The sequence below is a fragment of the Micromonospora sp. ATCC 39149 genome (assembly GCF_000158815.1).
Lineage (GTDB): Bacteria > Actinomycetota > Actinomycetes > Mycobacteriales > Micromonosporaceae > Micromonospora.
Window position 1 is genome coordinate 5,006,324 of sequence record NZ_GG657738.1, and the last position, 43,789, is coordinate 5,050,112.

Genomic DNA, 43,789 nt, shown 5'->3' on the forward strand with positions numbered 1-43,789 from the left:
GTGACCGACCCGCGCGAGCTGGAACTGCCAGGACGTCGGCCTGATCACCATGGTAGACCCGGAAACCGGTCGGCGGCGGGAGGTCTTCACCGGCGACCGCCGGCTGCGCGCCCGGTACGCCGAGGCGGCCCTCGCCCAGCGCGACCAGGTCCGCCAGGTGCTGCGCCGGTGCGAGGGCGGCCCACCTGCCGCTGCGCACCGACCGGGACTGGTGCGCCGACATCGTCCGGCACGTGCACGCCCAGCGCCGGCTCGCCCTGGCCCCGGCGGCCGGCCGGGCCGGCCCGACGCCCCGGCCCGGCGCGCCGCGGGGAGGTGCCGCGTGACCTGGCAGTCGCCCCTGCGGCTCTGGCTGCTGCTCGGCGTCGCCGCGCTCGCCGTCGGCTACCTGCTGGCCCAGCGCCGCCACAGCCGGTACGCGGTCCGCTTCACCAATCTGCGGCTGCTCGACCGGGTGGCCCCGGACCGCCCGGCGTGGCGGCGGCACGTGCCGGCGGGCCTGTTCCTGGCCATGCTGGCGCTGCTGGTGGTGGGCTTTGCCCGGCCCAGCGCCGAGGTCCGGGTGCCCCGGGAACGCGCCACCGTCATGGTGGCGGTCGACGTGTCCACCTCGATGCTCGCCTCCGACGTGAAGCCGGACCGGCTCAGCGCCGCCAAGGACGCGGCCCGGCGCTTCGTCGACGGCCTGCCCGACGAGTTCAACGTCGGGTTGGTCGCGTTCGCCGGCAGCGCCGCCGTGCTGGTGCCGCCCGGCACCGACCGGGAGGCCCTGCACGACGGCATCGAACGCCTCGCCGAGGGCAGCACCGGTGTGCAGGGCACCGCCATCGGGGAGGCGATCAACACCTCCCTCGGCGCGGTGAGAGGGTTGGACAGCCAGGCCGCGAAGGACCTGCCACCGGCCCGGATCATCCTGCTCTCCGACGGCGCGAACACCTCCGGCATGGACCCGATGGAGGCCGCCGCCGAGGCGGTCGACGCGAAGGTGTTTTGTGCACACTTTTTTCGTTCGGCACCCCGTTTTTGTTTCGTCGACCGGGGCGGTCGTCCCATCCAGGTGCCGGTGGACGGGCAGACCCTGAAGGCGGTCTTCGATTCCACCGGCGGCGGGTTTCACTAGGCGACCAGCCGCGAGGAGCTGCGGGCGGTGTACGAGGACATCGGCACCTCCGTCGGCTACCGCACCCAGCGGCAGGACGTCTCCGCCCGGTTCATCGGGCTCGGGCTGGTGCTGGCCATGGGGGCGGCGGCGGGATCGATGCGGTGGTTCTCCCGGCTGCCCTGAACGGCCGCCTTGTGCGCGGCTGGCCGGAACGGCCGGACATCCGGAAGAGACGCGGACGTGAGGAGCAGCGGATGGCAGTACAGACCGGACTGGGCGAGCCGCGCGGGCCGTGGTTCGTCTCGCCCGACCTCGATGCCGACCGGCGCGGCCGGCGGGAGGTACCGGGTCGGGGCGGCGACGACCGGCGGTGGAGCTGGCAGGGCCGATTGCTGGCCGCCGCCGGGGTGGTGGCGCTGTCCACCCTGTCCGGGGCGGCGGCCGGCGCCTGGGTCGCCGACTCCGCCGCCGCGCCGGGCCCGACGGCGGCGTCCGCCGCGCCGGTTCCGGCGGAGCTGGTGACCGCTGCCGAGCGGACCGTGCCGGGGGTGGTGTCTGTGCTGGTCGGCGGGGGCACCGGGGGCTCGGCGACCGGCTCCGGGTTCGCCATCGACGATCAGCAACACCTGATCACCAACGACCACATCCTGGCCAAGGGCGGCGGTGCGGCGGTGACGGTGGAGCTGCCGGACGGCCGGCGGTTCGCCGCCGAGGTGGTCGGCCGGGAGCCGGGCAGCGACCTGGCCGTGCTCCGGGTGCCCCCGGGCGCCGGCCTGGCCCCGTTGCCGCTGGCCAAGCCGGGCGCGACCCGGGTCGGCGAGCCGGTGCTGGCGGTCGGCTCCCCGCTCGGGCTGGCCGGCACGGTTACCGCGGGTATCGTCAGCGCGCTCGACCGTCAGGTGCGCCTCGGCGCGAACCGGCACCGCGCCGTGCAGACCGACGCGTCCATCAATCCGGGCAACTCCGGCGGCCCGCTGGTCAACGCCCGAGGTGAGGTGGTCGGGGTGAACACCGCCATCGCCACCATCGACGGCAGCGGGTCCATCGGCATCGGCTTCGCCATCCCGATCGAGCAGGTGCGGCAGAGCGCCGACGCGATCATCGGCAAGGGCGGCTGACCTGGGCGGGGTTCGCCGTCCCGCCCGGGACGGAAGGGAAAGTGTCAGATACCGGGCGCCGCCGCCGGCATGGGCGACGGCCGGGCCAGCACCGCGTCCCTCGGCGACCCCCGTAGCCACCCACGGTGCCCGCGCGGGGCGCTAGCCTTTTGGCGTGGACGACGGACTGCGGGTGACCGACCGGCTGATCGTGCCGGGTGCCGAGCTGCGGGAGCGGTTCTCCCGCTCGTCGGGCCCGGGTGGGCAGGGCGTCAACACCACCGACTCGCGCGTAGAGCTGAGCTTCGACGTGGCCGGCTCGCCGAGCCTGACCGAGTCGCTGCGCGCCCGGGCCCTGGACCGCCTGGCCGGCCGGCTCGTCGACGGGGTGCTCACCGTCGCCGCCAGCGAACACCGGGCCCAGCTCGCCAACCGGGAGGCCGCCCGGGAGCGGATGGCGGCGCTGCTGGGCGAGGCGGTCGCCCCGCCGCCCCCGCCGCGCCGCCCGACCCGCCCGTCGCGGGGCGCGAAGGAACGCCGCCTCGCCGACAAGAAGCGCCAAGCGCAGCGCAAGCGCGACCGCCGCGTCGACGGCGACTGATCGTGGCGCCGCCGGTCGCCGGGGCGAAATGGCGGGCGGTGGGCGGGCGTCGCCCGTAGTCTGCCCGGGCATGAACACCGATCCGACGCCCGACTTCTCCGTCAAGCCGACCCTCGCCGGGCAGCGGGTGCTCCTGCGCCCGTTCGTCGCCGACGACGTGTCGACCTTCCGCGCCGCCCTGACCGACCCCGAGGTGTGCCGGCTGACCGGCAGCCCGCCCGAGGAGCACGACGAGCAGCGGCTGCGCGAGTGGTACGGCAGCCGCAACGCGCAGGCCGATCGGCTCGACCTGGCCGTCGTCGACCGCGCCACCGGCGAATGCGTCGGCGAGGTCGTCCTCAACCAGTGGGACGAGGGGAACCGTAGCTGCAACTTCCGCACCCTGTTCGCCGCGAACGGCCGCGACCGGGGCCTGGGCACGGAGGCGGTCCGGCTGGTCGTCGGGTACGGCTTCGAACGGCTCGGCCTGCACCGGATCTCGCTGGAGGTGTTCGCCTTCAACCCCCGGGCCCGCCGGGTCTACGAGAAGGTCGGCTTCGTCGCCGAGGGGGTGCTGCGCCAGGTACTGCGTGACGGCGACGACTGGGTCGACGCCACCGTCATGTCGATCCTCGCCCCCGAGTGGGCGACGCACCGCGGCCATCCGGAACGTCCCGCGGAAGGAACGCTGCGGGGCGGCGTACGGGAGGCGGTTGAGCCGGACGCGGCGGTCTGGCCGAATGGCTCCGGAGGCAACAGGGCCGTCACCGATCGCGCACCGTCGGGTGACACAGCCAGTGGTTGAAGTCCCAGCTGAAGACCGAGGTGCAGGTCATCCGTTGCACGCCGGGCTTGAAGCCCCACAGGTCTAGCCGGCCGAGGCCGTGCGCGGTCAGTTCCGCCGCCGCCGGATCGGTCGTCGGCAGGTCCGTGTCGTCGAGCAGCACCAGGCCGGCCGGGTCGAGGTACTTCGGGGCGACCCGGGCGCAGACGGTGCGGGACGCGCCGTCGATCACCACCACGTCCCAGGGAGCCCCGTCGGCGATCGCCGCCACGTACGGGGAGTCCGCCGAGCCGTCCCACCAGCCGTCGTCGCACGGCGCGTGCCGGATCTCCCCGTTGGTCGGCTGGGGAAGCTGGGCGAACCAGGAGGCGTCGTGTTCGACGGAGACGATCTCGCCCACCCGTCCCGGGCGGGCGAACCAGGAGGTCGACGACCCCGAGCCGTACTCGAACACCCGCACCCGGGGGTGCAGCACCTCGTCCAGCCACCGCACGGCGGCGTAACTGAACCAGGGCAGCGGCTGGCCGTCGCCGTCGACGGGGGCGGCACCCACCGACCGGTGCCAGCCCTGCCGACGCAGGGTGGCGAGGGCCTCCAGCGACGTCCGCGCCTCCCGGCGGGAGCGGGGAATGCCGGGGGCGGTCCGTTGGATCAGGCCCCGCGCCCGCACGGCGAGTGATCGTCTGGCCATGGTGCTCCGTTCCTCGGGTTCCCGCGTACAGGGAGCCAACGAACGACGAGCACGAAAGGTGATGAAAGGTGCCAAACCGGGTGGTCAGGCTCCCAGCGCGGCGAGCAGGCGGGCGCGCAGCCCGGCGGCCCGCTCGGCGAAGCCCCGCTGGGCGGCGGCGTACTCGGCCCGCCCCTCCGCCGTCTCCACCCGCACCGGCGGGTACCCGAGCGCGGCGAGGTCGTAGGGGCTGGCCCGCATGTCCAAAGCGCGGATCTCGCGGGCCAGCGCGAACGCGTCCGCCACCAGCTCGCTCGGCACCAGCGGGGAGAGCTTGTACGCCCACTTGTACAGGTCCATGTTGGCGTGCAGACAGCCCGGCTGCTCCAGCTCGTGCTGGCGCTCCCGGCTCGGGGTGAGCACGTTCAGCGGCCGGGCCGGCGCGGTGAAGAACCGGTACGCGTCGAAGTGGCTGCACCGCACGCCCCGCTCCTCGACGACCTCGGCGGTCCGCTCCGGGCTGAGCCGCAGGGGCCACGCGTTGTGGCGGACCTCGTCCTGGGTCTGCCGGTAGACCATCGCCCACTCGTGCATACCGAAGCAGCCCAGGTGCGCCGGCCGGCCCGCGGTCGCCGCGAGCAGGGCGCGGATCCAGCCGACCGACTCCGCCCGCCGGGCGCGTACCCCCTCGGTGTCGAGGGTGAGCCCGGCGGCGGCGGCGCGGTAGTCCCGGCCGAACTCGGCCGGGTCCGCGCCGCGCAGCACCACCCCCGCGCCCGGGTGCCAGCGGCGCAACTGGGCGGGACGGTGCGAGTAGTAGGTGAAGAGGAAGTCCTCCACCGGGTGCTTCCGCCCGGTGCGGCGGCGGGCCAGGTGCGGGGCCAGCCACGCGTCTACCCGCTCCTCGTGGGCGCGGCGCCGGGCCTGCCACTCGGCCAGGTCGAGCGGCACAGCGGAGGCGAGGGCGGCGGTCACCGGACCAGCGTACGACCGTCACCGGGCCTTTCCCGCCGGTGGCCGCGCCTCAGGGCACGTCGACCCGCACCCCGGCGGAGAACACCCCGCTGCGCAGCTCCAATCGCTTCGGCCGGTCCGCGCCGTCGACCGTGAACACCAGCGGCAGCACCAGCCGACTGCCCGCGGCGAGGGGCTGGGCGAAGACGTCCCGCCCCTGGTTGGCCAGCCGGGTGGCAGGCTCGTCGGTGCTGACGAAGGTGCCGCCCGGCAGGTACGCCCGCTGCATCTGGCCGTGCCAGGTCTGCTGCTCGGGGGTGAGGTTGCGCACCCCGACCGTGGCCTGGCACTGCCGCGCGGCGGCGGACGGCGTCGACGAGCAGGCGATCCGGTAGACGGTGAACTCCAGCGCCTGCTCCCGCAGCGGCACGCCGAGCACCCCGGTCGTGCCCGTACCCACCCAGGCCCCGGCGGTCGGCTGCTTGGTCGTGTCGATCGCGGCGACCCGCCGGGTGGCCGTCACCGTCGCGGCCCCCACCACGCCGGCCAGGACCGCGACGGCACCCCCCACCACCAGCCACACCGGGGGCTTGCGGCGGCGGGCCACGGCCACGGGCGTGACCGGACGGGGATACCCGCCATCCGGGCCGGTCGCCGCCGGCCCGCGCCGGCCGGTGAACCCGGCACCGGCACCGGTACCGGCGAAGACGGTCCCCGTGCCGGCGCGTCCGGTCGCCGAGTGCGCGGCGGGGCTGCCCGCGCCGGTGGCGCCGGTGGCTGCCCGCGCGCGGCGGTGCCGCTGCCACCACCAGAGCCCGCCGACCGTGAGCAGGAGCACCCCGGCCAGCGCGGCGAGCAGCGCCGGGGGCCGCCGCCACGCCGGCGCGGGGGTGGCCTGGGCCGCCGGCGCCGCGGCGCGGTCCCAGGTCGCGGTCGCGCAGTCGTACGGTCGGTTGCCGTTGGCGGCGAAGGCACAGGCCGGCGCGGACAGGGCGCGCCCCGGGGCGGCGGTGGTGAGCGCCGTGTGCAGGGTCGTGGTGCTGCGCGCCGGGAGCCGGAGCTGCCACGTCACCTCGGTGGTGGCGGCCGAGCGGGTGGTCCGCCCGCCTGGCGTGACCCAGGTCGGCGACGTCCCGGGCGGCAGTTCCTGGCGCACGGTGGTGGCCACGGGCAGGCTGCCGGTGTTGCGCACCTGGACCTGGTAGCCCGGGGCCGGCGTGCCGGCCGGCGTGACCACCACCGTCACTGGTGACGGTGCGCCCTGCGTCGGCACCACCACGGACGGGGAGACCAGCGGTGGCGCTGCGGCGTCCGGCTGCGTCGGTGTCGGTGTCACGGTGGCCGCCGCCGCGCGGAACGCCCCCGGCGGTGCCGCCGCCTTGGGTGCCGCCGCGTTGGGTGCCGCCGGGGGCAGCGCCGGCACGGCGGCGAGAATGCCGAGGCAGTGTACGAACACTGCGAGGGCCCTGTGGTGTCGTCTCGATGCAGGCATACGAACGAACCTCCGGTAGCCGAGGTTAGGGGCCGCGACCCGTCGTGTGGGTACGAAGCGGCGAACCCGGCCCCCGGCGGCGGCCTGCGGCGTACGCTGGCCCGTCGCGGACCTCGGACGGCCGGTGCTGACGCCGGGCCGCGCGGGCGGGGCTAGATTGGCCAGGTGCGTATCGCTCGTTTCGCTCATGCCAAGGGAATGTCGTTCGGGGTCGTCGAGGGCGAACCGGGGGCGGGCCCGGAGGGCCTGACCATCGCCGAGATCGAGGGCCACCCATTCGGCCAGATCCAGTTCAGCGGCGCCCGGTGGGCGCTCTCCGATGTCCGGCTGCTCTCCCCGATCCTGCCCAGCAAGGTGGTCTGCGTCGGTCGCAACTACGCCGAGCACGCCGCCGAGCTCGGCAACGAGGTGCCCAAGGAGCCACTGCTCTTCCTCAAGCCGTCCACCTCCGTGATCGGGCCACGGGACGCCATCCGGCTGCCGATCTTCTCCAAGCAGGTCGAGCACGAGGCCGAGCTGGCCGTGGTGATCGGCGCGCCGGGCGCCCGCCGGGCCGACCGGGCCGCCGCCGAGCGGGCGATCTTCGGCTACACCTGCGCCAACGACGTCACCGCGCGGGACCTCCAGCGCTCCGACGGGCAGTGGACCCGGGCCAAGGGCTTCGACTCGTTCTGCCCCATCGGCCCGTGGATCACCACCGGACTCGACGTCACCGACCTGGAGGTCCGGTGCGAGGTGGGCCGCAACCCGGAGGAGATGGAGGTGCGGCAGCTCGGCCGTACCCGGGACATGGTCTTCGACGTGCCGGCCCTGGTGTCGTACGTGTCGCACGTGATGACGCTGCTCCCCGGGGACGTGGTCCTCACGGGCACTCCGGCAGGGGTTAGCCCGCTCACGGAGGGGGATACGGTCACGGTGCGTATCGAGGGGATCGGGGAGCTGAGCAACCCGGTGGTCCCGGTGACCTGAGCCGTCGGGAAGCCCGAAGCCGCAGGCCAGATGCGGTTTCGGGCCCCCGATTTGGCCTGCCGGAGGTGGGAGGGTAAAGTTTCTCTCCGGTGCCGCAAGGCACGAACGGCACCGCGAGGTGCCAATGGGGTATGGGGTAATTGGCAGCCCGACTGATTCTGGTTCAGTTAGTCTAGGTTCGAGTCCTGGTACCCCAGCAACCGGTGTTCGTGAGAGCGTCGGTCGCTGGATCAAGCTGGGGAGCGGCCCTGGCCCGCCGAGCGGGCCAGGATGATCTCTGGTAGAGTTCAGCGGCACCGTCCGGCAGGGCGGTGAAGCAAAAGGTTCTGGCCCCGTCGTCTAGCGGCCCAGGACGCCGCCCTCTCAAGGCGGTAGCGCCGGTTCGAATCCGGTCGGGGCTACAGTTCTGTCCAGCCCGTCTCACTACGGTGAGGCGGGCTGTTTCACATCCGGGCTGTTTCACATCCGGGACACGGTTCGCCTCACCGGCCTGGCGGGCCGCGATGTCGTGGGTGACCGCCCACCCCCCGCGCGCCGGCCCGGGGTCCGTCGCTAGACTACAGCGGCACCGTCCGGCAGGGCGGTGAAGCAGGAAAGTTCTGGCCCCGTCGTCTAGCGGCCCAGGACGCCGCCCTCTCAAGGCGGTAGCGCCGGTTCGAATCCGGTCGGGGCTACACCCACGGAAGGCCCGTCTCACCCCCGGTGAGCCGGGCCTTCCCCCGTCTCCACCCCACCCCTCTGCTCGCGGTGATCAGGGGCCTTGCGTGCGATTCGGCGCGACACGTGACGCAAACCTCTTGATCACTGGGGCGGAGGGGATGGGGTCGGGTTAGAGACCGCTCAGGCGTTGGCCGGCTCTGACCACGGCCATGGCGTGGCGTTCGCCGGGGCGGCGGCCGAGGCGCTCGATCGGGCCGGAGATGCTGACTGCGGCGATCACCCGCCCCGTGCGGTCGCGGATCGGGGCCGAGACGCTCGCCACGCCCGCCTCCCGCTCGGCGACGCTCTGCGCCCAGCCGCGCCGGCGCACCTCGGCGAGGGTGCGCCCGGTGAACTTGGAGCGGGGCAGCAGCGGCATCACCGCCTCCGGCGGCTCCCAGGCCAGCAGGATCTGCGCCGCCGAGCCGGCGGTCATCGGCAGCACCGAGCCCACCGGGACGGTGTCCCGCAGCCCACTGGCCCGCTCGGCGGCGGCCACGCAGATCCGCTCGTCCGCGCGGCGCAGGTAGAGCTGGGCGCTCTCCCCGGTGGCATCGCGCAGCGCGGCCAGCAGCGGCTCCGCCGCCGTGAGCAGCACGTCCGGCGCGGCGTTGGCGAGCTCACCGAGCCGGGGGCCCGGTCGCCAACGGCCCTGGGTGTCCCGGACCAGCATCCGGTGGATCTCCAGCGCCTGCGCCAGCCGGTGCGCGGTGGCCCGGGGCAGCTTGGTGCGTTCAACGAGTTCGGCCAGGCTGGCGCCGTCGACGCAGGCGGCCAGGATGACCACCGCCTTGTCGAGAACGCCGACACCGCTCATACTGTGTCCCACAAGCCGAAATTTACCTCCCAGAATTTAGGATGTCCAGATGGTGGGAGACACTCGACCGAGGACCCTGGCCGAGAAGGTCTGGGACGCGCACGTCGTCCGGTCCGCCGACGGTGAACCGGACCTGCTCTACATCGACCTGCACCTGCTGCACGAGGTCACCAGCCCGCAGGCGTTCGACGGCCTGCGGCTCGCCGGCCGCCGCGTGCGCCGCACCGACCTCACGCTCGCTACCGAGGACCACAACACCCCCACGGGGTACGCGGACCCGGCCTTCTCGCAACGGCGCGGCGACCTGCTCACGATCGCGGACCCCACCTCCCGCACCCAGATCGAGACGCTGCGCCGCAACTGCGCCGAGTTCGGCGTGCGACTGCACCCGCTCGGCGACGCCAACCAGGGCATCGTGCACGTGATCGGCCCGCAGTTGGGCGTCACCCAGCCCGGCATGACGATCGTCTGTGGCGATTCCCACACCGCCACCCACGGTGCCTTCGGCGCGCTCGCGTTCGGCATCGGCACCAGCGAGGTCGAGCACGTGCTGGCCACCCAGACGCTACCGCAGAGCCGCCCCAAGACGATGGCCGTGAACGTCACCGGTCAGCTCGGCCCCGGCGTCACCGCCAAGGACCTGGTGCTCGCCCTGATCGCCCAGGTTGGCACCGGCGGTGGCCGGGGGCACATCGTGGAGTACCGGGGCGAGGCGATCCGCGCGCTGTCCATGGAAGGGCGGATGACCGTCGCCAACATGTCGATCGAGTGGGGCGCCAAGGCCGGCATGATCGCGCCGGACGAGACCACCTTCGCGTACCTCAAGGGGCGGCCGAACGCGCCCGCGGGCGCGGACTGGGACGCGGCGGTGCGGTACTGGCGGAGCCTGCCCACCGACGAGGGCGCGACGTTCGACGCCGAGGTGACCCTCGACGCCAGCCGGATCACGCCGTTCGTCACCTGGGGCACGAACCCGGGCCAGGGCGCGCCGCTGGGCGCGGCCGTGCCGGACCCGGAGGAGTTCGCCGGCGAGTCCGAGCGGGCCGCCGCCCGCCGGGCCCTGGAGTACATGGCCCTCACCCCTGGCACCCCGCTGCGCGACCTCTCCGTCGACGTGGTCTTCGTCGGCTCCTGCACCAACGGCCGGCTGGAGGACCTCCGCGCCGCCGCCGACGTGCTGCGTGGGCACAGGGTCGCCGACGGCGTACGGATGCTCGTGGTGCCCGGCTCGGCCGCCGTCCGGGAGGCCGCCGAGGCCGAGGGGCTGGACAAGGTCTTCACCGACGCCGGGGCCGAGTGGCGCTTCGCCGGCTGCTCGATGTGCCTGGGCATGAACCCGGACACGCTCTCCCCGGGCGAGCGTTCCGCCTCGACCTCCAACCGAAACTTCGAGGGCCGCCAGGGCCGGGGCGGACGCACCCACCTGGTGTCGCCGCCGGTCGCCGCCGCCACCGCCGTGGTCGGCCGGCTCGCCGCCCCCGCCGACCTTTAGAAGGGCAGCTGCGCCAGATGGACAAGTTCACCGTGCACACCGGCACCGCCGTGCCGCTGCGCCGCTCCAACGTGGACACCGACCAGATCATCCCTGCCGTGTACCTCAAGCGGGTGACGCGGACCGGATTCGCCGACGGGCTCTTCAACGCGTGGCGGGAGGACCCTTCATTCGTGTTGAACGATTCAGCGTATTCGGGTGCGTCGATTCTTGTGGCGGGCCCGGAGTTCGGCACCGGGTCGTCCCGGGAGCACGCCGTGTGGGCGCTGCGCGACTGGGGGTTCAAGGCCGTGGTGTCGCCCCGGTTCGGCGACATCTTCCGTGGCAATGCCCTCAAGGAGGGTCTGCTGCCGGTCGAGTTGGAATTGCGGGCCGTGGAGGAGTTGTGGGCTCTCGTCGAGTCCGACCCGGCCACCCCGGTCACCGTCGACCTGACCTCCCGCGAGGTCCGGGCCGGGGACGCCACCTGGCCCTTCCCCCTCGACGACTTCAGCCGTTGGCGGCTGATGGAGGGGTTGGATGACATTGGACTCACCCTTCGGCACGAGGCCGACATCACCTCCTACGAGCGCGACCGGCGGCCTTTCCTGCCCTCCGTGGCGTAGCCGTACGCCCGATCCAGCATCGGTTTCCGCCCCCACCGGCCGCGCCGGTGGGGGCGAATCCGTTACGACACAAGGGCTTTTTTCCGCCGAATGTTTGTGTCCAGGCAGCACAGGGCATACCGTGCGCGCAGAATGGCTCGCGTCGAGTCAGTTGCACAATCGGGAGGAAGTCGTGAACAAGGCCGAGCTCATCGAGGCGCTCGCCGTTCGCCTGGGGGACCGGAGGACGGCGACGGCCGCGCTCGACGCGGTCCTCGCTGAGGTCCAGGCGGCGGTCACCAAGGGCGAGAAGGTGGCGATCACCGGATTCGGAGCGTTCGAGAAGCGCGTCCGGGGTGCCCGAACAGCGCGCAATCCGCGGACCGGCGAGGCGGTGAAGGTCAAGAAGACATCCGTCCCGACCTTCCGGGCCGGTGCCGGGTTCAAGGAGATGGTGGCCAGCGGGAAGGTGCCGAAGGCCACGGCGGCGGCGAAGAAGACCGCCACGGCCGCCACCAAGACGACGGCGGCCAAGGCCACCACGGCCAAGGCGGCCGGGGCCAAGGCCACCACGGCCAAGGCGGCCGGGGCCAAGGCCACTACCGCCAAGGCGGCCGGGGCCAAGGCGACCACCGCCAAGGCGGCCGGCACGAAGGCGACCGCCGCGGCGAAGAAGGCCGCCCCGGCGAAGGCGACCAAGACCACGGCAGCGAAGACCGCCACCAAGAAGGCCGCCCCGGCGAAGAAGTCGGCGGCGGCGACCACGTCGGCCGCAGCGAAGAGGACCACCGGGGCGGCCAAGAGCACGGTGGCCAAGAAGGCACCGGCGAAGAAGTCCCCGGCCAAGAAGGCGACCACCACGCGCTGAGCGGTCGGCACCGTCGGGACGCCCAGCCGAACGGTGGGCGTCCCGTGGTGTGCCGGACCCGGCTGGCGGTTGCGGTTGCGGTCGGGTGGTGAGAAGGGAACCCCTCTTTACCGTATGCGTTAGGAAGGGGCCCCTCCTTACAAGCGGTCGGCGGCGAGGAGGCGGTCGGCGGCGAAGGCGAGCAACCAGCCGCCGCCCTTCGGGGTGGTGAAGTCATCCGCACGGCCGGCGAGGCGCTCCAGCGCGCCGGGGATCACCTTGCCCTGGCTGCACACCCCGACCGTGCCCCCGGCGGCGGCCAGCTCGGCCAGGCAGGCGGCGGCGGCCAGCGCCCGCTCGTGCGGGTCCTGGCCGGGCAGCGGCTCGTCCAGGTCGCCGGTCACCTCGATCGGCAGGTCGAGCAGGGCGGCGGCCGGGTCGAGGGTCTGCACGCAGCGGCGGGCGGAGGCGGACAACAGCCGGGCCGGGCGGACCAGGGCCACGAGGGGCGCGAGGGCGTGCGCCTGGGCCCAGCCGGTGGCGTCGAGTGGCCGGCCGGCGTCCGGGCCGGACCAGGCGCTGCGCCGGCCGGCCTGCGCGTGCCGGACCAGGGCCACCGTCGCGGTGACCGGCGGGAGGGTGGCGAACGCGGTCAGCACCTCGGCGTCGTGCGGGTAGCTGACCAGGCGGGCGGCCTCCCCGACGGGCAGCCAGCGGATGCCGTCGACCTCGGTGTCGGGCTGGAAGCCACCCTCGCCGACGGCCAGCATCGACCAGTAGTCGACGACCTTCGGCCAGCCCTCGCTGCGGTACCGCACGGTGGGCAGCCGAACCTGCGGCACCGCCCGCACGTCGGCCTCCTCGGCGACCTCCCGTACGGCGGCCAGCAGCGGGTGCTCGCCCGGCTCCAGCTTTCCCTTCGGCAGCGACCAGTCGCCGTACCTGGGGCGGTGCACGAGGCAGACCAGCACGCCTTCGTCGGCCGGACGCCAGGCCACCCCGCCCGCCGCCCGGATCACGCGTTCCCGCTCCGGCATCCGCTCAGCCTAGGCTCATCCGGCCGTGCCGCCGATCCGACGCAGCAGCAGGTCCTGCAGATGGGTCGGCGGGGTCTGCGCCGTGCCGGTCCGCCGGGTCCAGGAGCCGTCGCCGTGCAGCTCGAACGCCTCCACGTCGGGGCTGAACGCGGCGGTGAGCACGTGGTCCAGCTCGGCCCGGGCGATCGGGTCGCTCACCTGCACCAGCGCCTCCACCCGGCGGTCCAGGTTGCGGTGCATCAGGTCGGCCGAGCCCATCCAGAACTCCGCGGCCCCGTTGTTGCCGAACCGGAAGATCCGGGAGTGCTCCAGGAACCGGCCGAGGATCGAGCGGACCCGGATGTTCTCCGACAGCCCCGGCACCCCGGGGCGCAGCGTGCACATGCCCCGGATCAGCAGGTCCACGTGCACCCCGGCCCGGGACGCCCGGTACAGCGCGTCGGTGACCTCCTCGTCGACCAGCGAGTTGACCTTGAATTGGACCAGCCCGGGCATGCCGAGCCGGACGTGGGCGATCTCCCGATCGATCCGCTCGACCAGCCCCCGCCGGATGCCCTGGGGGGCCACCAACAGCCGCCGGTACGCGGTCTGCCGGCTGTAGCCGGTCAGCACGTTGAACAGGTCCGTGAGGTCGGCGCCGATCTCCGGGTCGGCGGTGAGCATGCCGAAGTCCTCGTACAGCCGGGCGGTCTTCGGGTGGTAGTTGCCGGTGCCGATGTGGCAGTACCGGCGGATCTGATTGCCCTCCTGGCGTACCACCAGGGCGGTCTTGCAGTGGGTTTTGAGGCCCACCAGGCCGTACACGACGTGGCAGCCGGCGCGTTCCAAGGTCCGCGCCCAGCCGATGTTGGCGACCTCGTCGAAGCGGGCCTTCAGCTCCACGAGCACCACCACCTGCTTGCCGGCGGCGGCGGCGTCGACCAGCGCGTCGACGATCGGGGAGTCCCCGCTGGTGCGGTAGAGGGTCTGCTTGATGGCCAGCACGTCCGGGTCGGCGGCGGCCTGCTCGACGAAGCGCTGCACGCTGGTCGCGAACGAATGGTACGGGTGGTGCACCAGCACGTCGCCGTCGCGCAGGGTGGCGAACACGCTGCGCGGCACCTCGCCCTCGGTGAGCCGGGGGTGGGTGGCCGGCACGAACGGCGGGTCCTTCAGGTCGGGGCGGTCGGCGTCGCCGTAGAGCTGCCACAGCGCGGACAAATCGAGCAGCCCGCGTACCCGCAGCACGTCGTGGCTGTCCATGTCCAGCTCCCGGACGAGCAGCTCCAGCATGTGGTCGGAGATCGAGGCGGCGACCTCCAGCCGCACCGGCGGGCCGAACCGGCGGCGGGCCAACTCCCGCTCCAGGGCCTGGAGCAGGTCCTCGTCGCGGTCCTCGTCGACCTCCACCTCGGCGTTGCGGGTGACCCGGAACAGGTGGCACTCGACGACCTGCATGCCGGAGAAGAGCTGCCCCAGGTGCACCGAGATCAGCTCCTCGACCGGGAGCACCCGCAGGCCGGGGGAGTCCCGGTCGACCCGGACGAAGCGCGGCACGTTGTTCGGCACCTTGACCCGGGCGAACAGCTCCGAGCCGCCGTCGGGGTCGCGGACCGCCACGGCCAGGTTCAGCGACCGCCCGGAGATGTACGGGAACGGGTGCGCCGGGTCGACCGCCAGTGGCGTGAGCACGGGGAAGATGTGCTCGCGGAAGTAGGTGCGCAGCCGTTCCCGCTCGGGGGCGTCCAGGTCCGTCCAGCGCAGGATGCGGATGTCCTCGGCGGCGAGCTTCGGCAGCACGTCGTCGACGAAGCAGGTCGCGTGCCGGCCGACCAGCTCGGCGGTCCGCTCGCCAATCCGCTCCAGTTGCGTACGCAGCGGCAGCCGGTCCCCGCCGCGTACCGGCAGCCCGGCGGACTGGCGGCGCTTCAGGCCCGCCACCCGCACCATGTAGAACTCGTCGAGGTTGCTGGCGAAGATCGCCAGGAACTTGGCTCGCTCCAGCAGCGGCGTGCGCGGGTCCTCGGCCAGCGTCAGCACCCGGGCGTTGAAATCGAGCCAGGACAGCTCCCGGTTGAGGAACCGATCCTCGGGCAGCGGCGCCGGCGGCGCGGGTTCGTCGTCGGGGAGTGGCCCGTCGTCCGGGGCGGGCGCGAACTCACGGCTGGCGTCGGGCGACCCCACCACGAGCGTCAGCGGCTGCGTGGGCGGCGTCAAACACCTCCTCCAGCCCGGCGGACGCCCCCGCCCGGCCCAGCGGGGCCGCCGGCGGGTCGTCGGCCACCGGGACGGGCCCGGCTGCTGCCGGCTCGTCCAGGGCCGCGCCGGGCGTGTCGCGCGGGCGGAACCGGCCGTCGGCGCCGCGCCGTCGAGAGCCGTTGCGGCGGGTCGCCGCGTCGCCGGGCGCGGGGCGGTCGTCGGTGGGCTGGCGGTCGCCGATCGGGCCCGTGGCCTGGTCGGTGGGGTGCTCGCGAGGGGTGCTCACCCGCCCATGATGTCCCGAAACGGGTTAACGCAAAATGAACTTGGGCAGGGAGCTCAAGGCATCGTCGGCAATGTCACCCGGACGACCTCCCCGGCGGCATCGGTTTCGACCCGGAGCCGCTGGCCCAGCCGGAGCAGCCGCAGGCCGGAGGCGTCGAAGGCCCGCGCCGGGAACGCCAGCTCGCTGCCGTCGTCGAGGAGCAGCACGCCGCTGCGCGTCGCCGCGTCGTAGGTGGCCACGGTGCCCTGCATGCCAGCACCGTACACCGGGGCGGCGGGTCGCTCAGCCCGCGCGGCCCGTGGTCGAACCCGTTGCGCCGGTCGAACCCGTCGCGCGTGGGCCGGGCCGAGGTCCGGGTGGCGGAGCCGGCGCGGCCCGCCGGCTTGCCCGGGCGGCCAGGCCGGCGGTGCGCGGCCCGAGCCCGAGCCGGGCGGCGGCGGCCAGGTCGGCGGCGGTGTCCACGTCCTGGCGCAGGGTGGGCCAGTCGCCGGCCAGCGGCAACGCCCCGCTGGCCTCGTGCGCCTCGGCCGAGCCGACCCCGAACCGGGGGTCCAGCGGCACGCCGGGCGGCGCGGCGAGCAGCACGGTGCCGGTACCCGGGGCGTCGGCCACGAACCGGCGTACCCCTGCCGGCCCGGCGGCGATCGCGCGCAGCGCGGCGGCCAGCTCGCCCGGGCGCAGCGCCGGCAGGTCCGCCGTGAGCCCGGCCACCCACCCCCCGCCGTCGGCCGCGACCGCCGCGCCGAGCCGGAAGGCCGCGTTCAGGCCGGCGTCCGGCGCGTCGGGCACGACCCGCACGCCGGCCGCGCCGACCGCCGCCGCCACCCGGGGATCACTGGTGACCATCACCACCCCGGCGACCGCCGGGCACGCCCGCACCGCGGCGACCGTGTCGGCCGCCAGGGCAAGCGCCAGCTCCTCGTGGGGTACGGCCGGCAGCGTCCCGCGCAGCCGGCTCTTCGCCACGCCGAGGCGCTTCATCGGCACCACCACAGTCCAGGTCCGTTGCCGCACGGCACAATCCTGCCAGTCGGGCGGCGGTACCCTCACTGGCCGTATTGGGGGCGAGCAGGCATGATTTCGCTGCGGGCGGCACGGGGCGGGTGCGACGTGGGGCCGGGGCAACGAGGAGGCAGGGTGACGCGGCGCAGGCTGGGGTTCTGGCGACGGTTCGCCGTGGTGGTGGTCAAGACCGTGCTGACGGTTTGGACTCGGCGCACCTGGCGGGGCATGGAGCACCTGCGCCACGACGGCGGAATCATCATCGCCCCGAATCACATCTCGCATGCCGATCCGCTGGTCTCCGCGCACTTCATCTACGACGCCGGGCGCTGGCCGAGGTTCCTCGGCAAGGCCAGCCTCTTCCGGGTGCCCGTGGTGGGCTGGCTCCTGCACCGGTGCCTCCAGATCCCGGTGGAGCGCGGCACGGTCGACGCGGTCAAGTCCCTGGACGCCCTCGTCGCCGCCCTGCGTGAGGGCGGCGCGGTGGTGATCTACCCGGAGGGCACCACCACCCGGGAGCCCGACCTGTGGCCGATGAAGGGCAAGACCGGGGCCGCCCGGCTGGCGCTGGCCACCGGCGTGCCGGTGATCCCGGTCGCCATGTGGGGGCCCGAGCGCCTCTTCGACCCCCGGAACAACCGGCTGGGCCTGCGGCCCCGCATCCCGGTGACCGTGGTCGCCGGGCCGCCCGTCGACCTGAGCCGGTGGGTCGGCTCCACACCCACCAAGGCAACCCTGGAAGAGATGACCGACGCCATCATGCTGCGCCTGCGCGACCAACTCGCCGAGATCCGGGGCGGGACGCCGCCACCGCTGTGGGAACGACCACCCCGGCGGGCTGCCACCCGCCCGTGGCGGGGTCAGGAGGGCGCGGCGTGACCGGCCACGTGGCGGTGCTGGGGGCCGGGTCGTGGGGGACCGCCTTCGCCAAGATCCTCGCCGACGCCGGCCGGGACGTGACGATCTGGGCCCGGCGGCAGCCGGTGGCCGAGTCGATCCGGCTGCGCCGGCACAACCCGGATTACCTGCCGGACCTGCGGCTGCCCGCGCGGGTCACCGCCACCGGGAGCGCCGCCGGGGCGATCCGGGGCGCGGAGATCGTGGTGCTCGCGGTGCCGTCCCAGACGCTGCGCGGCAACCTCGCCGAATGGGTCGGCGACCTGCACCCGGACGCGACCCTGGTGTCCCTGATGAAGGGCATCGAGCTGGGCACCACCAAGCGGATGAGCGAGGTGATCGTGGAGACCGCCCGGGTCACCCCGGACCGGGTGGTCGTCGTCTCCGGCCCCAACCTGGCCCCCGAGATCGCCGCCGAGCAGCCCGCCGCCACCGTGGTCGCCGGCACCGACGACCGCCGGGCCCAGCTCGTCCAGTCGTCGATCCGCACGCCGTACTTCCGGCCGTACACCAACGACGACGTGATCGGCTGCGAGCTGGGCGGGGCGGTGAAGAACGTGATCGCCCTCGCGTACGGGATCGCCACCGCGATGGGCTTCGGCGACAACACCCGGGCGATGCTGATGACCCGGGGGCTCGCCGAGACCGCCCGACTCGGGGTGGCGCTCGGCGCGGACCCGATCACCTTCGCCGGCCTGGCCGGGATGGGCGACCTCGTGGCGTCCTGCTCGTCGCCGCTGGCCCGCAACCGCACCTTCGGCGAGCACCTGGGCCGGGGGGAGACCCTGGAGCAGGCCCAGGCGGCCACCCGGCAGACCGCCGAGGGCGTGAAGAGCTGCCTGGCGATCCGGGACCTGGCCCGCGCGCACGGGGTGGAGATGCCGATCACCGAGCAGATCGAGCGGATCTGCCACGAGGGCATGGACCCGCGGCTCGCCGTCGACGCGCTGATGAGCCGCACCGCCAAGCCCGAGTCGTACGAGTGAGTCCCGCGACCGGCTCCGAAACCGACGGCGACGGCACCAGGTGCGTGCGGGCCGGGCTGCCCGCGCCCGTGCCGGGGCAGCCGTTCCTGCCCGGCCCGGTCTTCGCCGCGCCGTACCACCTCGACCCGTGGCAGGGGCCGGCGACGGCCCCGAACGGGTACGGCCGGCCGGACAACCCGACCCGGCGGCTGCTGGAGGCGGCGATCGGCGAGCTGGAGGGCGGTGACGTCCGCGTCTTCGCCAGCGGGCAGGCGGCGATCACCGGCCTGCTGCTGGCCCTGCTGCGCCCGGGGGACACGGTGGTGCTCCCCGCCGACGGGTACTTCCCGGTGCGGGCATTCGCCACCGACACCCTCGCCGGGATCGGCGTGCGGGTGCGGTTCGCGCCGACGGCCGGGCCGTACCCGTCGTTCGCGGGGGTGCGGCTGGTGCTGCTGGAGACCCCGGCGAACCCCGGCCTCGACGTCGCCGACGTGCCGGCCCTGGTCGCCGCCGCCCACGCCGCCGGTGCGCTGGTGGCGGTGGACAACACCACCGCGACCCCGCTCGGGCAGCGCCCGCTGGACCTCGGCGCCGACGTGGTCGTCGCCTCCGGCACCAAGGCCCTGACCGGCCACTCCGACCTGCTGCTGGGGTACGTGGCGACCCGCTCCGCCGGGCTGCTCGACCCGATCACCGCCTGGCGCACCATGACCGGGGCGGTGCCCGGGGCGTTCGACGCGTGGCTGGCGCACCGCTCGCTGGCGACCCTGGACCTGCGGCTGGCCCGGCAGGGCGCCAACGCGGAGGCGCTCGCCCGGCTGCTCGCCGGCCGGGCCGACGTCACCGGCGTGCGCTGGCCCGGGCTGCCGGGCGACCCGGCGTACGCGGTGGCCTCGGCCCAACTGCGCCGGATGCCCGGCGTGCTCTCGTTCGACCTCGGCGACGCCGACCGGGTGGCCCGGTTCCTCACCGCGTCCCGGCTGGTGGCCGCCGCCACCTCGTTCGGCGGCCTGCACACCACCGCCGACCGACGGGCCCAGTGGGGCGACGACACGCCGCCCGGATTCGTCCGGCTCTCCTGCGGCGTGGAGGACACCGCCGACCTGGTCGCCGACGTAACCGCCGCCCTGACCGCGTGAGAGGAAGGGCCCCCTGTTAACGCATTCGGTAGAGAGGGGCTCCCCTCTCACGTCCGGCCGCCGGCCGGTGGACCGGGGCGCGCCGCAGTGACCGCCCGCCGGCCCGGCTGACGGCGGCGGCCCGGCTGTCGAGGTGGCTGCACGGCAGTGACCCCGGAGAGCTTCTTGTCGGCCCGGCCGTCGAGGTGGCCCGGCCTTACGGCCGTGGCCCCGCGGCGTATTGGCGAACTACCCTCACCTCAGGCGTGACCGGTGGGAGGCGATGTGGCGTGGGCGACGTCGGTATGCCGGTGGTGGTCGGGCTGGACAACGGTGGCACCAGCAACAACGCCACGGTGCTGACCCTCGACGGCCGGTTCCTGGTGGACGGCCTGGTGGAGATCCCCAGTGAGGTCCGGGCCGGCCCGGAGGCGGCTGTCGAGGCGCTGGCCCGCGCCTTCGACGGGGTGCTCGCCCGGGCCGGGGTGCGCCGCGACCTGGTCCGCGCGGTCGGGCTGGACACGCCCGGGCCGGCGAGCGCGACGGGGGTGATCTCCTCCCGGGGGTCGACCAACTTCGCCGAGCCGGCCTGGTGGGGGTACGACGTGCGCGGGGCGCTGGAGCGTCGCCTCGGCCTGCCGGTGACGTACCACAACGACGGCAACGCGGCGGCACTCTACGCCCACCACGTCCACTTCGGCGCCGACGCGATGAGCCGCTCCTCGGTCTGCGCAGTGGTGGGCACCGGCCTGGGCGGCGGGGTGGTGGAGAGCGGACGGGTGGTCGCCGGCGCGGCGGGCATGGCGGGGGAGCTCGGCCACGTGCACGTGCCGCTCGACGGCCTGCTCGCCCCCGGCCAGCCGGTGCCGACCTGCGCCTGTGGCTTCGCCGGGGACGCCGAGAGCGTCGCCTCGCTGACCGCGATCGCGCGCAACCTGCTGCCCTACTGGCTCAGTCGGTACCCGGGGCACCCGCTGGCCGCCGAACCGCCCGAGCGGGCCGCGAAGCTGGTCCGGGGGCTGGGGGAGCGGGGCGACCCGCTGGCACGGGAGATCTTCACCCAGCAGGCGACGGCGCTGGGCCGGCTGTTCACCGTGGCGGCCAACTTCACCGACCCGCACGCGTACTTCGTCGGCGGCGGGGTGGTGGAGGCGGCGCCGGAGTTCCGGGACTGGTTTCTGGCGACCGTCCGCGCGCACACCGTGCTCCGCGCCGAGCAGGCTGCGGTGGCCGCGTTCGCCCTGGTCCCGGACCGGGACACGGCCGGTGCGCGGGGGGTGGCGATCGCGGCGCTGGAGGCGGTGCGAGCCGGCGTCACCGGCTGAGCCGGGATGGTGGTCCACCCGCCGGCCGGCGGTGCGGACCGGACGGCGGGTGGACCACGAACAGGGGCCGGACGTGCCGGCCGGATGGCGGTGGAGCACGAACAGGGGCCGGACGTGCCGGCCCGGATGGCGGTGAAGCACGAACAGGGGCCGGACGTGCCGGGCCGCAAGGGGCAGCGCGGTCCGGCCGGGACGGGACCCCCCGGCCGGACCGCGCGGCGGTCAGGGGCGGGGCGGGGCGGTGGCGAACGCGGCCCAGGCGGCCGGCGGGAAGAGCAGCGCCGGGCCGTCCGGGTCCTTCGAGTCGCGGACCGCCACCGCACCGGGTACGACCGCCATCTCCACGCAGGCGCCCTCGTCACCGCTGCGGCTGCTCTTGCGCCATCGCGCCGCGGCCAGGGCCGCTCTCGTCGTCGGGGTCATGGTCCTACCGTCCCTTCAGGAGTCGGAGGAGCTGGTCCCGGGTGGCCGCGGGGCTGAGTGCGACCGTCCGTAGGTGCTCCATGATCTTGGTGCAGGTACGCAGGTCGCCGGGCCGGTCGAGGACCATCTGCCCGGCGACCGTCTCTACCGAAGCGATGATCGGGTCCTCCGGGTCGGCGAACTCCAGGATGTGCAGCGACCCCCGGGTGCCCCGGTGGTAGCCGGCCGCCAGGGGGATCACCTGGACCGTGATATTGGGCAGCTCGGCCATCTTGAGCAGCTGGTGCAGCTGCGCCTCCATCACGGCCTGACCGCCCACGGGGCGCAACAGCGCGCCCTCGTCGATGATCGCGTCGAGGATCGGCGGCGCGTCGCCGGTGAGCCGCTGCTGCCGGTCGAGTCGCAGGTGGACCCGCTGCTCGACCTGCTCGTCGCTGAGGGTGTGCGGGCCGCCCCGCATCACCCCCCGGATGTAGTCCGCGGTCTGCAGCAGGCCGGGCACCACCGACGGCTCGAAGTTGGCGATGCCGGTCGCCTCGGCCTCGAGCGCGATGAAGTCGATGGTCCGCCGGTCCAGCAGGTACGAGTAGGACACCCACCAGCCGGGCTTGCGGGCGTCCTTGGCGAGCTGGACGGCGGCGGCGATCTCGTCGACGCTCACCCCGTACAGGGTGAGCAGGGCGCGCACCGTGGCCGGGCTGATCAGCGTCTGGGCGTTCTCGTACCGGGACAGGGTGCTCCGGGTGCTGTTGATCTCGTCAGCGGCGGCCTCGAGGGTGAGGCCGGCCGCCTCCCGGTGCGTACGCAGCGCGATGCCGAGCCGTCGGGCCCGGGCCGTCTTCGGTGCCATGCGTCGATGGTGGCATACATCTCCGGGAAGGTGTACATGAGAGAACGGCGATGAGAGTTGCATTCACGCCCGTCCACATGCCAACCTGTGACCAGTTCCTCACCGCCAGTTGTCGTGGCGACGGTGGTGGTGAGCGACCGGAGGGGATGGGGCGCGTGGCGATCGGGTTTTCTCCCCCGTACCCGATCGCCGCGTGCCGCCACCCGCGACGCACCGGAAGGGACTCGCATGACGGCGACTGCCTGCTGGCCCCGGGTGTCGCGGTGTCGCTGGTGCGCACACCCCGTGCTACGCGACAACGACGACGCGTGGATCCACGCCCACCTGGCGTACGTCTGCCGGGACCGCTTCGGCGGGCTGACAGCGACCACGGCGGAGCCGGAGGGTTCGCCCGGCCGGCCGGCGCGAGGCGCGGCGGGAGGGCGGCGGTGACCCGGTTCCTGGTGGTGCTCACCGACGTCCGCCCGGTGGACGGCGTCAGCCGGAACGAGCGACAGGCCCCTGAGCGGCGGCGGCAGGTGGTCGGGGCGAGCAGCCGGGAGGCGGCGGACCGGATCGCCGGCGCGTTCATGGCGCTGGGCATGGTGCGGGCGGGGCGGCAGCGGGTGAAGGTGATCGCCGTCGGCCGCCGCTACGGCCTCTGACCGCCGCCCGCGGCCTCCGGCGGCGGTCAGCGGCCGTGGCGTCTCCGCCGGCCCGCCCCGGAAGGGGCCCCGCGTCGACCGCGGCGCGTTGTCCGCCGTGATCTGATTACGCAGAGTATATACACTGTTGACCGGTTGCGCAGCGCTGCCGCTTCGCCCTGGGTATCGACTCCGTTGTCCGGCCACGCACAGTAAGGTCATCCGGGTGAGCGCCACCGGCGAGCACCAGGAGTCTCGCAGTCGCGAACGAAAGGGTGACCGAGTGACCACCCCAGGCAAGACCCGTGTGGCCCTCGTCTTCGGCGGCCGTAGTCCCGAGCACGGCATCTCCTGCGTCAGCGCCGGCAGCGTGCTCGGCGCGCTCGACCCGGACGAGTTCGAGGTGGTCCCCGTGGGCATCACCCGCGCCGGGAAGTGGGTGCTGACCAGCGCCGATCCGGCCCAGTTGGCGATCAGCGCCCGGCGGCTGCCGGAGATCACCGCCGACGCCGGCGCCGACCTCGTGCTGCGGGCGGACCCCACCGGCAGCGGGCTGATGGTGCTCGACCCGGCCGAGGGGCCCCGGGCGATCGCAGACGTCGACGTCGTGTTCCCCGTGCTGCACGGCGCGTACGGTGAGGACGGCACCATCCAGGGCATGCTGGAGATGGCCGGCATCCCGTACGTCGGGGCGAACGTCTTCGCCTCCGCCGCCGCGATGGACAAGGAGTTCACCAAGAAGCTCTGCGCCGTCGAGGGCATCCCCGTCGGCCCGTACGCGGTGCTGCGCAACGGGGTCACCCTGTCCGAGGAGGACAAGCGGCGCCTCGGGCTGCCGGTCTTCGTCAAGCCGTCCCGGGCCGGCTCGTCGTTCGGCATCACGAAGGTCGACGACTGGGTCGACCTGGAGGCCGCCGTCGCCGCCGCCCGCGAGATCGACCCGAAGGTGCTGGTCGAGGCCGCGATCGTCGGCCGGGAGATCGAGTGCGGGGTGCTGGAGGGCGAGGCCGGGGGCGGCGCCGAGGCGTCCGTCCTGGTCGAGGTGCGCGCCGGCGGCGACCACGACTGGTACGACTTCGAGGCGAAGTACCTCTCCGAGCCCGAGTACGACCTGCCGGCCACCCTGCCCGAGCACGTCACCCGGCAGGTCCAGGAGTACGCCGTCCGGGCGTTCGCCGCCCTGGACTGCGCCGGGCTGGCCCGGGTCGACTTCTTCGTCACCCCGGACCTGGACGTCTACCTCAACGAGATCAACACGATGCCGGGCTTCACCCCGACGTCGATGTTCCCGCTCATGTGGGCCGCCTCCGGGCTGGAGTACCCGAAGCTGGTCAACCGACTGATCCGCACCGCCCAGCGGCGCGGCGTCGGCCTGCACTGAGCGCGCGCAGCCGGCCCGGCCCCGTGGGTCGGTCAGCCCGCGCAGCCGGCGGGGGCCGTGCCACCGGAGGGCACCGAGGCGACCACCACGTCGGAGATGGGGCTCACCCACTGTAGGGCCGACCCGTACGCGTGGGGCACGGTCACCCGCACGGCGGTCTCCCGGTCCAGGGTGGTGAGCACGGTCGCGTCCGGCCCCTCGACCGCGTACCAGCAGACCTTGTTGACCAGCCAGACGTCGTCGGTGTCGCCCGGGTCCGGCTCGGCACCGCCGCAGCCGATGGTGAGCGCAGGATCGCCGTACGCGGCGTTCTGCTCGGGGCCGGCGGTGACCGGGCGCTGACGCAGGTCGCGTACGGTCGGCGGGAGCTGGGAGGTCAGAGCGCGGCACACCGTCGCCGGCCGCTCGGCCAGCGGGGGGGCGGCCATCTCGACCGGCGCGGTGGACTGCGGCCCGGCGCTCGTCGCCGCGGGGCCCGGCTCGGCTGCCGGGGCGTCCGGGGTCAGCTTGGCGAAGGTGAACCCCGCCACGGCCACGGTGACCGGCACCGCGATCAGCGTGGCCAGCAGGGCCGCGCTGCGGTTGGTCCGGTCCCGCGGTGGCGTGCCCCCGGACTCCGCGCCGGCCCGGTCGCCGGCACCGCTGCTCTGCACGGTCTTGTCGATCTCGTCGGAGGAGGTAGCGATCTCGTCCACTTACAGGCGCACCACCGAACACGTGAGGGTGCGGGTGATGCCGGGCACCATCTGCACCTTGCTGACGATGAGCTTGCCGAGTTCGTCGACCGTGTTCGCCTCGGTGAGCACGACCACGTCGTACGGCCCGGTGACGGCGTCGACCCGTACCACGCCGGCAAGGTCCCCGATCAGGCCGGCCACGTCACGCGCCCGGCCCACCTCGGTCTGGATGAGGATGTACGCCTGTACCACGACTCGACCTCCGTCCGTCACCGCCGCTGGGCGGCCCGAAGGGTGAAACTACCTTACGGACCAGGTCTGATCCCGATCGGTGGCCAAGGAGAAGCAGTGAGCGAGCGCGGCGAGCGCGACGGCGGGCGGGGCGCGGGACGATCCCGCGCCCACGGCGGGCACGGGCACGATGGGGAGCGGGCATGAGCGTGGCCAGAATCGGCGAGTTCGGGTTGATCGACCGGGTCACCGCCCGGTTGCCCCAGCAGGCGGCCTGCCTGCTCGGGCCGGGCGACGACGGGGCGGTGCTGGCCGCGCCGGACGCCCGGGTGGTCGCCTCCACCGACGTCCTCGTCGAGGGGCGGCACTTCCGGCGGGACTGGTCCGCCGCCCGCGACGTCGGGCACCGCGCGGCGGCGGCCAACCTGGCCGACATCGCCGCGATGGGGGCCAGCCCGACGGCTCTGCTGGTGGCCCTGTGCATGCCAACGGACCTGGACCCGGCCTGGGCCGAGGAACTGGCCGACGGGCTCGCGGCCGAGGCCGCCACCGTGGGCGCGAGCGTGATCGGCGGGGACATGTCGGCCAGCCCGACGCTGACGATCGCCGTCACCGCCCTGGGCGACCTGGGCGGCCGGGCCCCGGTGGTCCGCTCGGGCGCGCGTGCGGGGCACGTCGTGGCCCTCGCCGGCCGAAGCGGGTACGCCGCCGCCGGCTACACCGTGCTGTCCCGGGGCTTCCGCACGCCGAAGCTGCTGGTCGAGGCGTACCGGCGGCCCGAGGTGCCGTACGCGGCCGGGCCGCACGCCGCCCGGCTCGGGGCCACCGCCATGATCGACGTCTCGGACGGGCTGCTTGCCGACCTCGGGCACGTGGCCCGCGCCAGCGGGGTCGGCATCGACGTGCGGCGGGACGCCTTCGAGGTGCCCCGGCAGATGCGCGACGCCGCCCAGGCGCTGGGGGTCGACCCGTACTCGTGGATCCTCGGCGGTGGCGACGACCACGCGCTGGCTGCCACGTTCCCCCCGGCGGTGGCGCTGCCCGACCCGTGGCGGGTCGTCGGCCGGGTGACGGAGGGCGCCGGCGTGACCGTCGACGGCGCGGCGTACGACGGCCCGGCCGGCTGGGACCACTTCCGGTAGGGGACCGGGCGGCGACGTACCCTTCACCCGTGAGTGAGATCGAGATCCGCGCGGCTCGCTTCGACTCGCCGGAGGGGCAGCGGCTCATTCGGGCCGCCCTGACGGACCTGGGCCAGCGGTACGGGGGCAGCGGCGACGAGACCCCCGTCGACGCCGCCGAGTTCGTGCCGCCGCACGGCGCGTTCCTGGTCGCCTACCTGGCGGGGGAGCCCGTCGGGTGTGGCGGCTGGCGCAGCCACGGCGACGCCGGGGACGTTGCCGAGCTGAAGCGCATGTACACCAGCCCGGCGGCGCGGGGACGGGGCGTGGCACGGGCCGTGCTCGCCGCCGTCGAGCGCTCCGCCCGCGAGCACGGCCGTAAGCGGCTCGTCCTGGAGTGCGGCGACAAGCAGCCCGAGGCGATCGCCCTGTACTCGGCGGCCGGCTACGAGCGCATCCCGAACTTCGGCTTCTACCGGGACCACCCGGGCTGCCTCTCCTTCGGCCGTACCCTCTGAGGCATCCGGCCGCCCGGCGAGGTGCCCGGCCGGCGGCCGGGTCAGGCGACGGTGACGCGGATCTCGGCGGCGGCGGCACGGGCGGCCCGTTCGGCCTCGGCCGGGTCGGCGCCCCAGGCCAGTACGTGTCCGCTGCGCTGGTCGGACGACGTGACCTCCGCGACGGTCCCGCCGACGGCGGTGTCGAGCCGCACCTCCAGCACCCCGGGCACCCGGCGGGCCGGCCGCAGCCCCTCGATGCCGGTGACGGTGCCCGGCGCGGCGAGTAGGAACTCCACCGCCGCCGCCCCGATCGGCCGGGCCGGCAGCGCCGGCCGATCGCCGCGCAGCACCCGCAGGTACGCGTCGATGAAGCCGTACTCGTACCCGATCGAGATCAGCGCGGTGATCATGTCTCCGGGCAGCCGGGCGGCACACTCCACCAGGTGCGGCACGCCGCCGCCGACGATCCACTCGCTGTGCAGCACCCCCGTGCGGAACCCGGCGGCGGCGCACAGCCGCTCCGCCGCGTCGAGCAGGTCACGGCGGGCCGCCTCGGGCAGCGCCGAGGGGACGGTGTGCCCGGTCTCGACCGGCAGGGGACCGGCGAGCACCCGCTTGTCGGTGACGTTGCCGAAGATCACCTCGCCGTCGGCGACGAGCAGTTCGACACTGTGCTCCCGGCCGGCGAGGACCTGCTCGGCGAGCACCTGTGTGGGCAGCCCCTCGATGGCCTCCGGCGGAGCCTCGGGGGACGCGGTGGCCGCCCAGACGGCCGGGATCTCGGCCGGATCGGCGACCAGCCGCACTCCGAGGCTGCCCGAGCGCCGGGTGGGCTTGAGCACGCAGCGCCCGTCGTGCCGGCGCGCGAACGCCATCGCCTCCTCCGGCGTGCCCACCAACTCGTACGCCGGGTTCGCCAGTCCGGCGGCGGCGGCGAGCAGTCGCATCCGATGCTTGTCGGAGAAGATGTCGGCGGCCCGTGCCCCGGCACCGGGCAGGCCGAGGCGGGCGGCGAGGCGGGCGGCGGCGCCGACGGCGTACTCCAGGCCCGGCATGACCAGGCGGGCCCTGGCCAGATCGGGCTCCCGGGCCAGCAGCGCGTCCGCGTCGAAGCCCGTCTGGTACTCGGCCGGCACGACCCGGAACAGGACGGGCAGGCGACCGACCAGCCGGTCGATGCCGCGTCGGCTGATCACCTCGGGTTCCTCCACGACGACCACGCTGCCCGCCGGCAGCTTTTCGTCGAACCAGCGCAGGGTGCCCAGCGAGGCCCCGATGACGATCATCTCGGCACGGCCCAGGTCCAACGGTCGATCCTCCACGCTGCGCTTGCGGCGTCGAACCGGGCTGGTCCGGTCGACCGGCGCGCAGCGACCCTAACCGGACAGGCGTCCGGTGTTGATCGGCCGGTCGGACGGCGGCCGGCGACCGCCCGGCCGGGTCGGCAACCCGACGGTCCCGCGTCCGGCCGACACGACTAGCCGGCGGGCCCTCGGGGACCGCCGGCTAGTCGACGGCGATCTGGAGGTCGGCGCTACCGCGTCAGGCGCGGGTGACCTTGCCGGCCTTGATGCAGGAGGTGCAGACCTTCAACTTCTTGGTGGTGCCGCCACCGGCCGGGGTGCGCACCGACTGGATGTTCGGGTTCCAGCGGCGGTTGGTCCGCCGGTGCGAGTGGGACACGTTGTGGCCGAAGCCCGGCCCCTTGCCACAGACGTCGCACACGCTAGCCACGGGATACTCCTGGGATTGATACGTTCATGAGGTCGCCGCCAGGCGCAGCCCGGGCAACCTGGTCAGGTTACCCGATGGTTCCGCCGCCGCCCAACCGGGCCCCTGGTGACGCCGCGCCAGGCGGCGCGATGGCGGCGTTCCCGGCTCCCGCCGCCGCCACGTCGGCGACACCGTACCGTCGGCCCCGGGCGGGTGTCGGTGCGCGCCAGTAGGCTTTCCGACGTGCTGGACACCCTCGACGCCGCCGCGGTGCGCCGCTGGTGCGCGGGCGGGCTGGCCGCGCTGCGCCGGCACCAGGGCGAGATCGACGACCTCAACGTCTACCCGGTCCCCGACGGCGATACCGGCACCAACCTGGTGCTCACCCTCACCTCGGCCCAGCAGGCCCTCGCGCTGGACCTGGACACCCTGCCCGACGTCGGGCCCACCCCGCACGGGCACGCGCTGCGGCTGATGGCGCGCGGCGCGCTGCTGGGCGCCCGGGGCAACTCCGGCGTGATCCTGTCGCAGATCCTGCGCGCTCTCGCCGACACCCTGGCCGCCGTCCCGGTGGTGCGGGGCCGGCAGCTCGCCGCCGCGCTGGGCGACGCCGCCGCCGCCGCATACGCCGCCGTCGCCCAACCCGTCGAGGGCACCGTGCTCAGCGTGGTCGCGGCGGCGGCCCGCGCGGCCGGCTCGGCCGACAGCGACGACCTGCGCACCGTCGCCCGGGAGGCGGCCGGCGCGGCGGCCGAGGCGCTGGCCCGTACACCGGAGCAACTGCCGGCGCTCGCCCGCGCCGGCGTGGTCGACGCCGGCGGCCGGGGGCTCTGCCTGCTGCTCGACGCGCTGGTCGAGGTGGTCACCGGGGAGAGCCCCGCGGCCGGCCGCCCCCCGCGCCGCGCCCGGTCCGCCCGCCGCCGGTCACGGCGGGCCCGCGAGACCGGCTCCGAGGGAGTACGCCTACGAGGTGCAGTTCCCTGCTCGACGCCGACGCGGAGGCGGTTGGCCCGGATGCTGGCAGACCCTGGCCGGTCTCGGCGACTCGCTGGTGGTTGGTCGGTGACGGAGCCACCGACGGGGCGTCGGACACCTGGTAACGTGCACGTGCACGTCAACGACGTCGGCGCGGCGGTCGAGGCGGGGGTGGAGGCCGGCTTGGCCGTACCGGATCTCGGTGACCCGCTTCGCCGACGAGCGGGCCGAGCCGGCCGGCCGGCGCGACGGCCGGGCGGCCGTGGTGGTCGCCTCCGGCGCGGGCATCGCCGAGCTGTTCGCGGGAGAGGGGGCGACGGTGGTGCCCGGCAACCCATCCACCGGTGAGCTGCTCGACGCGATCCGGGCCACTTCGGCGGCCCGTGTGGTGGTGCTGCCCAACGACCCGAACACCCAGGCCGTCGCCAACGCCGCCGCGCGGGAGGCGCACGCGCTGGGGGTGCGGGTCAGCGTCGTGCCGACCCGGTCGCCGGTGCAGGCGCTGGCCGCGCTCGCCGTGCGCGACCCGCAGCGCCCCTTCGCCGACGACGTGATCGCGATGGCCGAGGCGGCGGGCGCCTGCCGGTACGCCGAGGTCTGCTGGGCCAGCCGCGAGGCGCTCACCGTCGCCGGCCCGTGCCGCCCCGGCGACGTGCTCGCCCTCGTCGAGGGCGAGGTGCACCTGATCGGCGTCGACCTCGCCGACACCTGCGCCGCCGTGGTCGACCGGATGCTCGGCGGCGGCGGCGAACTGGTCACCCTGCTCTCCGGCGCGGACGCCCCCGACGGGCTGGCCGACGCCGTCGCCGAGCACGTCGCCCGGCGCTGGCCGTTCGTGGAGGTACAGGCGTACCCGGGCGGCCAGCCGCACTATCCGCTCCTGGTGGGGGTCGAATGACGACGTCCGAGCCGGCCACGGTCGACACGCCGCTGAAGAAGCTGGTCGGGGAGAAGACGGCCAAGGCCCTGGCCGCCCACCTCGACCTGCACACCGCGGGCGACCTGATCTACCACTTCCCCCGCCGGTACGACGAGCGCGGCGAGCACACCGATATCCGCTCCCTCGACGTCGGCGAGCAGGTCACCGTCCTGGCGCAGGTGCGGCGCACCGACGTGCGGCCGATGCGCCAGCGCCGGGGCAAGCTGCTGGAGGTCACCGTCGGCGACGACTCCGGCGGCACGCTCACCTGCACCTTCTTCGGCAACCAGGCGTGGCGGGAGCGGGAGCTGCGCCCCGGCCGGTGGGGCCTGTTCGCCGGCAAGGTCACCGAGTTCCGGGGCAAGCGCCAGCTCAACGGCCCGGAATACGTGCTGCTTGGTGAGGGCGGCGACGGCGAGGCCGCCGCCAACGAGGAGGTCGAGGAGTTCGCCGGCGCGCTGATCCCGGTCTACCCGGCCGCTGCGGCCGTGCCGACCTGGGTGATCGCCCGCTGCGTGCGGGTGGTGCTGGACACCTTCACCCCGCCGGAGGACCCGCAGCCCGCCACGATCCGGGCCACCCGCAACCTGATCGGCATCGGCACGGCCCTGCGCGAGATCCACCGCCCGTCCAGCAAGGAGGCCCTGTACCGGGCCCGCCGCCGGCTCAAGTGGGACGAGGCGTTCGCCGTGCAGCTCACCCTCGTGCAGCGCAAGCACCGGGCGGCGGCCTGGCCGGCGCGGTCCCGGCCGCCGCGCGCCGGCGCTCTGCTCGACGCGTTCGACGCCCGGCTGCCGTACGAGCTGACCGGCGGCCAGCGGGCCGTCGGCGCGGAGATCGCCGCCGACCTGGCCACCGCCCATCCGATGCACCGGCTGTTGCAGGGCGAGGTCGGCTCCGGCAAGACGGTGGTGGCGCTGCGGGCGATGCTCCAGGTGGTCGACGCCGGGGGGCAGGCGGCGCTGCTCGCCCCGACGGAGGTGCTCGCCGCCCAGCACCACCGGGGCATCCTCGATCTGCTCGGCCCGCTCGCCCGGGGCGGGGAGCTGGGTGCCGCCGACGGGGCCACCTCGGTGGAGTTGGTCACCGGCTCGTTGGGCGCGGCGGCCCGCCGCCGGGCCCTCGCCGAGGTCGCCGCCGGCCGGGCCGGGATCGTGCTCGGCACCCACGCCCTGCTCTACGAGGGGGTCGATTTCGCCGACCTGGGGCTCGTCGTGGTCGACGAGCAGCACCGGTTCGGCGTAGAGCAGCGCGACGCGCTGCGCTCCAAGGCGGACCAGCCCCCGCACGTGCTGGTGATGACCGCGACGCCGATCCCCCGCACGGTGGCGATGACGGTGTACGGCGACCTGGAGGTCTCCACCCTGTCCCAGTTGCCGCAGGGCCGCTCGCCGATCGCCTCGCACGTGGTGCCGGCCGCCGAGAAGCCGGCGTTTCTCGACCGGGCCTGGCGTCGGCTGCGCGAGGAGGTCGCCGCCGGCCACCAGGCGTACGTGGTCTGCCCCCGGATCGGGGACCCGGGGGCCGGGTCGGAGGAGGAGCCGCCCCGGGAGGACGACAACGGCCGACGGCCCCCGCTCGCGGTGACCGAGGTCGCCCCGCTGCTCGCCGAGGGGCCGCTGCACGGGCTGCGGATCGGGATCCTGCACGGGCGGCTGCCCGCCGACGAGAAGGACGCGGTGATGCGCGCGTTCGCCGACGGCGAGCTGGACGTGCTGGTCGCCACGACGGTCGTCGAGGTAGGCGTCAACGTGCCCAACGCCACCGTGATGATCGTGCTGGACGCCGACCGGTTCGGGGTCTCCCAGCTGCACCAGCTACGCGGCCGGGTCGGCCGGGGCTCGGCGGCCGGGCTCTGCCTGCTGGTCACCGAGGCGGCCGAGGGCTCGTCGGCCCGGGAACGCCTCGACGCGGTGGCCTCCACCACGGACGGCTTCAAGCTCGCGGAGCTGGATCTGGAGCAGCGCCGCGAGGGCGACGTGCTCGGGGCGACCCAGTCCGGCCGGCGCTCGCACCTGCGGCTGCTGTCGCTGCTGCGCGACACCGACCTGATTCGTGACGCCCGCGCCGAGGCGATCGCGCTGGTCGACGAGGATCCGGAGCTGGAGCGGTATCCGGCGTTGGCCGCCTCGGTGGCCGCCCTGGTCGACTCCGAGCGCGCGGAGTACCTGGAGAAGGGCTGACCTGCTACGGCGCGGAAGGAGCGACCTCCGGGCCGGCGCGATGAGGCATCCCTAAAGGGTGATGTTATCGATTTGAGATCATTGATGTACAGAAGGTGATCATGCGAGGACTCCGACGCCACGCGACGCCGGTGCCGCCCGCCCGGGTGCCGGCCCCGGCGTCGCGTAGCGTCGGGGGCATGAGCAGGAGCAGGCGGTGACCCGGATCGTGGCCGGGACGCTCGGCGGTCGGCGCCTCGCCGCGCCGCCCGGCGCCGGCACCCGACCCACCTCCGACCGGGTCCGGGAGGCGCTGTTCAGCGCGGTGCAGGCCGACGTCGACCTGGCCGGGGCACGCTTCGCCGACCTGTACGCCGGGTCGGGCGCTGTCGGCCTGGAGGCGCTGTCGCGGGGGGCGGCGCACGTGCTGCTGGTCGAGTCCGACCCGCGCGCCGCCCGGGTGGTGCGGGAGAACATCGCCGCGCTGCGGGCCGCCCCGGCCGCCCGGCTGGTCACCGGGAAGGTCGCCACGGTGCTGGCGGCCGGCCCGGACGGCGGGCCGTACGACGTGGTCTTCGCCGACCCGCCGTACGCCGTACCCGATGCCGACGTCACCGCGATGCTGGCCGCGCTGGTCGACCGCGGCTGGCTGGCGACGGACGCCCTCGTGGTGGTCGAGCGCTCCAGCCGGACCGGCCCGGTCGGCTGGGTGGAGGGCGTCACGGCCGAGCGCAGCCGGCGCTACGGCGAAACCACGCTTTGGTACGGTCGCCGATCATGAGACGTGCGGTGTGTCCCGGCTCGTTCGACCCGGTCACCAATGGACACCTCGACATCATCGGGCGGGCCGCCCGGCTCTTCGACGAGGTGATCGTCGGCGTGCTGGTGAACCAGTCGAAGAGCGGCCTGTTCACCGTCGAGGAACGGATCGACATGCTCCGCGAGGTGACCGCCTCGTACGACAACGTGCGGGTCGCGTCCTTCCGCGGCCTGCTGGTCGACTTCTGCCGGGCGCACCGGGCCAGCGTCCTGATCAAGGGCCTGCGGGCGGTCAGCGACTTCGACTACGAGCTCCAGATGGCCCAGATGAACATCGGCCTGGCCGGGGTCGAGACGCTGTTCATGCCGACCAACCCGCTCTACTCCTTCCTCTCCTCCAGCCTGGTGAAGGACGTGGCGAAGTGGGGCGGCGACGTTTCCGCCCACGTGCCCGACCTGGTCCGCGAGGCCCTCCAGGTCCGTCTCGGCCCGCCTCCGCTGGCCTGACCGGCCGCCTCCGCTCCCCTGACCGGTGGCATCCGGCTCCCCTGACCGGCCGCGACACGACGCGCCGGGTGGGGTGGATCGGCGGCGGTGGCCGGGGCGCGACATGATGGGTCGAGCGGGAACCCGGCCGTAGCCCGCATCATGTAGCTCGGCCGACGAACGACAGGAGTGAGGTACCGGTGGACCCGCTCGATCGCATCGACGAACTGATCGCCATGGTGGAGCAGGCCCGCTCCGTCCCGATGTCGCGGAACAACTGCATGGTCGACCGGGGCGAGATGATCGCCGCCCTCGACGAGCTGCGCGCCGACCTCCCCGCCGACCTGCGCCGGGCGGCGGCCCTGCTGGGGGAACGGGACAAGATCATGGAGGCCGGCAAGCGGGAGGCCGATCGGATCATCAGCGAGGGTGAGGCGGAACACGCCCGCCTGGTGTCGGTGAACGAGATCACGGTCTCCGCCGAGCACGAGGGTGCCCGGATCATCGCCGAGGCCCGGGCCGAGGCGCAGCGGCTGCGTGAGGAGGTCGACGACTACGTCGACACCGCGCTGGCCAACTTCGAGCAGTTCCTTACGCGGGCCCTCGCCTCGATCGAGCGCGGCCGGGACAAGATGCACGCGCTGCGTGAGATCGGCACCTTCGGTGGGGACGAGGCCGATCGCCCGCTACCCTTCTGAGCGGCACCTCAGCAGCCGACAGGCGGGGCGGGCGTCGCCCCCGGTTCGACGGTCCGGCGGTCGTCCAGGTAACCTTTTTTGTCGGCCTCTCACCGGCCGGAGTCTGACTATGCCCAAACACTCGCCTTCATCACTCAACCCCAGGGCGCCGCTGGTCCTCGACACGAGGGACCTGCCGCGTCGCCCTGGCGCGTTGCGTACGCATCGGCGGGTCGTCCCGGCACCGAAGGACCTCGGCGTGGAGTTGATCGGCGTGCCGGAGGGCGCGGACCTCGACCTCGATCTGAGGTTGGAGTCGGTGTCCGAGGGCGTGCTCGTCTCCGGGACCGTCAGCGGTCCCGTCAAGGGCGAGTGTGGGCGTTGCCTGCGTGAGATCAACCACTCGGTGGTCGTGCCCGTCCAGGAGCTGTACGCGTACGAGAACAGCACCACGGACGCCACGACCGACGAGGACGAGGTGGGCCGGATGCAGGACGATCTGATCGACCTGGAGCCGGCGCTGCGGGACGCGGTGGTGCTCACGCTGCCGACCAACCCGCTCTGCCGGGAGGACTGCCCAGGGTTGTGCCCCGAGTGCGGGGTGCACTGGGACGATCTGCCGGCCGACCACAGTCACCAGCAGATCGACCCGCGTTGGGCGGGCCTGTCGCAACTGAACCGTACAGAGGAGTAGGAACCGTGGCCGTCCCGAAGCGCAAGATGTCGCGCAGCAACACCCGGTCCCGCCGGGCGAACTGGAAGGCGGCCGTGGTGGCGACCATGGCCTGCCCGCAGTGCAAGTCCCCGAAGCTGCCGCACGCCGCGTGCTCCGTCTGTGGCACGTACAACGGCCGCCAGGTTCTCGAGGTCTGACCTGGACGCCGAGTGACGCCCCCGACCCCCGGTCGGGTGGCGCGCGCATCCTGGCGATCGCCCGGTGCCCCGGCTCCCGCCGTCGCCGGCCGGCCCGTTCCGGCCGGCGTCCCGGTGGAGCCGGGCACCGCGCGGATCGCCGTTGACCTCCTCGGCGGGGACGATGCTCCCGCCGTCGTGGTTGACGGCGCTCTGCGGGCCATGCGCGCCGACCCGGACCTGCACCTCCTGCTCGTCGGCCCCGCCGAGGTCGCCGACGAGCTGATCGGTGCCCTCGACCCGGTGCAACGGGCCCGGGTCACGGTCCGGCCGGTGCGTGCCGCCGTCGGCATGGCCGACCACCCCGTCGCCGCCCGCGCCGACAGCACCGTACGCACCGCCGTCGCCGCCGTCCGCGACGGCATCGCCGACGCGATGGTCTCCGCCGGCTCCACCGGCGCGACCGTCACCGCGGCGGCCCTCGGCCTCGGCCGCTGGCCGCATGTGCGCCGGCCGGCCCTGGTGGCGACCCTGCCGGCGGTCGCCGGGCCGGTGGTGCTGCTCGACGTCGGCGGCTCCCTGGAGCCAGGCCCCGCCACCCTCGTGCGGCACGCCGTGCTCGGTGCGGCCTACGCGGCCGTCGCGCACGCGGTGATCGAGCCACGGGTCGGGCTGCTGTCGGTGGGCACGGAGGCAGGCAAGGGGGACCGGCTGCGCCGCAGCGCAGACCCGGTGCTCGCCGCCGCGCCGCTGCCCTGCGCCGCGCGCTACGTCGGCCTCGTCGAGGGCTACGACATCGCTTCCGGCCTGCGTGCCGACGTGGTGGTCACCGACGGCTTCACCGGCAACGTGCTGCTCAAGGCGATCGAGGGCGCTTACGCGATGGCCGGCGGGCCCCCGCCCGGCGGCGGCGCTCCCCGGGCCGCCGCCCTGCTCGGGGTGGCCGGCACGGTGGTGGTCTGCCACGGCGCCGCCCGAGGCGAGGACGTCGCCTCCGGCATCGCGCTGGCCGCCCACCTGCGGCGTCGGCGGGCCACCGACGCCGTCTCCGTGCTGCTCGGCGTCCCGGGCGCAGGGGTGGCCCCGCAGACCTCGGCGAAGCCCGGTGACCACACCGAACGCACCACCGACACCGAGGTGAGCCTGTGATCGCCCGTCCCGTCCCGACCGGCCGCGTCGACGCGCCGGCGCCGGCGAGCGTGCCCGGCGCGGGCCGCCCGGTCGTGAACCGAGAGGTAACCGCATCATGACCATCGACAAGCGGCGGCGTGCGCCCATCGGTCACCTGGAGGCCGCGTTCGGGGTTTCGCTGGACCCGGAGCTGCTGGAGCGGGCGCTGACCCACCGCTCGTACGCGTACGAGAACGGCGGTCTGCCCACGAACGAGCGGCTGGAGTTCCTCGGCGACTCGGTGCTCGGCGTGGTGATCACCACCGCGCTGTTCCACAACCATCCCGACCTGCCCGAGGGCCAGCTCGCCAAACTACGGGCGAGCGTGGTCAACATGCGGGCGCTCGCCGACGTCGCGCGGGGCCTGGGCCCGGACGGGCTCGGCGCGTACCTGCTGCTGGGCAAGGGCGAGGAGAGCACCGGCGGCCGGGACAAGGCGAGTATCCTCGCCGACACCCTGGAGGCCCTGCTCGGTGCGATCTACCTCCAGTACGGCCTGGACACCGCCGCGATCGTGATCCACCGGCTGTTCGACCCGCTGATGGCCGAGTCGGCCGGGCGGGGCGCCGCGCTGGACTGGAAGACCAGCCTCCAGGAGCTGACCGCCGCCCTCGGGCTGGGCGTCCCCGAGTACCGCATCGAGGGCACCGGGCCGGACCACCTCAAGACGTTCACCGCCTGGGTGGTGGTCGCCGGGAACCGGTACGGCGGGGCGGAGGGGCGCAGCAAGAAGGAGGCCGAGCAGCGGGCCGCCGAGTCGGCCTGGCGGGAGCTGACCGAGCAGGCCGAGCGGGATCGGGCCGCGCGGGCGAAGCAGATGCAGGCCGAGCAGGAGCAGGCCGCTGTCGACGGAACGCCCGGCCCGGCCCGGCCGGGCCCAGCTGACGGCGGCGGCCTGGTGAACGGGGCGGCCCTGGCCGCCGCCGACAGTGGCCGGGCGGACACCGGCGAGGCGGGCCGTGCCTGAGCTTCCCGAGGTCGAGACGGTCCGGCAGGGCCTGGCCCAGTGGGTCACCGGCCGCCGGATCGCCGGCGTCGAGGTGCGCCATCCCCGGGCGATCCGCCGGCACCTGGCCGGCCCGGCGCACTTCGCCGACGTGCTCGCCGGGCGGACGGTGCGCGACGTGCGGCGGCGCGGCAAGTACCTCTGGCTGCCGCTGAACAGCGGCGACGCGATCGTCGGCCACCTCGGCATGTCCGGCCAACTGCTGCTCCAGCCGGCCACAGCGGCGGACGAGCTGCACCTGCGGGTCCGGTTCCGGTTCGCCGACGACGGCCCCGAGCTGCGTTTCGTGGACCAGCGTACGTTCGGCGGGCTGGCCGTCTCCGCCGGCGGGGCCGAGCTGCCGCCCGAGATCGCGCACATCGCCCGGGACCCGATGGACCCGGGGTTCTCCGACGGCGCATTCGTCGCGGCCCTGCTGCGGCGGCGTACGGAGGTGAAGCGGGCGCTGCTCGACCAGACCCTCGTCTCCGGGATCGGCAACATCTACGCCGACGAGGCGCTGTGGCGGGCGAAGCTGCACGGTGCCCAGCCCACCGACCAGCTCACCGCGCCGGCCGCGCAGCGGCTGATCGGCCACGTCCGGGACGTCCTCGGCGAAGCGGTCAAGGAGGGCGGCACCAGCTTCGACGCCCTCTACGTCAACGTCAACGGCGAGAGCGGCTACTTCGACCGCGCGCTCAACGCGTACGGGCGGGAGGGCGAGCCGTGCCGGCGGTGCGGCACGCCGCTGCGCCGGGAGGCGTTCATGAACCGCTCCTCGTACAGTTGTCCCCGCTGCCAGCCCCGGCCCCGGGCTGCCCTGCGGGGCTGACCAACGCTGGCCGGGCGGCACCGGCGCGTCCGCTCAGCGGCCGGTGCCGCCCGATCCGGGGGCGTCCGGGCAGGCGTCCCGCCACGCGTCCAGTTCGCGCCGCTTCTGAATGGAAGCGAAGCCGTACCCGAGGGTGGTCACGCAGAACTCGTCGGGGTCGCCCGCGTACTCGACGTGGAACACCGGCTTGCGGGCGTCGGCGAACGGCAGCAGCTTCGCGCATTCGCGCAGCCGGACGCACTCCTCGTTGACGGCGAAGTCGAAGTCCGGCGCGAGCGCGGCCACCTGCGGCACGTTACCGAGCAGGCCGGGGGACAGGTCCAGCGAGCGGGCCAGGGCGGCGACCCGCCGGTTGAACCGCAGCTGGTCGTCGAACTCCAGGGGGAAGCCGGAGAGGTGGGCGTACCCGTCGGCGTCGGCGAGGGCGACCGCGCCGAAGCCCTTGCCCCGGCACAGCCGGAGTCGGTCGGCCAGGATCGGCGCCAACACCTCCCACCGCCGCACGTCCACCCACCGGGTGCCGGGCCGCCGGCCGGCCGCGCCGCGCACCGCCGCCGGGTACCGGTCCGCGTCCGGGTCCGTCCGCGCGTACGCGCCGACGCCGACCTGACAGACCAGCCGGCGGTCCCGGGCGCGCAGCGCCGCGGCCTCGGTGCTGGTGGTACGCACAGGGTCGAGCAGGAACACGTCCGCCTCGATCGTGCTGTCGAGCGGGCCGGTGAGCTGCCACTGCCAGCGCCAGTGCCGGGCCTCCCCGGCCGGCCAGGGGGTTGGCGCGTCAGGCCGGGCCAACTCGGCCCGGCAACCGTACGCCGTCGTCAGCAGCGCCAGCGCGACGAGTGAGCGCAGCAGCCTGCCCGACGCGCGCCCGAAGCCGGGCGACGGCAGCCGGATCCGCATCGGCAACTCCCGGGTCGCGGGCGGCACCCGGCCGCCCGGAACGGGTGCGTCGCCCAGACGCCCGACGCGGACCAGCCGCCCGGCCTCCCCAGGGCGGATACGCCGCCCCGGGCACCGCCTCGGCGCACCTCACCGGGTGAAACGAGCGGGACCCCGGGACGACTCGCCTGCCCCGCCCCGGGGTCCCGCCCCGGTCCGGGGCCCCACCCCCCGGGGCCCCGCCGTGGTCCGGGGCCCCACCCCCCGGGGCCCCGCCGTGGTCCGGGTCAGCGCGGGGTGCCGAAGTCCTGCGTCCAGTACGGCCCGTTGCTGCTGGCGATGCCGACGCCGATCTCGGTGAAGGAGCAGTTCAGGATGTTGGCCCGGTGTCCCGGGCTGTTCATCCAGGCGTCCATCACCGCGGCCGGGGTCTGCTGGTTCCACGCGACGTTCTCGCCGTACGCGCGCCAGGCGTAGCCGACCCGTCCGAGCCGGTCGCCGACGTCGCTGCCGTCGCTGCCGTCGTGCGACATCTTCCGGTTGTCGGCCTGGTCCTGGCTGTGCGCCTGGGCCGCCGCCATCAGCTTGTCGTCGATCTTCAGTGCGCCGCATCCGGCCTTGGCCCGTTCCGCGTTGACCAGGTTGACGACCTCCCGCGCCTGGGCGCTCACGCCCGGTGCGGCGGCGGCCCGGGGCGTGGCGGGGGCGATGCTGCGCTGGCTGTTCCGCGACGCGGTGGCTGACTGGCTGGGCTTCGGGGTCGGCTTGGCGGTCCGGCTCGGCGAGGGTGACGGACTGGCGCTCGTCGGCGAGGCGCTCGGCGAGGGCGAGGTCAGTGGGCTGGCCGGCGTCGAGGGGGTCGGGTCGGCGGGCGCGGCGACCGGGACGTCGGCCGCGGCCGGGTCGGTCCGTGGGACATCCCCGCCGGGCAGTACGAGGGCACCGACGCCGAGGCTGACCACCAGGGTGGCCGCCGCAGCGGCCCCACCGATCAGTAGCGGGCGCGGGAGCCGACGGGCTGGCCGGTGCCGCCCCTCGCCGTCGCCTGGGGCGTTGCCGCCGCGCCGCGCCGCGAGGTCGACCGGCCGCCCGGCCGCCGGCGTCGCCCCGCCGACGACCGAAAGCGCCCGGGTGTGTTCCGCCGCCGGCGCGTCTACCGCTGGCGTGTCTGCTGCCGGCGCGTCTACCGCTGGCGCGTGTGCTGCCGGCGCGTCTGCCGCCGGCCAGGGGGCCGGCCCGTCGACGCCGGCCTCCGGCACCCACTGCCCGGTCGGCTGGTCGTGCCAGGGCTCGCCCCCGGGCCACCAGCCGCCTGTGTTCTCGGCGGGCCAGGAAGCGTCGTCCATCCGCCACTGCCCGGTCGGCTGTTCGGACGGCTGCCACTGTCCGGTCGGCTGGTGCGCCGGCTGCTCCTGCCCGTGGGGCTGGTCCGCCCACGGGCGGCCGACCGGCTCCGGCCGGGACCGGTCGGTGTGCCATTGGTCACTTGGCTGATCCGGTTCGTCCCCGAACAGGTAGGCCGACCTCGGCCCAGGGCGGTCGGTCAGCCAGGCCGGCTCGTCGGCCGGGGGCTCCGGGCGCCACCGTGAGCCCTCCGGGTCGTTCGGGTCGGTCCAGCCGTACACGCCTGTCGCCTCCATCGGTCGGTTGCGGGCCGGGGTGACCGTACGGGCGCGGTGCTAGCTGCGGCAACGTGGCTAAGAAAGAGTTAAGACGAAAGCGGTTCGCGTGGGGTGAGTTCCGTCGTTCCCGGGCGTACAGTTAACGAGTCCGGACAGAGCGTGTCCGTGCCTTTGTGGCAGCCCCCCGACAAGTGGCTCGGCCGACGCGAAGATGATCTACGGCCTGCGGTAACTTGACGAATGAGGGGTTGTCGGCTCAATATGTAGGTGTCGCCAGTCGCGCCCGGTCATGCCCAGAATCGCTGGGAATGACAGCCGCGAACGAGTGGGCGCGCGTTGGTCCGGCCTTTCCGGCAGCGCATATCAAGGAGTCAGCATGGCGAAGGCCCTCTACGGCCACGTAGGTGCAGCGCCCGATCGGCGTCTGCTCGACGAGGTCACCCGACTGCGGTCCAGGGTTCAGGCACTGGAGTTCGAGATCACGCGCCTGCGCGCCGAGAACGATCGGCTCGCGGCGGCTGCGGCGGAGGCGGACGACCTCCTCCGTCTGGCCGAGCCCGCACTGACCTGATCTCCGGTTGGTCCGACAACTGAATCGCACCACGCAAAATCGCGCGCCGACACTTACTGTGCCGGCGCGCTGCCATGTCCGGACCATTTCTCCGTCCCCATTCTCTGATCTTGGATAATTGATCAAGGTTCGGCCGCGGCGATTGTCCGATCCGTACCGGGAAACCCGGTACGCAGGTCGCGGAACCGGCCGTCGACGTCGCCCCGGGGCGGGTCGCGTGCCCGAGCCCCGGCGGCACCGGGTTAGTCTGCGGGTTCACCAGGTCCGCGCAGCCCACGGCGCTTGGCGGCCACCGGACGAGGATCGAGAAGGTGTATCTCAAGAGCCTGACGGTGAAGGGGTTCAAGTCCTTCGCCTCCGCGACGACGTTGAAGCTGGAGCCCGGGATCACCTGCGTGGTCGGCCCGAACGGCTCCGGCAAGTCCAACGTCGTCGACGCCATCGCCTGGGTGCTCGGCGAGCAGGGTGCCAAGGCGCTGCGCGGCGGCAAGATGGAGGACGTCATCTTCGCCGGCACCGCCGGGCGGGCCCCGCTGGGTCGGGCCGAGGTCACCCTCACCATCGACAACACCGACGGCGCGCTGCCCATCGAGTACACCGAGGTCTCCATCACCCGCCGGATGTTCCGCTCCGGCGAGAGCGAGTACGAGATCAACGGCGACTCCTGCCGCCTGCTCGACATCCAGGAGTTGCTGTCGGACTCCGGCATCGGCCGAGAGATGCACATCATCGTCGGTCAGGGCCGCCTCGACGGGATGCTGCACGCCAAGCCGGAGGACCGGCGGGCGTTCATCGAGGAGGCGGCCGGCGTCCTCAAGCACCGCAAGCGCAAGGAGAAGGCGCTGCGGAAGCTCGACGCGATGCAGACGAATCTCAACCGGCTCACCGACCTCACCGCCGAGCTGCGCCGCCAGCTCAAGCCGCTGGGCCGGCAGGCCGAGGTGGCCCGGCGGGCCGCCGCGATCCAGGCCAATCTGCGCGACGCCCGGCTGCGGCTGCTCGCCGACGACCTGCACACCCTGCGCGCCACCCTCAACCGGGAGATCGCCGACGAGAGCGCCGCGCGTGAGCGACGCCAGGAGGTCGAGGCGGAGCACTCCGAGGTGCAGGCCCGGCTCGGCGAGCTGGAGGCCGCCCTCGCCGAGGACGCCCCGCTGCTCGCCGCCGCCCAGGACACCTGGTACCGGCTCTCGGCCCTCTCCGAGCGGTTCCGCTCCGTCGAGCAGCTCGCCCGCGAGCGGCTGCGCCACCTCACCGCCACGCCCGACGACGAGCGCCCCGGCCGCGACCCCGACCAGCTGGAGGCCGAGGCGGAGCGGGTCCGCGAGCAGGAGGAGGAGCTGCGCGGCGCGCTCACCGACGACCAGATCCGCCTCGCCGAGGCCGTCGAGCGGCGACAGGAGCTGGAACGCCAGCTCGCCGCCGCCGAGCGGGAGCTGGTCGCCGCCGCAAAGGCGATCGCCGACAGACGGGAGGGGCTGGCCCGGCTCACCGGCCAGGTCAACTCGGCCCGCGCCCGCACGACGAGCGCCGGGGAGGAGATCGAACGGCTCGCCGCCGCGCACGCCGACGCCCTGGCCCGCGCCGAGCAGGCGCAGGCCGACCTGGACGCGGTCGCCGAGCAGTCCACGGAGGCCGACCGGGACAACGCCGACCTCGACGACCGGCACGCCGAGGCCGTCGCCGTCCAGGAGCGCGCGCAGGCCGCCGCGCGCCTCCTCGCCGACGCGGAACGGGCCGCCGAGAAGGACGCCGCCACGCAGAAGGCCCGCGAAGAGGCGCTCGCCATCGGCCTGCGCCGCAAGGACGGCGCGGGCGCGCTGCTGGCCCGCGCCGGCGAGGTGCCGGGCCTGCTCGGCAGTCTCGCCGGGCTGCTCACCGTCGCCCCGGGCCACTCCGCGGCCCTCGCTGCCGCGCTCGGCGGGCTCGCCGACGCGGTCGCGGTCACCGGCGTCGACGAGGCCGTCGAGGCGATGCGGCTGCTCAAGATCTCCGACGCTGGGCGGGCGGGCCTGCTCGTCGGCAGCCCCGCCGGGCCGGGCATGACCGGGCCGGCCGACGCCCTGCGCCCGGAGCTGCCTGCCCACGCCCGCTGGGCCCCCGACCTGGTCGAGTGCTGCGCCGAACTCCGTCCCGCCGTGCACCGGGCGCTGCGCGACGTGGTCCTCGTCGACGACCTCGCCGCCGCCGCCGAGCTGGTCGCCGGCAACCCGGAGCTGCGCGCGGTGACCCCGGACGGCGACGTCGTCGGGGCGTACGCGGCGGCCGGCGGGTCGGCGAAGGCACCCAGCTTCATCGAGGTGCAGGCCGCCGTCGAGGAGGCCCGGGCCAACCGGCTCGCCGCCGAGCGCGCCGCCGCCGAACTGCGCGACCAGCTCGTCGAGGCGCGCGCCGAGGTGGCCGCCGCCAAGGAGGCCGTGCAGCACGCCGCCGCCGCGAAGCGGGAGGCCGAGAGCCACCGCAACGCCGCCGCCCGCCGACTC

Annotated in this window: 40 protein-coding genes, 3 tRNA genes and 5 pseudogenes; 32 read left to right on the forward strand and 16 right to left on the reverse strand. The window is 74.4% G+C overall.

Features of this window, described 5'->3' with window-relative positions; all coding sequences use genetic code 11:
* The 5 genes and pseudogenes from MCAG_RS31225 to MCAG_RS21845 all read left to right on the forward strand — a co-directional run.
* Positions 1-326: pseudogene (locus tag MCAG_RS31225) on the forward strand (DUF58 domain-containing protein); the annotation flags it as partial.
* Positions 323-1,285 (forward strand): annotated as a pseudogene (locus tag MCAG_RS21830) (VWA domain-containing protein). The pseudogenes MCAG_RS31225 and MCAG_RS21830, both read left to right, overlap by 4 nt.
* 71 nt (positions 1,286-1,356) lie before the next feature.
* A complete protein-coding gene (locus MCAG_RS21835) occupies positions 1,357-2,220 on the forward strand; it encodes a S1C family serine protease (RefSeq protein WP_007075153.1) in 864 nt (287 codons plus the stop codon).
* Between the two features lie 154 nt (positions 2,221-2,374).
* Entirely contained in the window at positions 2,375-2,800 is a 426-nt protein-coding gene (arfB, locus tag MCAG_RS21840) for an alternative ribosome rescue aminoacyl-tRNA hydrolase ArfB (RefSeq protein WP_007075154.1), read from the forward strand.
* A 70-nt stretch (positions 2,801-2,870) separates the two neighbouring features.
* Positions 2,871-3,449: pseudogene (locus tag MCAG_RS21845) on the forward strand (GNAT family N-acetyltransferase); the annotation flags it as partial.
* A gap of 94 nt (positions 3,450-3,543) precedes the next feature.
* Here the strand turns inward: MCAG_RS21845 and MCAG_RS21850 are convergent.
* The 3 genes from MCAG_RS21850 to MCAG_RS21860 form a co-directional block, all read right to left on the reverse strand.
* Positions 3,544-4,254, reverse strand: a complete 711-nt coding sequence (locus MCAG_RS21850) for a hypothetical protein (RefSeq protein WP_007075156.1) — start codon at positions 4,252-4,254, stop codon at positions 3,544-3,546.
* An 84-nt stretch (positions 4,255-4,338) separates the two neighbouring features.
* Positions 4,339-5,208: a hypothetical protein gene (locus tag MCAG_RS21855; protein ID WP_007075157.1), complete on the reverse strand. Its 870-nt coding sequence runs from the start codon at positions 5,206-5,208 to the stop codon at positions 4,339-4,341.
* Positions 5,209-5,257: 49 nt separating this feature from the next.
* A complete protein-coding gene (locus MCAG_RS21860) occupies positions 5,258-6,679 on the reverse strand; it encodes a hypothetical protein (RefSeq protein WP_036374684.1) in 1,422 nt (473 codons plus the stop codon).
* Positions 6,680-6,844: 165 nt separating this feature from the next.
* Here MCAG_RS21860 and MCAG_RS21865 point away from each other — a divergent pair, with 165 nt between their 5' ends.
* The 4 genes from MCAG_RS21865 (at position 6,845) to MCAG_RS21880 (ending at position 8,322) form a co-directional block, all read left to right on the forward strand.
* The gene (locus MCAG_RS21865) at positions 6,845-7,648 is read left to right on the forward strand and encodes a fumarylacetoacetate hydrolase family protein (RefSeq protein ID WP_083802332.1); all 804 of its coding nucleotides are present in this window, start codon (positions 6,845-6,847) and stop codon (positions 7,646-7,648) included.
* Positions 7,649-7,773: 125 nt separating this feature from the next.
* Positions 7,774-7,845, forward strand: a tRNA-Gln gene (locus MCAG_RS21870).
* A 131-nt stretch (positions 7,846-7,976) separates the two neighbouring features.
* Positions 7,977-8,049: transfer RNA gene (locus MCAG_RS21875), tRNA-Glu, on the forward strand.
* Positions 8,050-8,249: 200 nt separating this feature from the next.
* Positions 8,250-8,322, forward strand: a tRNA-Glu gene (locus MCAG_RS21880).
* A 155-nt stretch (positions 8,323-8,477) separates the two neighbouring features.
* Here the strand turns inward: MCAG_RS21880 and MCAG_RS21885 are convergent.
* Positions 8,478-9,164 (reverse strand): IclR family transcriptional regulator, encoded by a 687-nt coding sequence (locus tag MCAG_RS21885; protein ID WP_036374687.1) that lies wholly within the window; start codon positions 9,162-9,164, stop codon positions 8,478-8,480.
* A gap of 49 nt (positions 9,165-9,213) precedes the next feature.
* On the opposite strand from MCAG_RS21885, the gene leuC reads away from it, so the two are divergent.
* The 3 genes from leuC (at position 9,214) to MCAG_RS21900 (ending at position 12,108) form a co-directional block, all read left to right on the forward strand.
* Positions 9,214-10,656, forward strand: coding sequence for a 3-isopropylmalate dehydratase large subunit (gene leuC, locus MCAG_RS21890; RefSeq protein WP_007075161.1), 1,443 nt, complete (start codon positions 9,214-9,216; stop codon positions 10,654-10,656).
* 17 nt (positions 10,657-10,673) lie between these two features.
* Positions 10,674-11,261 carry a 3-isopropylmalate dehydratase small subunit gene (gene leuD, locus MCAG_RS21895; RefSeq protein WP_007075162.1) on the forward strand — a complete coding sequence of 196 codons (588 nt, stop codon included), beginning with the start codon at positions 10,674-10,676 and terminating at the stop codon, positions 11,259-11,261.
* Positions 11,262-11,433: 172 nt separating this feature from the next.
* Positions 11,434-12,108, forward strand: coding sequence for an HU family DNA-binding protein (locus MCAG_RS21900; protein WP_036374689.1), 675 nt, complete (start codon positions 11,434-11,436; stop codon positions 12,106-12,108).
* 137 nt (positions 12,109-12,245) lie between these two features.
* Here MCAG_RS21900 and MCAG_RS21905 read toward each other — a convergent pair whose 3' ends face one another.
* The 4 genes and pseudogenes from MCAG_RS21905 to cofC form a co-directional block, all read right to left on the reverse strand.
* Positions 12,246-13,124, reverse strand: a complete 879-nt coding sequence (locus MCAG_RS21905; RefSeq protein WP_007075164.1) for an NUDIX hydrolase — start codon at positions 13,122-13,124, stop codon at positions 12,246-12,248.
* Positions 13,125-13,139: 15 nt separating this feature from the next.
* Positions 13,140-15,588, reverse strand: a pseudogene (locus tag MCAG_RS21910) (RNA degradosome polyphosphate kinase).
* Positions 15,589-15,641: 53 nt separating this feature from the next.
* The gene (locus MCAG_RS35090) at positions 15,642-15,839 is read right to left on the reverse strand and encodes a hypothetical protein (protein ID WP_007075167.1); all 198 of its coding nucleotides are present in this window, start codon (positions 15,837-15,839) and stop codon (positions 15,642-15,644) included.
* Between the two features lie 31 nt (positions 15,840-15,870).
* Positions 15,871-16,569: a 2-phospho-L-lactate guanylyltransferase gene (cofC, locus tag MCAG_RS35095; protein WP_369751379.1), complete on the reverse strand. Its 699-nt coding sequence runs from the start codon at positions 16,567-16,569 to the stop codon at positions 15,871-15,873.
* A 156-nt stretch (positions 16,570-16,725) separates the two neighbouring features.
* On the opposite strand from cofC, the gene MCAG_RS21930 reads away from it, so the two are divergent.
* The 4 genes from MCAG_RS21930 (at position 16,726) to MCAG_RS21945 (ending at position 20,898) form a co-directional block, all read left to right on the forward strand.
* Positions 16,726-17,469 (forward strand): 1-acyl-sn-glycerol-3-phosphate acyltransferase, encoded by a 744-nt coding sequence (locus MCAG_RS21930; RefSeq protein WP_036374692.1) that lies wholly within the window; start codon positions 16,726-16,728, stop codon positions 17,467-17,469.
* Complete coding sequence (locus MCAG_RS21935; RefSeq protein ID WP_007075170.1) at positions 17,466-18,473, forward strand: NAD(P)H-dependent glycerol-3-phosphate dehydrogenase; 1,008 nt, start codon at positions 17,466-17,468, stop codon at positions 18,471-18,473. The genes MCAG_RS21930 and MCAG_RS21935 overlap by 4 nt, the downstream gene beginning before the upstream one ends.
* Positions 18,470-19,594 carry a cystathionine gamma-lyase gene (locus MCAG_RS21940; RefSeq protein WP_007075171.1) on the forward strand — a complete coding sequence of 375 codons (1,125 nt, stop codon included), beginning with the start codon at positions 18,470-18,472 and terminating at the stop codon, positions 19,592-19,594. Before MCAG_RS21935 ends, MCAG_RS21940 begins: the two co-directional genes overlap by 4 nt.
* Before the next feature lie 284 nt (positions 19,595-19,878).
* Positions 19,879-20,898 carry an ROK family protein gene (locus MCAG_RS21945; protein WP_050778035.1) on the forward strand — a complete coding sequence of 340 codons (1,020 nt, stop codon included), beginning with the start codon at positions 19,879-19,881 and terminating at the stop codon, positions 20,896-20,898.
* Between the two features lie 222 nt (positions 20,899-21,120).
* Here the strand turns inward: MCAG_RS21945 and MCAG_RS21950 are convergent, their stop codons facing one another.
* Both MCAG_RS21950 and MCAG_RS21955 read right to left on the reverse strand, forming a co-directional pair.
* Positions 21,121-21,321 (reverse strand): DUF397 domain-containing protein, encoded by a 201-nt coding sequence (locus tag MCAG_RS21950; protein WP_036374695.1) that lies wholly within the window; start codon positions 21,319-21,321, stop codon positions 21,121-21,123.
* A gap of 4 nt (positions 21,322-21,325) precedes the next feature.
* A complete protein-coding gene (locus tag MCAG_RS21955) occupies positions 21,326-22,171 on the reverse strand; it encodes a helix-turn-helix transcriptional regulator (RefSeq protein ID WP_007075173.1) in 846 nt (281 codons plus the stop codon).
* Between the two features lie 428 nt (positions 22,172-22,599).
* Between MCAG_RS21955 and MCAG_RS21965 the strand changes: the two genes are divergently transcribed.
* Positions 22,600-22,815 (forward strand): hypothetical protein, encoded by a 216-nt coding sequence (locus MCAG_RS21965; RefSeq protein WP_007075174.1) that lies wholly within the window; start codon positions 22,600-22,602, stop codon positions 22,813-22,815.
* Between the two features lie 262 nt (positions 22,816-23,077).
* Positions 23,078-24,175, forward strand: coding sequence for a D-alanine--D-alanine ligase family protein (locus MCAG_RS21970; RefSeq protein ID WP_007075175.1), 1,098 nt, complete (start codon positions 23,078-23,080; stop codon positions 24,173-24,175).
* Between the two features lie 32 nt (positions 24,176-24,207).
* Here the strand turns inward: MCAG_RS21970 and MCAG_RS21975 are convergent, their stop codons facing one another.
* Positions 24,208-24,870 carry a DUF3515 family protein gene (locus MCAG_RS21975; RefSeq protein WP_007075176.1) on the reverse strand — a complete coding sequence of 221 codons (663 nt, stop codon included), beginning with the start codon at positions 24,868-24,870 and terminating at the stop codon, positions 24,208-24,210.
* Positions 24,871-25,104, reverse strand: a complete 234-nt coding sequence (locus MCAG_RS21980; protein ID WP_007075177.1) for an Lrp/AsnC ligand binding domain-containing protein — start codon at positions 25,102-25,104, stop codon at positions 24,871-24,873.
* Between the two features lie 182 nt (positions 25,105-25,286).
* Between MCAG_RS21980 and MCAG_RS21985 the strand changes: the two genes are divergently transcribed.
* On the forward strand, positions 25,287-26,225 hold the full coding sequence (locus MCAG_RS21985) for a thiamine-phosphate kinase (RefSeq protein WP_007075178.1): 939 nt from the start codon (positions 25,287-25,289) through the stop codon (positions 26,223-26,225).
* A gap of 29 nt (positions 26,226-26,254) precedes the next feature.
* Complete coding sequence (locus MCAG_RS21990; RefSeq protein ID WP_007075179.1) at positions 26,255-26,722, forward strand: GNAT family N-acetyltransferase; 468 nt, start codon at positions 26,255-26,257, stop codon at positions 26,720-26,722.
* 41 nt (positions 26,723-26,763) lie between these two features.
* On the opposite strand, the gene MCAG_RS21995 is transcribed toward MCAG_RS21990, so the two are convergent.
* Positions 26,764-28,011: an ATP-grasp domain-containing protein gene (locus MCAG_RS21995; protein ID WP_232290245.1), complete on the reverse strand. Its 1,248-nt coding sequence runs from the start codon at positions 28,009-28,011 to the stop codon at positions 26,764-26,766.
* Between the two features lie 235 nt (positions 28,012-28,246).
* On the reverse strand, positions 28,247-28,438 hold the full coding sequence (gene rpmB, locus MCAG_RS22000) for a 50S ribosomal protein L28 (RefSeq protein ID WP_007075181.1): 192 nt from the start codon (positions 28,436-28,438) through the stop codon (positions 28,247-28,249).
* Between the two features lie 222 nt (positions 28,439-28,660).
* Between rpmB and MCAG_RS22005 the strand changes: the two are divergent.
* From MCAG_RS22005 to mutM, 10 genes and pseudogenes are all read left to right on the forward strand, one after another.
* A pseudogene (locus tag MCAG_RS22005) lies at positions 28,661-30,290 on the forward strand (DAK2 domain-containing protein).
* Positions 30,287-32,494: an ATP-dependent DNA helicase RecG gene (gene recG / locus MCAG_RS22010; protein WP_007075184.1), complete on the forward strand. Its 2,208-nt coding sequence runs from the start codon at positions 30,287-30,289 to the stop codon at positions 32,492-32,494. Before MCAG_RS22005 ends, recG begins: the two are co-directional and overlap by 4 nt.
* A 196-nt stretch (positions 32,495-32,690) precedes the next feature.
* Positions 32,691-33,254, forward strand: a complete 564-nt coding sequence (gene rsmD / locus MCAG_RS22015; protein WP_007075185.1) for a 16S rRNA (guanine(966)-N(2))-methyltransferase RsmD — start codon at positions 32,691-32,693, stop codon at positions 33,252-33,254.
* Positions 33,251-33,739, forward strand: coding sequence for a pantetheine-phosphate adenylyltransferase (coaD, locus tag MCAG_RS22020; RefSeq protein ID WP_036374701.1), 489 nt, complete (start codon positions 33,251-33,253; stop codon positions 33,737-33,739). The genes rsmD and coaD overlap by 4 nt, the downstream gene beginning before the upstream one ends.
* A 179-nt stretch (positions 33,740-33,918) precedes the next feature.
* Positions 33,919-34,416, forward strand: coding sequence for a hypothetical protein (locus MCAG_RS22025; RefSeq protein WP_007075187.1), 498 nt, complete (start codon positions 33,919-33,921; stop codon positions 34,414-34,416).
* A 109-nt stretch (positions 34,417-34,525) separates the two neighbouring features.
* A complete protein-coding gene (locus MCAG_RS22030) occupies positions 34,526-35,089 on the forward strand; it encodes a DUF177 domain-containing protein (RefSeq protein WP_036374703.1) in 564 nt (187 codons plus the stop codon).
* 5 nt (positions 35,090-35,094) lie between these two features.
* Positions 35,095-35,268 (forward strand): 50S ribosomal protein L32, encoded by a 174-nt coding sequence (rpmF, locus tag MCAG_RS22035; protein WP_036374705.1) that lies wholly within the window; start codon positions 35,095-35,097, stop codon positions 35,266-35,268.
* Positions 35,269-35,382: 114 nt separating this feature from the next.
* Positions 35,383-36,396, forward strand: coding sequence for a fatty acid synthesis protein plsX (locus MCAG_RS22040; RefSeq protein ID WP_007075190.1), 1,014 nt, complete (start codon positions 35,383-35,385; stop codon positions 36,394-36,396).
* 97 nt (positions 36,397-36,493) lie between these two features.
* On the forward strand, positions 36,494-37,384 hold the full coding sequence (gene rnc / locus MCAG_RS22045; RefSeq protein WP_007075191.1) for a ribonuclease III: 891 nt from the start codon (positions 36,494-36,496) through the stop codon (positions 37,382-37,384).
* The gene (mutM, locus tag MCAG_RS22050) at positions 37,377-38,234 is read left to right on the forward strand and encodes a bifunctional DNA-formamidopyrimidine glycosylase/DNA-(apurinic or apyrimidinic site) lyase (RefSeq protein WP_007075192.1); all 858 of its coding nucleotides are present in this window, start codon (positions 37,377-37,379) and stop codon (positions 38,232-38,234) included. The genes rnc and mutM overlap by 8 nt, the downstream gene beginning before the upstream one ends.
* A 33-nt stretch (positions 38,235-38,267) precedes the next feature.
* On the opposite strand, the gene MCAG_RS22055 is transcribed toward mutM, so the two are convergent.
* The gene (locus MCAG_RS22055; protein WP_036377781.1) at positions 38,268-39,134 is read right to left on the reverse strand and encodes an endo alpha-1,4 polygalactosaminidase; all 867 of its coding nucleotides are present in this window, start codon (positions 39,132-39,134) and stop codon (positions 38,268-38,270) included.
* 266 nt (positions 39,135-39,400) lie between these two features.
* Positions 39,401-40,753 (reverse strand): CAP domain-containing protein, encoded by a 1,353-nt coding sequence (locus MCAG_RS22060; RefSeq protein ID WP_007075194.1) that lies wholly within the window; start codon positions 40,751-40,753, stop codon positions 39,401-39,403.
* A gap of 358 nt (positions 40,754-41,111) precedes the next feature.
* On the opposite strand from MCAG_RS22060, the gene MCAG_RS22065 reads away from it, so the two are divergent.
* A complete protein-coding gene (locus tag MCAG_RS22065) occupies positions 41,112-41,306 on the forward strand; it encodes a hypothetical protein (RefSeq protein WP_036374707.1) in 195 nt (64 codons plus the stop codon).
* A 311-nt stretch (positions 41,307-41,617) separates the two neighbouring features.
* Positions 41,618-43,789, forward strand: a 2,172-nt coding sequence (gene smc / locus MCAG_RS22070; protein WP_007075195.1) for a chromosome segregation protein SMC, incomplete at its 3' end; no start/stop codon positions are given.

Bases quoted from the DNA above. Each gene is read 5' to 3' on its own strand.
- MCAG_RS22030 (WP_036374703.1), top strand. From the start codon at position 34,526: ATGCCCAAACACTCGCCTTCATCACTCAACCCCAGGGCGCCGCTGGTC.
- MCAG_RS22065 (WP_036374707.1), top strand. From the start codon at position 41,112: ATGGCGAAGGCCCTCTACGGCCACGTAGGTGCAGCGCCCGATCGGCGT.
- MCAG_RS22060 (WP_007075194.1), bottom strand. From the start codon at position 40,753: ATGGAGGCGACAGGCGTGTACGGCTGGACCGACCCGAACGACCCGGAG.
- rnc (WP_007075191.1), top strand. From the start codon at position 36,494: ATGACCATCGACAAGCGGCGGCGTGCGCCCATCGGTCACCTGGAGGCC.
- MCAG_RS21835 (WP_007075153.1), top strand. From the start codon at position 1,357: ATGGCAGTACAGACCGGACTGGGCGAGCCGCGCGGGCCGTGGTTCGTC.
- MCAG_RS21885 (WP_036374687.1), bottom strand. From the start codon at position 9,164: ATGAGCGGTGTCGGCGTTCTCGACAAGGCGGTGGTCATCCTGGCCGCC.
- MCAG_RS21985 (WP_007075178.1), top strand. From the start codon at position 25,287: ATGAGCGTGGCCAGAATCGGCGAGTTCGGGTTGATCGACCGGGTCACC.
- MCAG_RS35090 (WP_007075167.1), bottom strand. From the start codon at position 15,839: ATGCAGGGCACCGTGGCCACCTACGACGCGGCGACGCGCAGCGGCGTG.
- leuD (WP_007075162.1), top strand. From the start codon at position 10,674: ATGGACAAGTTCACCGTGCACACCGGCACCGCCGTGCCGCTGCGCCGC.
- recG (WP_007075184.1), top strand. From the start codon at position 30,287: ATGACGACGTCCGAGCCGGCCACGGTCGACACGCCGCTGAAGAAGCTG.
- MCAG_RS21945 (WP_050778035.1), top strand. From the start codon at position 19,879: ATGCCGGTGGTGGTCGGGCTGGACAACGGTGGCACCAGCAACAACGCC.
- MCAG_RS21860 (WP_036374684.1), bottom strand. From the start codon at position 6,679: ATGCCTGCATCGAGACGACACCACAGGGCCCTCGCAGTGTTCGTACAC.
- MCAG_RS21850 (WP_007075156.1), bottom strand. From the start codon at position 4,254: ATGGCCAGACGATCACTCGCCGTGCGGGCGCGGGGCCTGATCCAACGG.
- MCAG_RS21950 (WP_036374695.1), bottom strand. From the start codon at position 21,321: ATGACCCCGACGACGAGAGCGGCCCTGGCCGCGGCGCGATGGCGCAAG.
- MCAG_RS21955 (WP_007075173.1), bottom strand. From the start codon at position 22,171: ATGGCACCGAAGACGGCCCGGGCCCGACGGCTCGGCATCGCGCTGCGT.
- coaD (WP_036374701.1), top strand. From the start codon at position 33,251: ATGAGACGTGCGGTGTGTCCCGGCTCGTTCGACCCGGTCACCAATGGA.
- MCAG_RS22055 (WP_036377781.1), bottom strand. From the start codon at position 39,134: ATGCGGATCCGGCTGCCGTCGCCCGGCTTCGGGCGCGCGTCGGGCAGG.
- leuC (WP_007075161.1), top strand. From the start codon at position 9,214: ATGGTGGGAGACACTCGACCGAGGACCCTGGCCGAGAAGGTCTGGGAC.
- MCAG_RS21905 (WP_007075164.1), bottom strand. From the start codon at position 13,124: ATGCCGGAGCGGGAACGCGTGATCCGGGCGGCGGGCGGGGTGGCCTGG.
- cofC (WP_369751379.1), bottom strand. From the start codon at position 16,569: ATGAAGCGCCTCGGCGTGGCGAAGAGCCGGCTGCGCGGGACGCTGCCG.